Annotated in this window: 46 protein-coding genes and 5 pseudogenes (2 of these 51 only partly in view); 17 read left to right on the top strand and 34 right to left on the bottom strand. The window is 70.5% G+C overall.

From position 1 onward, the window contains the following. The 4 genes from OIE69_RS41415 to OIE69_RS41400 all read right to left on the bottom strand — a co-directional run. Nucleotides 1-58 carry the beginning of a glycoside hydrolase 5 family protein gene (locus OIE69_RS41415; RefSeq protein WP_326580627.1) on the bottom strand. Its footprint begins 1,196 nt before the window's first position, so the window shows 58 of its 1,254 coding nt (coding positions 1-58); the start codon lies at nt 56-58; its stop codon lies beyond the left edge, outside the window. 94 nt (nt 59-152) lie between these two features. After that, nucleotides 153-1,046 (bottom strand): carbohydrate ABC transporter permease, encoded by an 894-nt coding sequence (locus OIE69_RS41410; RefSeq protein ID WP_392567703.1) that lies wholly within the window; start codon nt 1,044-1,046, stop codon nt 153-155. Nucleotides 1,047-1,066: 20 nt separating this feature from the next. Next, complete coding sequence (locus OIE69_RS41405; RefSeq protein ID WP_326580626.1) at nt 1,067-2,029, bottom strand: carbohydrate ABC transporter permease; 963 nt, start codon at nt 2,027-2,029, stop codon at nt 1,067-1,069. 12 nt (nt 2,030-2,041) lie between these two features. Next, nucleotides 2,042-3,328: an extracellular solute-binding protein gene (locus OIE69_RS41400; RefSeq protein WP_326580625.1), complete on the bottom strand. Its 1,287-nt coding sequence runs from the start codon at nt 3,326-3,328 to the stop codon at nt 2,042-2,044. A gap of 386 nt (nt 3,329-3,714) precedes the next feature. Here OIE69_RS41400 and OIE69_RS41395 point away from each other — a divergent pair, with 386 nt between their 5' ends. Beyond that, nucleotides 3,715-4,737 (top strand): LacI family DNA-binding transcriptional regulator, encoded by a 1,023-nt coding sequence (locus OIE69_RS41395; protein ID WP_326581560.1) that lies wholly within the window; start codon nt 3,715-3,717, stop codon nt 4,735-4,737. A 60-nt stretch (nt 4,738-4,797) separates the two neighbouring features. Here OIE69_RS41395 and OIE69_RS41390 read toward each other — a convergent pair. Beyond that, nucleotides 4,798-4,929: pseudogene (locus OIE69_RS41390) on the bottom strand (transposase); the annotation flags it as partial. Between the two features lie 569 nt (nt 4,930-5,498). Next, nucleotides 5,499-5,897 carry a VOC family protein gene (locus OIE69_RS41385; RefSeq protein WP_313935094.1) on the bottom strand — a complete coding sequence of 133 codons (399 nt, stop codon included), beginning with the start codon at nt 5,895-5,897 and terminating at the stop codon, nt 5,499-5,501. A 90-nt stretch (nt 5,898-5,987) separates the two neighbouring features. Between OIE69_RS41385 and OIE69_RS41380 the strand changes: the two genes are divergently transcribed. Beyond that, nucleotides 5,988-6,983 carry a helix-turn-helix transcriptional regulator gene (locus tag OIE69_RS41380; RefSeq protein WP_326580624.1) on the top strand — a complete coding sequence of 332 codons (996 nt, stop codon included), beginning with the start codon at nt 5,988-5,990 and terminating at the stop codon, nt 6,981-6,983. A gap of 138 nt (nt 6,984-7,121) precedes the next feature. On the opposite strand, the gene OIE69_RS41375 is transcribed toward OIE69_RS41380, so the two are convergent. From OIE69_RS41375 to OIE69_RS41355, 5 genes and pseudogenes are all read right to left on the bottom strand, one after another. Continuing rightward, complete coding sequence (locus OIE69_RS41375; RefSeq protein WP_326580623.1) at nt 7,122-7,307, bottom strand: hypothetical protein; 186 nt, start codon at nt 7,305-7,307, stop codon at nt 7,122-7,124. 738 nt (nt 7,308-8,045) lie between these two features. Next, nucleotides 8,046-8,465, bottom strand: a complete 420-nt coding sequence (locus tag OIE69_RS41370; protein ID WP_392567702.1) for a TetR/AcrR family transcriptional regulator — start codon at nt 8,463-8,465, stop codon at nt 8,046-8,048. A gap of 76 nt (nt 8,466-8,541) precedes the next feature. After that, nucleotides 8,542-9,369: an alpha/beta fold hydrolase gene (locus tag OIE69_RS41365; RefSeq protein WP_326581559.1), complete on the bottom strand. Its 828-nt coding sequence runs from the start codon at nt 9,367-9,369 to the stop codon at nt 8,542-8,544. 132 nt (nt 9,370-9,501) lie between these two features. After that, nucleotides 9,502-10,098: pseudogene (locus tag OIE69_RS41360) on the bottom strand (NAD(P)-dependent oxidoreductase); the annotation flags it as partial. A 293-nt stretch (nt 10,099-10,391) separates the two neighbouring features. Then, complete coding sequence (locus OIE69_RS41355) at nt 10,392-11,132, bottom strand: SDR family oxidoreductase (RefSeq protein ID WP_326580621.1); 741 nt, start codon at nt 11,130-11,132, stop codon at nt 10,392-10,394. A 155-nt stretch (nt 11,133-11,287) separates the two neighbouring features. On the opposite strand from OIE69_RS41355, the gene OIE69_RS41350 reads away from it, so the two are divergent. Beyond that, the gene (locus OIE69_RS41350; RefSeq protein ID WP_326580620.1) at nt 11,288-12,193 is read left to right on the top strand and encodes a helix-turn-helix domain-containing protein; all 906 of its coding nucleotides are present in this window, start codon (nt 11,288-11,290) and stop codon (nt 12,191-12,193) included. A gap of 180 nt (nt 12,194-12,373) precedes the next feature. Here the strand turns inward: OIE69_RS41350 and OIE69_RS41345 are convergent, their stop codons facing one another. The 5 genes from OIE69_RS41345 to OIE69_RS41325 form a co-directional block, all read right to left on the bottom strand. Continuing rightward, entirely contained in the window at nt 12,374-13,954 is a 1,581-nt protein-coding gene (locus tag OIE69_RS41345) for an IS1182 family transposase (RefSeq protein ID WP_326581508.1), read from the bottom strand. A gap of 86 nt (nt 13,955-14,040) precedes the next feature. Beyond that, entirely contained in the window at nt 14,041-14,823 is a 783-nt protein-coding gene (locus tag OIE69_RS41340) for an IS630 family transposase (protein ID WP_326580619.1), read from the bottom strand. Next, nucleotides 14,712-15,182, bottom strand: coding sequence for a helix-turn-helix domain-containing protein (locus tag OIE69_RS41335; protein WP_326580618.1), 471 nt, complete (start codon nt 15,180-15,182; stop codon nt 14,712-14,714). Before OIE69_RS41335 ends, OIE69_RS41340 begins: the two co-directional genes overlap by 112 nt. A 137-nt stretch (nt 15,183-15,319) precedes the next feature. Beyond that, on the bottom strand, nt 15,320-15,712 hold the full coding sequence (locus tag OIE69_RS41330) for a hypothetical protein (protein ID WP_392567701.1): 393 nt from the start codon (nt 15,710-15,712) through the stop codon (nt 15,320-15,322). 35 nt (nt 15,713-15,747) lie between these two features. Then, nucleotides 15,748-16,194 carry a transposase gene (locus OIE69_RS41325; protein WP_326580617.1) on the bottom strand — a complete coding sequence of 149 codons (447 nt, stop codon included), beginning with the start codon at nt 16,192-16,194 and terminating at the stop codon, nt 15,748-15,750. 141 nt (nt 16,195-16,335) lie between these two features. Here OIE69_RS41325 and OIE69_RS41320 point away from each other — a divergent pair. Then, nucleotides 16,336-16,533, top strand: a pseudogene (locus OIE69_RS41320) (IS5/IS1182 family transposase); the annotation flags it as partial. Between the two features lie 15 nt (nt 16,534-16,548). Here OIE69_RS41320 and OIE69_RS41315 read toward each other — a convergent pair. From OIE69_RS41315 to OIE69_RS41305, 3 genes are read right to left on the bottom strand one after another with little or no spacing between them, the layout of a single operon-like run. Then, nucleotides 16,549-16,956: a hypothetical protein gene (locus OIE69_RS41315; RefSeq protein WP_313935104.1), complete on the bottom strand. Its 408-nt coding sequence runs from the start codon at nt 16,954-16,956 to the stop codon at nt 16,549-16,551. A gap of 22 nt (nt 16,957-16,978) precedes the next feature. After that, on the bottom strand, nt 16,979-17,545 hold the full coding sequence (locus OIE69_RS41310) for a TetR/AcrR family transcriptional regulator (RefSeq protein WP_326581558.1): 567 nt from the start codon (nt 17,543-17,545) through the stop codon (nt 16,979-16,981). A gap of 22 nt (nt 17,546-17,567) precedes the next feature. Continuing rightward, complete coding sequence (locus OIE69_RS41305) at nt 17,568-18,401, bottom strand: alpha/beta fold hydrolase (protein ID WP_326580616.1); 834 nt, start codon at nt 18,399-18,401, stop codon at nt 17,568-17,570. Between the two features lie 288 nt (nt 18,402-18,689). Here OIE69_RS41305 and OIE69_RS41300 point away from each other — a divergent pair. Beyond that, nucleotides 18,690-19,430: pseudogene (locus OIE69_RS41300) on the top strand (transposase); the annotation flags it as partial. 58 nt (nt 19,431-19,488) lie between these two features. Here the strand turns inward: OIE69_RS41300 and OIE69_RS41295 are convergent. Then, nucleotides 19,489-20,289, bottom strand: a complete 801-nt coding sequence (locus OIE69_RS41295; RefSeq protein WP_326580615.1) for a helix-turn-helix transcriptional regulator — start codon at nt 20,287-20,289, stop codon at nt 19,489-19,491. Between the two features lie 87 nt (nt 20,290-20,376). Between OIE69_RS41295 and OIE69_RS41290 the strand changes: the two genes are divergently transcribed. Then, nucleotides 20,377-21,078: an SDR family NAD(P)-dependent oxidoreductase gene (locus tag OIE69_RS41290; RefSeq protein ID WP_392567632.1), complete on the top strand. Its 702-nt coding sequence runs from the start codon at nt 20,377-20,379 to the stop codon at nt 21,076-21,078. Between the two features lie 474 nt (nt 21,079-21,552). Here the strand turns inward: OIE69_RS41290 and OIE69_RS41285 are convergent, their stop codons facing one another. Beyond that, the gene (locus OIE69_RS41285; RefSeq protein ID WP_326580614.1) at nt 21,553-22,233 is read right to left on the bottom strand and encodes a formylglycine-generating enzyme family protein; all 681 of its coding nucleotides are present in this window, start codon (nt 22,231-22,233) and stop codon (nt 21,553-21,555) included. Here OIE69_RS41285 and OIE69_RS41280 point away from each other — a divergent pair. Further along, entirely contained in the window at nt 22,183-22,380 is a 198-nt protein-coding gene (locus tag OIE69_RS41280) for an HAD family hydrolase (RefSeq protein WP_326580613.1), read from the top strand. The two genes, OIE69_RS41285 and OIE69_RS41280, sit on opposite strands and share 51 nt — an antisense overlap. A gap of 232 nt (nt 22,381-22,612) precedes the next feature. After that, nucleotides 22,613-23,896 carry a tetratricopeptide repeat protein gene (locus OIE69_RS41275; protein WP_326580612.1) on the top strand — a complete coding sequence of 428 codons (1,284 nt, stop codon included), beginning with the start codon at nt 22,613-22,615 and terminating at the stop codon, nt 23,894-23,896. A gap of 232 nt (nt 23,897-24,128) precedes the next feature. Here the strand turns inward: OIE69_RS41275 and ltrA are convergent, their stop codons facing one another. Both ltrA and OIE69_RS41265 read right to left on the bottom strand, forming a co-directional pair. After that, entirely contained in the window at nt 24,129-25,919 is a 1,791-nt protein-coding gene (gene ltrA / locus OIE69_RS41270) for a group II intron reverse transcriptase/maturase (protein ID WP_326578339.1), read from the bottom strand. A 540-nt stretch (nt 25,920-26,459) separates the two neighbouring features. Beyond that, nucleotides 26,460-27,325 (bottom strand): annotated as a pseudogene (locus OIE69_RS41265) (IS5 family transposase). Nucleotides 27,326-27,422: 97 nt separating this feature from the next. Between OIE69_RS41265 and OIE69_RS41260 the strand changes: the two are divergent. The 3 genes from OIE69_RS41260 (at nt 27,423) to OIE69_RS41250 (ending at nt 30,032) form a co-directional block, all read left to right on the top strand. After that, nucleotides 27,423-28,703 (top strand): IS701 family transposase, encoded by a 1,281-nt coding sequence (locus tag OIE69_RS41260; protein WP_326580611.1) that lies wholly within the window; start codon nt 27,423-27,425, stop codon nt 28,701-28,703. 188 nt (nt 28,704-28,891) lie between these two features. Then, nucleotides 28,892-29,449, top strand: a complete 558-nt coding sequence (locus OIE69_RS41255) for a helix-turn-helix domain-containing protein (RefSeq protein WP_326570060.1) — start codon at nt 28,892-28,894, stop codon at nt 29,447-29,449. Continuing rightward, nucleotides 29,346-30,032: an IS630 family transposase gene (locus OIE69_RS41250; protein WP_326581556.1), complete on the top strand. Its 687-nt coding sequence runs from the start codon at nt 29,346-29,348 to the stop codon at nt 30,030-30,032. Before OIE69_RS41255 ends, OIE69_RS41250 begins: the two co-directional genes overlap by 104 nt. A gap of 13 nt (nt 30,033-30,045) precedes the next feature. Here OIE69_RS41250 and OIE69_RS41245 read toward each other — a convergent pair whose 3' ends face one another. Continuing rightward, entirely contained in the window at nt 30,046-32,259 is a 2,214-nt protein-coding gene (locus OIE69_RS41245; protein WP_326580610.1) for a non-ribosomal peptide synthetase, read from the bottom strand. 348 nt (nt 32,260-32,607) lie between these two features. On the opposite strand from OIE69_RS41245, the gene OIE69_RS41240 reads away from it, so the two are divergent. Beyond that, the gene (locus OIE69_RS41240; protein WP_326580609.1) at nt 32,608-33,510 is read left to right on the top strand and encodes a GNAT family N-acetyltransferase; all 903 of its coding nucleotides are present in this window, start codon (nt 32,608-32,610) and stop codon (nt 33,508-33,510) included. Nucleotides 33,511-33,525: 15 nt separating this feature from the next. Here OIE69_RS41240 and OIE69_RS41235 read toward each other — a convergent pair whose 3' ends face one another. The 9 genes from OIE69_RS41235 to OIE69_RS41195 form a co-directional block, all read right to left on the bottom strand. Continuing rightward, complete coding sequence (locus OIE69_RS41235; RefSeq protein ID WP_326580608.1) at nt 33,526-34,248, bottom strand: 2-phosphosulfolactate phosphatase; 723 nt, start codon at nt 34,246-34,248, stop codon at nt 33,526-33,528. 63 nt (nt 34,249-34,311) lie between these two features. Then, nucleotides 34,312-35,355 (bottom strand): ornithine cyclodeaminase family protein, encoded by a 1,044-nt coding sequence (locus OIE69_RS41230; RefSeq protein WP_326580607.1) that lies wholly within the window; start codon nt 35,353-35,355, stop codon nt 34,312-34,314. Then, the gene (locus OIE69_RS41225) at nt 35,352-36,158 is read right to left on the bottom strand and encodes a phosphosulfolactate synthase (RefSeq protein WP_326580606.1); all 807 of its coding nucleotides are present in this window, start codon (nt 36,156-36,158) and stop codon (nt 35,352-35,354) included. Before OIE69_RS41225 ends, OIE69_RS41230 begins: the two co-directional genes overlap by 4 nt. A gap of 72 nt (nt 36,159-36,230) precedes the next feature. Then, a complete protein-coding gene (locus OIE69_RS41220; RefSeq protein WP_326580605.1) occupies nt 36,231-37,835 on the bottom strand; it encodes an amino acid adenylation domain-containing protein in 1,605 nt (534 codons plus the stop codon). 151 nt (nt 37,836-37,986) lie between these two features. Then, nucleotides 37,987-38,202, bottom strand: coding sequence for an MbtH family protein (locus tag OIE69_RS41215; RefSeq protein ID WP_326580604.1), 216 nt, complete (start codon nt 38,200-38,202; stop codon nt 37,987-37,989). Nucleotides 38,203-38,336: 134 nt separating this feature from the next. Beyond that, the gene (locus OIE69_RS41210) at nt 38,337-43,640 is read right to left on the bottom strand and encodes a non-ribosomal peptide synthetase (protein WP_326580603.1); all 5,304 of its coding nucleotides are present in this window, start codon (nt 43,638-43,640) and stop codon (nt 38,337-38,339) included. A gap of 50 nt (nt 43,641-43,690) precedes the next feature. Then, nucleotides 43,691-45,082, bottom strand: a complete 1,392-nt coding sequence (locus OIE69_RS41205; protein ID WP_326580602.1) for a condensation domain-containing protein — start codon at nt 45,080-45,082, stop codon at nt 43,691-43,693. Further along, nucleotides 45,072-45,875: a thioesterase II family protein gene (locus OIE69_RS41200; RefSeq protein ID WP_326580601.1), complete on the bottom strand. Its 804-nt coding sequence runs from the start codon at nt 45,873-45,875 to the stop codon at nt 45,072-45,074. The genes OIE69_RS41205 and OIE69_RS41200 overlap by 11 nt, the downstream gene beginning before the upstream one ends. Nucleotides 45,876-45,877: 2 nt before the next feature. Further along, on the bottom strand, nt 45,878-47,104 hold the full coding sequence (locus OIE69_RS41195; RefSeq protein WP_326580600.1) for a cytochrome P450: 1,227 nt from the start codon (nt 47,102-47,104) through the stop codon (nt 45,878-45,880). 163 nt (nt 47,105-47,267) lie between these two features. On the opposite strand from OIE69_RS41195, the gene OIE69_RS41190 reads away from it, so the two are divergent. Further along, on the top strand, nt 47,268-48,005 hold the full coding sequence (locus OIE69_RS41190) for a hypothetical protein (RefSeq protein ID WP_326580599.1): 738 nt from the start codon (nt 47,268-47,270) through the stop codon (nt 48,003-48,005). A gap of 60 nt (nt 48,006-48,065) precedes the next feature. Here the strand turns inward: OIE69_RS41190 and OIE69_RS41185 are convergent, their stop codons facing one another. Then, nucleotides 48,066-51,206: a condensation domain-containing protein gene (locus OIE69_RS41185; protein WP_326580598.1), complete on the bottom strand. Its 3,141-nt coding sequence runs from the start codon at nt 51,204-51,206 to the stop codon at nt 48,066-48,068. Between the two features lie 232 nt (nt 51,207-51,438). Between OIE69_RS41185 and OIE69_RS41180 the strand changes: the two genes are divergently transcribed. The 4 genes from OIE69_RS41180 to OIE69_RS41165 all read left to right on the top strand — a co-directional run. Further along, entirely contained in the window at nt 51,439-53,616 is a 2,178-nt protein-coding gene (locus OIE69_RS41180; protein ID WP_326580597.1) for a condensation domain-containing protein, read from the top strand. A gap of 31 nt (nt 53,617-53,647) precedes the next feature. Beyond that, nucleotides 53,648-54,925 carry an MFS transporter gene (locus OIE69_RS41175; RefSeq protein WP_326580596.1) on the top strand — a complete coding sequence of 426 codons (1,278 nt, stop codon included), beginning with the start codon at nt 53,648-53,650 and terminating at the stop codon, nt 54,923-54,925. A 12-nt stretch (nt 54,926-54,937) separates the two neighbouring features. Beyond that, a complete protein-coding gene (locus OIE69_RS41170) occupies nt 54,938-57,223 on the top strand; it encodes a M28 family peptidase (RefSeq protein ID WP_326580595.1) in 2,286 nt (761 codons plus the stop codon). 170 nt (nt 57,224-57,393) lie between these two features. Then, on the top strand, nt 57,394-57,671 hold the 5' portion of the coding sequence (locus tag OIE69_RS41165; RefSeq protein ID WP_326580593.1) for a 3-oxoacyl-ACP reductase. 487 nt of this gene lie beyond the right edge of the window; only the first 278 of its 765 coding nucleotides appear in the window; its start codon is at nt 57,394-57,396; its stop codon lies beyond the right edge, outside the window.

Here is a 57,671-nt window from a genome sequence, read left to right as displayed (position 1 = left end):
GGAACCAGCCCTGGCTGGGCGTGTAGTTGGCGCCGAAGCGCGGTCCTTGGGCGGGCATCGGTACGGGTGTCCTGACTCTCGTGGGGACCTGTTCCGCTGGGGGCGGCAGCAGGTGGATAGTCGGTGCCGGTGGGCTGTGCGGGGCCACACGGTCAGCCCTTGACGGCTCCCTCCCCGACGCCGCGGAAGAAGTACCGCTGCAGGGCGCCGAAGAGCACAATCAGGGGGGCCACCGCGATGATGGTCCCGGCGGCCACCAGGCGTTCGTCGTTGGCGAAGGTGCCGTGCAGGTAGTTCAGGCCGACCGTCAGGGTGTACTTCGAGGGGTCGCTCAGCACCACCAGGGGCCACAGGAAGTCGTCCCAGGCGCCCATGAAGGCGAAGATCGCCACGACGGCCAGGGTGCCCCGCGCGGACGGGAGGGCGATGCTCCAGAAGCGCTGCCAGACGTTGGCGCCGTCCATGTATGCGGCTTCCTCCACCTCGTTGGGCAGGTTGCGGAACGCGTTGCGCATCAGCAGCACGTTCAGCGCGCCGACAGAGCCGGGGAGCAGTACGCCGATCAAGGTGTTGTTCAGGCCGAGGTCGCGTACGAAGGTGAACTGGGCGATGATCAGGCCCTCCACGGGCACCAGCATCGCCAGCACGAACGCCAGGAGGAGCGCGCGCCGTCCGCGGTGCTGCAGCCGAGCCAGGGCGTAACCCGCGAGCGCCGCGCCAACGCAGTTGGTGACGACGCTGGACACCGCCACGGTGAGCGAGTTGAGCGCGTAGTCCCACACCGGGATGGTCTCGGAGACGCGCCCGAAGTTGTGCAGAGTGGGCTGCTGCGGCAGGAACGAAGGGGGCGTACTGAAGATGTCCTCGTGGGGGCCCTTCAGCGAGGTCGACAGCTGCCATAGGAACGGTCCCACGCTGATGGCGAGGACGGCGAGCAGCAGCAGGTAGCGCAGAACGAGTTCGGGGACCCGCACACGGCGGCCGTCGGCGTCCAGCACTCCGCGGCGCGGCCGGCGACCGGCGGCCGGTGTGGTGGCGGGAACGATGGGGGTGTCGGTGGCGCTGGTCACGCGTCCTCCTTCCGGTCGGCGCGCAGGGTCAGCAGCATCAGCGCGACCACCACCACGAAGATGACGACGGAGATGGCCGAGGAGTACCCGACCCGCCCGGTCAGTCCGGTGCCGGTGCGCTGGACGAGCATCACCAGCGTGGTGTCCTCGCCTGCGGGGCCGCCGTTCGGCCCGGCGAGGACGTACACCTCGGTGAAGACCTTGAAGGCGGAGACCGCGGAGAGTGCCGCGACCAGCACCATCGTGGAGCGGACGGCCGGAACGGTGACGGTGAGGAAGCGGCGCAGGGCTCCCGCGCCGTCGACCGCGGCCGCCTCGTGCAGCTCGCGCGGGACGTCGGCGAGCGCCGCCAAGTAGATGATCATGTAGTAGCCCAGACCCTTCCAGATCGTCAGGGCCATGGCGCTCAGCAGCAGGGTCCACTGCTCGCCCAGGAAGTTGACCGGGCTCCCGCCTACCGCCGTGACGATGGAGTTGAGCAGGCCGCGGTCGTCGAGCAGCCACACCCAGATCAGGCCGACCACGACCACCGAGGCGACGACAGGCGTGTAGAAGGCGGCGCGGAAGAAGGTGATGCCGGGGATGCGCCGCTGTACGAGCAGGGCCAGCAGCAGTGGCAGGATCACCAGCGCCGGGACCACGCCCGCCACGTACAGGGAGCTGTTGCGCAGCCCGATCCAGAACGCGTCGTCGTGGAGCAGGGCCCGGTAGTTCTCGAACCCGACGAAGCTGCCGCCGACGAGCGTCCTGCGGTCGGTCAGGGAGTTGTACAGGGTGCTGCAGAACGGCCAGAGGCTGAACGCGCACACCACGATCAGGCCCGGCGCGGCGAACAGCCACGGGCTCCACCAGCGGTGGCGGCGGATCCCGCGGGAGCGCGGCCGTCCGGAGCCGGAGCTCCGGACGGCCGCGGTCCGCGGACCGCCGGCGATCGTTCCAGGGGCGGTCGAGGACGTCATGCCGTATCCCGGTCAGCTCTGGGCGAGGAGCTGGTTGGCTTCCTTGACAGCGTTGTCAAGCGCTTCCTTGGGGCTCTCCTTGCCCTGCAGAGCCTTGGCCACTTCGTTGCCGAGGGCGGTCTTCATCTGGTCGCTGAACTGCACCGGGGTGTAGTTCACGGCGTTTGCGAGGGAGCTGGCCGCCGCGATCCGCACCCGGGTCTCGTCCGTGCCGTCCTCCTTCGTGAAGTACGGGTCCTTCAGAGCTCCGGCCGTGCTCGGGAAGATCGCGACCTGCTTGGCGAAGGCCATCTGCCGTGTGTTGTCGGTGACGAAGTGGGCGAAGGCGATGGAGGCGGCCTTCTGCTTGGCCTTGGAGTTCACCATCATGCTCTGCACATAGACGTTGACCTTGCCGGTGTTGGTTATCTGGTCGGTGATCCCGATGTTCTTGTAGAGCGTCGGCGCCTGTGTCTTGAAGTTCTTGAGGTCCAGCGCGCTACCGGGGTTCATGGCGACCGCGCCGGTGAGGAACTTGTGGCCGGCCGACTCGGGGGTGGCGGTCAGGGCCTGCGGGTCCAGTGCGTGCGCGTCGTACAGCTTCTTGTAGTGCGTGAGCAGTTCGACGCCCTTGGCGTCGTTGAAGGTGAACGCGGTGCCGTCCTTGTTGACCAGTTGGGCCCCGTAGCGGCCGAAGTCCTCGATGGTGGGCACGTTGGACAAGGTGGCCACCTTGCCCTTGCTGTTCTCGGAAATGGCGAGGGCGTCGGCGAACAGGTCGTCGTAGGTCTTCGGCGGCTTCTCCGGATCCAGCCCGGCCTCCTTGAACAGCGCCTTGTTGTAGAACAGCGGGCCGGTGTTGAGATACCAGGGGAAGGCGTAGGTGCCCTCCAGGCCCGGGACGGCGTCGGCGGACCAGGCGCCGGCCAGGTACTCGGCCTTGTACTGCGCGGCGTCCTTGTCGAGGTCCAGGGCCAGACCGGCCTTGGCGAGCGGCGCCAGCAGGTCGGGGGTGACGTTGACGACGTCGGGGAGAGTCCCGCCCGACGCGTCGGCACTGAGCTTCTCCGCATAGCCGTCGGCCGGCTGGTCGACCCACTTGACGTGGGTGCCCGGGTACTTCTTCTCGAAGTCGGCGATGACGCCGTTGAAGTAGCCCGCGAAGTTGGCCTTCAGGTTCCAGGTCTGGAAGGTGATCGTGCCCGTCACCTTGCCTGACGAGTCGGTGGACGCACCTCCCCCGCCGCTCCCGCAGGCGGCGAGGGAGAACGTCGCAGCGGCGACGACGGCGGTGGCTACCGCCTTGTAGGAAGAACGCACGGTGGACGGCTCCTTTGCTCGGACCTTGCGCGTGGATGACGACCCGGGGCTGGGCCGGCCGGGTGCGCACGTGGAGGAGACCATTCCAGCCGCTGGGGGGAAAGTCAACGAATTCCCTGGAGGTTTCTTCTTGGTCGAAGCATACGAGCAGGTCAGAGCGGGTGTGAGAGGCGTCTTGCGCTCGCAACTAATGCGCTTTAGGGCAGGTCCACTGAAGCGCTTTAGTTCCGTCCGTCGGTTCCGGGTCGGAAAAGCACGCGCGGGGCCGTACGATGTGTGCTCACGTGCAGGGAAGGGGACCACTCGCGGTGGCAGACGAGCAGCAGGGCAGAGGCGTGGCCGATGCGCCGGGGCACGGTCGTCCGGCCGGGCGCCGCCGTCCCACGATCAAGAACATCGCCCAGCGGGCGGGGGTGTCCGAGAGCGCTGCTTCGTTTGCGCTCAACGGCCGTCCCGGCGTCTCCGAGGCCACGCGCGACCGTGTACGCCGCGTCGCCGAGCAGCTCGGCTGGCGACCCAGCGCCGCGGCACGGGCCCTGTCCGGCGAGGGGGCGGCGACGGTGGGCCTCGTACTGGCCCGGCCCGCCGAGACCCTGGGCGTCGACTCGTTCTTCCTGCAACTGGTCTCGGGTATCCAGGAGGTGCTGGCCCCGCGTCATCTGGGCCTGCTGCTCCAGGTGGTGGAGGACACCGAAGCCGAGTGCGGTGCCTACCGTCGCTGGTGGGCCGAGCACCGCGTCGACGGGGTACTGGTCGTCGACCCGCGCACTGACGATCCGCGCCCAGCCCTGCTCGATGAACTCGGCCTCCCCGGCGTGGTGATCGGCGCCCTTCCGGAGTCCGACCCCGGTGCGCACCACCGTCTGTCACAGGTGCGGGTCGAGGACGCGCAGGCCATGGCCGCCGTGGTCGGCCGCCTGCACGCCCTTGGCCACCGGCGCATCGCCCATGTCGCGGGTCTTCCGACCCTGGCTCACACCGCTCGCCGCATCGAGTCGCTCACGAAGGAGGCGGCACGCCAAGGGCTGGATGCGGCACGGTCCGTGGTGACGGACTACTCTGACGCCGAGGGCGCCGCCGCCACACGCCGGGTGCTGCAGGAGCCCGATCCGCCTACGGCGATCATCTATGACAACGACGTGATGGCGGCAGCGGGCTGGGGGGCGGCTGTCGGCCTGGGCCGCGACGTGCCCGACGACGTCTCCATCGTCTCCTGGGAGGACTCGGCTGTGTGCCGCCTGGTCCAGCCATGGCTGACCGCGCTGTCCCGCGACGCGGTGGCCTTCGGCCGGACCGCGGCCGAGGAACTGACCGCCCTCCTCGACGGCGGCGTGGCCCGCGATGTGACTCTGCCGCTCCCCCAGCTCATCGAACGCGGCAGCACCGCCGCCGCACCGTCCGGCACCTAAGCAAGGGGGCGTCCGCAACTTGACTCCCTTGCGCAGCCGGCCCGGGACGCGGGCAGGTGCGTCCTGGCGCAACCACTTCGACAACGTGACCGGATGCATGCCGAGACCAACGGCGGTCTGCTTCTGTTCTTTTCCTGCCCGCACCAACGCGACGGCGCGGGCGCGGAACTCAGCGGGGTAGGCGCGCGGCATTCCGGCAGCCTCTCGTGAAGGCCGTCAGTCAGCCAGCAGAACTGGAACCTGAGAGGTGGGGCAGGTCAACCTGTCACCCAAACCTGCAGCAGACCCCCAACTGGTCCAATGAACCGTTCCGGGTTCGGTAGAGATCTCAGACGTTGTGTGTGACCTGGGGTTTCGTGGTTGTGAGGTAGTGGTGGGCTTCGTATTCGGCGGGTGGGATGTCTCGCCGGTGGGGTGGTTGGAGCGCGGTCCGCTGGCTCACGGGTGGGCGGACCAGCGGTGGACGCTCGCGCGGATCAAGACATGTCCGGGCGTTTTCGGCCCGATCTTTCGGCCACCGGTGGGCGGATTCCGGGGTGTCACGCCGGGTGTCACGCTCCCTCGGGGTGCCACGCCGCGTTTCACGGCAGCGTGACACCCGCAACGCTCACTGTCGGTGAGCGTTACACCCGTCCCGGCTGGTGGGCGCACTCGCCGCAGGCCGCGCAGCCGGCTGTCCGGTGACAATGAACCCGGACCGTTTGCCAACGAAGTTGGACCGACGGCGAAACCGTGTGCCTGCCGGGCGGCTGTGTTGTCGCTCAGCGAGCGAACTTCTCGATGGCGGCCGGTGTGACGGGGGTGAAAAAGTTGACGAGGTTGCCGTCGGGGTCGCGGAACAGGAGCGAACGGTTGCCCCAGGGCATCGTGGTGGGTTCGTTGACGAAGTCCTCCACGAAGCCGGTCAGGTTCTTGTGCACGCTGTCCACGTCGTCGACAAGGAATTCGAGGATGACGCTGTGGTTGTCGGCCGGGCGGGCGGAGCCAGGTGCGAACAGGGGGACAGTGCGGGTGCTGCCGATCGCGAGGGTGGCCGAGGTGGTCCTGAGCTCCGCGAAGTCCTCGTTGGACCAGTCGGCAGATACTCCGGTGGCGCACTCGTAAAAGTTGACGAGGCGGGCGACGTCGCCCGTGATGATGCGGATAGAGACAAAGTCCATGGTTTTCTCCTGGTCCGTCGGTGCTTCTGATCGCAAGGTACGACGAATACCGGGCGGAACCCGCCCGGTATATGCGGGAGACTTCGGGGCATGCCTCGCCCCGTTGCCCGCGTGCTCGCCCTGCTGGAACTCCTGCAGTCGGGCGGCATCCGGACCGTGACCGAACTCGCCGATCGGCTCGACGTCGACGAACGCACCGTACGGCGATACGTCGGTCACCTCGTCGACCTCGATGTGCCCGTCGAGTCGGTGCGCGGCCGCTACGGCGGCTACCGCCTCGCCCCCGGTTACCGCATGCCTCCGCTCATGCTGAGCGACGACGAAGCGCTCGCCGTGCTGCTCGGCCTGGTCGCGGGTCGGCGAGCCGGCTTGGCCACGGACACGGCGAGTGAGACGGCGGCGGCAAAGATCCGACGAGTGCTGCCCGAGCGGCTGAGCCGCAGACTCGACGCCGTGCTCGGTTCCCTTGCCTTCACGGATCCGCCCGGTGAGGCAGTCGCCCCGGAATCCACGGTCCTGCTCGCGATCGCCGACGCGGTTAACCATCACCGGCCGGTCTCGATCCGGTACACAGCCGCCGACGGCCGGCGCAGCGAACGCACACTGCATCCGCACGGGGTCGTCGCCCACTCGGGCCGGTGGTACGTCACGGCTGCGGATCTCACGGCGGGCGAGGACCGGACGTTTCGGCTGGATCGCATCACCGGGGTGAGAACCCTACCCGGCTCGTTCGAACCACCCGCCGGACTCGACCCGGCGAAGCGCGTACTGACCGGGCTCGCCACAGCTCCGTACCGGCATGAGGTAACCCTGCGGATCCAGGGGACGGCCGAGCAGATCCGCACCCGGCTTCCCGCCGACATCGCGATCGTGGAGGAACTCCCCTCCCCGAGCAGCGCAGATCCGCAGACCGTGCGCTGGTCCCGCGTCGGACTCCGGGTGGAACGGCTCGACTGGCTGCCGGCTGTCCTCGCCTCGCTGGACCGGCCCTTCATCGTCGAACGCCCAGATGAGCTCCGCGGCCTCGTCGAAGCTCTCGCCGAACGGCTCACGAACTCTGCCCGGCGAAGCCCACCTCACGAATGACGGACGCTCAGCCCTCCCCCCGGTACCGGTCAGCCCTGCGCCGCTCGGATACGAGACGTGGGCTGTTTCGCGCCGTCGAAGCCACTCCGCCAGATGGATCACGGTGCGACTTCGATGGCAAACGGTCCTGGTTCGCTGTCACAGAACACCGGCGCAGCGGTCGCACCAGGAGCGTGGTGCCCTGGGGCAGTTGCAGACCGGGTTGTGGTCCGGGTCGTCCTGGCCGTCGAACTCGGGCTCGCCGATCGGCGGCTGGACGTCGACGTGGACCTGGCCGCCGGCGTGCAGCGTCTCGTACCGGGCGCCGCAGTCGGTTGACGTCACCTACGTCGCGATCACCGCGTCCGCTTCGCCGCTCACCGCCCGCTCACCGCGGACTGCTGGATCCACCGGGCAAGTGTGAGGACGGCATCCGGGTCGGCCTGGGCCAGCCGGACGGCGTGGCCCGCAGAGAATCCGTCCAGGGAGCCGATGCCGGCCATCGCGGTCAGCAGCGCGCTGTGTGCCGGACTGAGGCGGGCACCGCGTCAGGGTCAGCCGGCGGCACATCCGGAGCCCGCATGTTGCCCTCCCGCGTCGTCCTGGCCGCTCTGGCGGTCCCGCCTACGGGGACCGTCGTCGCCCTGCTGCTGAACAGCAGCCCGCTCCTGGCGGCCTTGGTGGGCTTCACGGGAATGGTCATGGCGGCAGTGCCCGTTTTCATCGACTGCCGGATTCGCTGGCAGAGAGGCACCGGAGCTGGATGAACGGCGTACCGATCCGGACGCGGGCGCTGGAGCGGGTAGCGCAGGACCATCCCGAGCTCGTGGTTGGACTGCAGCTGCCGTCCGGTGGTCCGTTCGCCACCGCCACTCCGGCGGGGGACCAGTGCCACCGGCCGCTCAGCTGTTCCGGCCGGAGTCACTTGATGCCGCTCATCGGCCGTAGCGGCATTTGCCAGGACCACCCGGGCGGGCGGCGCTACGGTGGCCCCTACGGGCCTCCCGGGCGCGACGGCTCCGGCTCTCCCCCAGCAGAGGGACGCCGGGGCCGGTCCCTGTCGCTCAGAGGCAGGAGGGCCGACTACCTGCCCAGCAGGCGCCCCCACCAGCCGGTGCATTGCGCGAACGCCGGCTTGGGAAGCTGGACCTGGTCCTGCCTGGAAACCCAGTACGTGCGACGGCGGTGCGGCAGCAGCTCGTACTCCAGGCTGCGCGGCCCCGCTCCCTCGGTGATGTGGTGCGGCACCTGGACCCAGACGGGGCGCGGGGCGCGGACGCTGGCGGCGTACCGGCCGGGGTGGTCGAGGGCCCACTTCCGGTACGTCTCGGCGATCGCGCGGACCGCGCCCGGACCGGACCGGCCGACGGCGGCCCGAGTCAGGACGGCGCTGATGACGCGGACGGCCTGGAGGCCGACGCCCCGGTGGAGGGCGTCCAGCGAATCGACGTGCTTGTACAGCGACGGTGTCCGTACGCCGACCCGTTCGGCCGGCAGGCCCATGGTCAGGCCGGCGAAGCCGACCTCGTCGGCAGGTTCCGACGCGGCCGCGATGACCGTGGCCCGGTCGAATCCGGCCCTAGGCACGGGCCGTCTCGAGGAACGAGCGCATCAGGCCGACCACTGCCGACGGGAACTGGACGTGCGGGTAGTGGCCCGCCCCCGGGAGCATCTCGAGTCGGCCGACACCTTCCGGAAGCGCGGCCACGATGGCCTCGCCCTCGGCCTTCGGGTCACCCCAGTCGGGATCGAGGGTGCCCATGACGACCAGGACCGGGCAATGCACGTTGCCGAGTTGGGCCCCGGCGTCGGCGGCGCTGTTCATCTGCTTTTGCAGGGCCTTCATCCGGCCCGGCTCGCGCAGCATCGCGTCGGTGCGCTCCAGGCTCGCGGCCCAGTCCGCCGGGCGCGGCTCCGGGGTCGCAATTTCCAGGTACTTCCGCCACTGCTTGTGGCTGCCGAGCATCGCGACCGCCGAGATCGCCGTCGCGCCCCTGCGGTAGCGGGACAGGCCCAGGGCGCTCAGCGAGTACTCCACCTTACGGGTGAACGGCGCCAGTTCGACGACGGCGCTCACAAGCGCCGGCGCCTTGGCAGCGGCGATCGTCGCGGCGCCGCCGGAGATGGAGTGGCCGACCAGCACCGCGGGACCGCCGAGATGCTCGATCAGTGCGATCAGGTCGCCGGCGATGTCGGTCCGGGTGTAGGACGGCCACGTCGCGGTCGACTCGCCGCTGCCTCGCAGGTCCACGGCCGCGACCTGGTAACCGGCGGCCACCAACTCCGGGACCAGGAACCGATAGGCGTCGCGGCTCTGGCCGATCCCGTGCGCAAGCACCATCAGCGGCCCGGAGCCGGTCACCTCGTAGGCGAGGGTGCCGCCTTTAACGTTCAGGAACTCAGTCATGTCGACCTCCGTAACTACTTCCAATGTCTGGGCGAGCCCGCGGGCTCCGGCCATGCCGGCGTCGGTCACCCGTCGCACCGTCTCCGAGTGGACGCCGGACCCGTTCATCGCCGCTGAGAAGATCTCCATGTCGAGCACGCAGACCTCCGACAGGTGATCGGCGGTCTCCGGCCGGACCATGGTGCCCAGCAGTTCCAGGGCGCGGCTGGACGCGCTGCCGGAGCGCAGCGCGTCCACCAGCGCGGCGGGGTTGGCGCCGGTGTCCTTGGCGAGGGCGAGCATGTCGTTGATGGCGCGCATGTTCATCAGCATCAGAGCGTTGTTGAACAGTTTCGCCTGCTGACCGGTGCCGGCCGGGCCTAGATGGACGACGCGGCTCGAGAACGACTGGAGCACCGGCCGCACCATCTCGATCGCGGATTCCTCTCCGCCGGCGAGCGTGGTGAGCGTGCGCGCTTCGGCTCCCTGCCGGCCGCCGCTGATCGGGGCGTCAACGGCGGCGATACCGTGCCTGGCGGCGAGTTCGGCCAACGCGACCGCGTTGGCCGGGGTCCCGGTGCCGTGATTGACGAAGACCGTTCCGGGCCACATCGCCGGAAGCAGTGACGCCGCCAGGTCGAGCACGGTGGCGTCGGTGTTGACGCACACCGCGAGGATGTCGGCTGCGGCGGCCGGCGCCTCCGGGCTGTCCTGCCGGGTCAGCGCGCTCAGGCGTGGGTCGTCCCACACCTCCGGGCGCCGCGCCCAGGCGTGGACCGGGAACCCGACCCCGGCTTGGCCTCGGCCATCGGCAGTCCCTGGTCACCCAGGCCGATGAAGCCGACAACCGATCGTCCGTTGCTGGGGGTGGTCATCGGTGGATCCCTTCTGGTGGTTCGGGAGACTGCAGGCCGGGCTGCTGCGACAAGGCAGGTGGGCGGGGCGACGCCGCCCCGCCCACGACGTAAACCGTGTTCAAGCGGTCGCGGCGGGTCGGTGCCCCGCGACAGCGAAATCAGCAGCCGGGCCGGGAAGGGGGCCGATCAGCGGCCGGGCAGGTTGTTCAGCGGCGCGGAGCGGCGCTCCAGGAGCTCGGCGTAGGTGCCGTCCCGCTCGGCCCAGCGCAGCGGCAGGGCGGCCTCGGCAATGATCTCGCGGGTCGTAGGCTCCACGGCCAGCAGCTCCATCACCTCATCGAGGTAATCGTCGACCGGTACGGCTGCCGGGTTGAGCTTCGCCATCGCCGGGGTCGCGACGGCCGGCGGCACGAGCTCGGCCACCTCCACGCCGGTCCCGGCCAGGTGCGCCCGCAGCGACTCGGTGTAGGAGTGGACCGCGGCTTTCGTGGCGCCGTAGGTGGCCATGAGCGGGAAGGGCAGGAACGCGATTCCCGAGCTCACCGTGATGATCGTTCCGGCACCGCGGCCGATCAGGTGCGGCGTGCAGGCGTCGATCACCCGGATGGTACCGAGCAGGTTCGTGGCGACCATGTTCTCGGCGTCGGTGATGTGCGCGGGGTCGCGCAGGTCTTCGGTGAGCAGGACTCCGGACATCGTGACAACAACGTCGAGGTCGGGGTGCGCGGCGAGCACTTCGTCGCGGGCCCGCAGGACCGAGGCGGGGTCGGTGACGTCGATCTGAACGGACTGCAGGCCGTCCCGTGGCTCGGGCTGGCGCCCGCCGACGACGACCGTGTTGCCGTCCTTCGCGAACCGGTGAGCGAGTTCGAGCCCGATGCCAGAGGTGCCACCGACGATGAGCACTGTGCGATTGGTGAGCTTCACCAGAACCTCCCTGTAACGTTCGGTAGCCGTCCAGCAACTACCCGTTCTTCCACAGCCAGGCTCGCTCACATGCTTTGGCACTGGAAAGGCCCTGCCGATCCGGGGTGTGCCAGGACCCCCTCTGCGGCCGTCGGCCCGCGGCTACCGTGGGAGGTATGCCTCAAGACGACGCGAACCGGCTGGGCGAGTACCTGCACGCCCGCCGCGACCTGGTCACGCCGCAGCAGGCCGGCATCCCCGGTGGTGCCAACCGGCGCGTCCCAGGGCTTCGCCGCGAGGAGGTCGCGATGCTTGCCGGTATCAGTGCGGACTACTACCTGCGGCTGGAGCGCGGCAGGGATCACAACCCCTCCCCGCAGGTGCTCCAGGCCATCGCCCGTGTCCTGCACCTCGACGACCTGGAAACCGAGTACCTGCTCGGACTCAACGTGCACCGCCCGCCGGCCCGCCGCAAGCAGCGCACGCCGCGCCTGCCCGCCCGGTTGCACCATCTGTTGGCGGCCGTGGACGTGCCGGCGTTCGTCGAGGACCGGCACTTCGACGTCCTGGCCTCCAACCGGCTCGCGATGGCCCTGTCGCCGCGGCTGCGGCCTGGCGAGAACCGGCTGCGCTCCCTGCTGCTCGACCCCGAGGAACGCCAGTTCCAGCACGACTGGGAGGCAGCGGTCGTCGACTCCGTCGCGGCGTTTCGCCGTTCGGTGGACGACAGCGTCGCCGACCAGCGCTCAGTCGAACTCGTCGGCGAGCTGTCCCTGGCCAGCAACCGCTTCCGCACCCTGTGGGAACGGCACGACATCAAAGCGCTCGGCTACACCAGCACCGTCAACCATCCGGTCGTGGGCGAACTGCACCTCAACCGCGAGAAGCTCGCCGTCGGAGACCTGCTGCTCGTGCTCTACTACCCGGACCAGGACAGCGACGCCGCCGAGAAGCTCCAACTGCTGACCTCCCTCGCCCCCGTCGGCGGGCAGCAGCCCGCTGCGGCCGTCGACCCGCTGACAGGCCGCGACGTCGACGCCTGCCACCAATCGCAGAGCAGTAGGGGCCGACGCAAACCGTGACGCCCTGCTCGCTCCGACCGTTGCTGAGGCGGTCACAAGAGACTCGGGGCGTGCGGGTCCGCCGCCTGTGTGACCGGCCTCAGCCGCCGGCACCGCGATTCCTCGCCGCGATGTGTCCTAGAAGACTCATGAAGATCTTGGTGAGGGGCTGTCTGGTTGTGGGCTGGACGGGTCCTCGGTCTATGCGGTGGCCGGGCTGAGTGTCCAGGTTCCGTCTGTGTGGGTGAGTCCGAGGTTGATGAGTCGGCGGAGGTTGAGAGCGGCGGCTCGGGTGTGGAGCCAGGTGTTGTTGGCGATGGTGCCGCGGTAGCGCAGGCGGCGGTTGCCGTGCTGGACGAGCCAGGCGACGGCGCGTTCGACCGGTGGTCGCCAGCGGCGGTAGTCGGCCTGCCATGTGGGGTCGGTGGCGGCCTGGTGGCGGGCGGCGGTCTGCAGGTCGTGGTGGGGGCGGATGGTCAGGGTGCGGCCGGCCTTAGCGTTGGTGCATCGCTGACGCAGTGGGCAGTCGGTGCACCGGTCCTTGAAGGCGGCCTTGCGCTGCTGGTGCCGGCCGCCGGGGTCGGACAGGGGGACGGTGTGTCCGGCGGGGCAGGTCACCGTGCCGTGGGTGGTGTCGATGGCGAAGTCGTCGAGGGTGAAGCCGCCAAGGACCGCCGCTCGGAGGGGGGCGGGTTTGAGGAACAGACGGTGACCTGCTTGTTCCAGGGTCTGGCGGGCCTGGCCGGTGGAGTAGGCGGTGTCACCGAAGGCGTCCACCGGTCCGTCTTCTTCGGCGAGCAGGTCCACGCCGACGGTGGCTTCGTGGTGCTCGGGGCCGGCGCCGGGCGTGAGGGTGACGGCGGTGTATAACCCGGTCTCGGGCTCGATCGCGAGGTGGGCTTTGTACCCGTCCTGCTGGTGGGTGCGGGTCTTGTGCACGTGCCGGGACTGCGGGTCGACGGTGGAGACCACCCGGCCTGGTGCGGTCCCTTGGGTGATGCGCCAGCGTCCGTCGCGTCCGTCGGAGTCCTGGGCGGGTTCGACGTCCTGCCCGGAGACAAGGGCCAGGATGCCAACGGCGTTGGCGGCTTTCTCGCCCAGTTCCCGCTCGGGTAGATGCCCCAGCAGTCTGAGCGCGTCACCGACCAGGGCGTCCACGAGATCAGCGCGGGCCTGCTGATCGTTCCAGGCGATCCGTGGTTTGCCCGGGTCGGTGTAGTCGTGCGCGGTGCACTGCACCGCTGCGGCCTGGTCGGCGCCGGGAACCTCGCGGATCACCGCGCGGATCGCGGCGATGAGCTGGGTGACGGTGTCCTGGGTGGCGACCGCGTCGTCCAGCACGGTGGAGTCCAGTGCTCGCCGGTGCTTGCCCTGAAGGACCCCGGTGGCTTTCACCACCTCGCGCACGGCCTCGAAGACCCGGTTCGGCCGCACCGAGCGCGCCAGACGGCGGCGGAAGTAGGCCAGCAGCGACGGATCGAAGGCCGCATCGTGCAGACCGAGCCCGCAAGCGGCCTTCCACCGCAGATCACAGCGCAGTTCCTGGACCGTCTCGAAGTCCGACAGCCCGTGCAGGGCCTGCACCGTGATCGCCGCGGCCAGGATCTGCGGCGGCATGGACGGCCGTCCGTTCGCCGAGGGATACATGTCCGCGAACATCTCCGCCGGGAACAGCGCTCCGCGATGCTCGGCCAGGAACGCGAACACACTTCCCGCCGGAATCAACTCCCGGCAGGTCTCCCACACATCCGGCCCGACCGACTCCCCGGCCCATTCCCCCATCACCACGAAACCGAGTCTGGTCCCACCGCTCACACGGCGGGACCAGAACCCAAGATCTTCATGACTCTTCTAGTAGACTGTCGCAGCTAATGTGTGGGGTATAGGTGGCGGAGTTTGGTGCGTGCGTCGTGGGTGGTGAACTGCCAGTTCACCTGGCGTTGGTCGGTGTTGGTGGTGTTCTGCCAGGCTGAGAGTTCGGTGTTGAGGGTGTCGAGGTCCGCGATGCGGTGGTCGAGGCATTGCCGGGTCAGTGCGGAGAGTTCGATCTCTGCGATGTTGAGCCATGACCCGTGTTTGGGGGTGTGGTGGATCTCGAGGGGTTGGGCCAGGGCGAAGGCCTCGGCTGGTTCGAATGCTTCGTACAGTGAGGCGATGTCGTGGGTGTTGAGGTTGTCCATGACCAGGACCACGGTCTCGGCGTCGGGGTAGTCCTCGGTCAGTAATCGCTTGACCTGGCCGGCCCAGTCGATCCGGGTGCGACGAGGCTGGGCGTCTACTCGGCGCCACCCGCGCAGGGGTTCAACCCACACGAAGATCGAGCACGTGCCGCAGCGGATGTACTCGCTGTCCTGGCGGGCGTCGCGGCAGGGGCGGGCCGGGAGCGGGTCGCGGGCATGGGCGAGGAGTTGGTAGGGCTTCTCGTCCATGCACACCACTGGGCGGGCCGGGTCATAAGGTCGGGCATAGACGGCCAGCACGTCTTCCATCCGGGCCGCGAACTGCGGGTTTGCTCGTGGTGGGATGGTCCAGCACTTCCTCAGATGAGGACGCAGCCTCGTTTTTTTAAGATCCGCCCGATGGTTGAGTGGTCCAGATCGGGGATGCCCTCGACCAGGGCGACGTGCTTCTCCAGCAGCCGCAGCGACCACCGGGCACGGCCTGCAGGAGGCTGGGAGCACGCCAGGGCGATCAGCCGGGCCTCGACTTCACCAGTCACCGGCGAGGGCACCGGCGGGAGATCCCGCGGTTTCCGCTGGATCGTCGCCTCGACGTCACCACCGCTCTCGGCGAACCGCTTGGCCACCAGCCGCAGCGTCTCGCCCGAGACCCCGACCCGGGCAGCGATCGCATCCTGGGAGTCGATCTCACCAGCAGAGGTGTCCAGCGCGAGCAGCACCCGCGCCCGCCTGATCACCGAGGCCGGATGGACCCCCGTCGTGGTCACCCGAACCAACTCATCACGATCGCCCGCGGTCAGCACCACCGGCCTCTTCTTCTGCGAACCCATCACACCAACTCCCGTCCGGCAGAAGGGAAGGAACATCTGCCGGACACCACCATCCCAACCAAATAACCCAGGATTAAGCAACGACACACTACTAGGGGCTGTTCGGGGTTCGGATCATGTGGTTGCGGTCAGGAGTTTCAGCCACATGATCGATCCTCGGAGGTGGAGTCCGGCCTCGAAGCTCGCGGCGTCTTGTCGTAGCGGGTGGCCAGGATCTTCTGGAAGCAACATTCAACGGTGTTGCGCTGTTTGTAGCGTTCGGGGTCGTAGGTGACGAGCCGGCCGCCGGCCGAGCCCTTCTTCTTCTTCCGATTAACCTGCTGGTCGGTCTTCTCCGGGATGACACCGCTGATGTGGCGCCGGCGTAAGTAGGCCCGGTTGGCCCGGGAGGAGTAGGCCTTGTCTGCGCCACGGCGTTCGGTCGGGTGCGGGGGCGGCCGACAGGTCCGGGGATGCGGAACTTGTCCAGCACGGCCTGGAAGCGGGCAGTCCCCGGCCCGTCCGGGGGTGAGGACGAATGACAGGAGCAGTCCGGCGGCGTCGACTGCCGCGTGGATCCTGCTGCTCAGTCCGCCTCGGGACCGGCCGAGCCCGGCGGCGTCCGCCTTGGTCCTGCGGCGGCGACGCGCTGCAGCCCGATCCTCGTCCGAGGCCGCGTCCGCCGTGTCCGGATCGGCAGTGGCTGTTGCCGGATCACCCGCAGCACTGATGGCTGCTGCGGAAGTGGAGCCCCCCTTTCCTCGGTCAGTGCCTGCTCCAGCGCGTCCAGGGTGTCTCCGGCCACCGCCAGCCCAGCCGATTCCTGGTGTGCCCGCACGATCGTGGAGTCCACGCTGACCAGTTCCAGACCGACCTGCCCCCGCGCCGCGGCCTCGGCGATCAACACGTCCATCAGGGACTGGAACACTCCGGCCTTGGCCCAGCCGTTGAACCGGGAGTAGATCACGGACCAGGCCCCGTACCGCTCCGGGACATCACGCCAGCCGGTGCCGGCGCGGAACCGCCAGAGCACCCCGGAGCGTGTCCCGGTAACCAGCGCCCCGCCTGTGTTTCGTGATCATTCGTGCGGGATGATGGCGGTATGCGTGGCGGTGATGGGCTGTTCGAGGTCGAGCCGGTCGAGAAAAGGCAGCCGCAGGTTCGTCCGGCGGTGGTGGACAAGCAGTTCCGGGCGTTCGACCCGCACCAGGTTCCGCTGCTGCCGCCGTCGCTGGACGACTGGCTGCCCCAGGGCCACCTGGCCCGGTTCGTCGCCCTGGTCGACGATGTGCTGGACCTTACGCCGGTCCTGGCCGACTACACCGAGAAGCGCGGCTATCCGCCCTACGACCCCAGGTTGATGGTGCGGCTGTGGACGGGGAGTCGGTCATGACGACCTTCCAGGTTGCGCTCCGGTGGGGTTACCCGGCGCGCTGAGCAGCCAGCGCCAGCGCGGTTGTTCGGTGACTGTCACGGTCAGGCACAGCACGGTCGCCGCTGTGGCAGCCCACCAGGGCCAGAGCGCCCACGTTGCCGCTGTGGCGGCTGCGAGCTGCATCAGCACCAGGAGGATCGTCACGATACCGGGCACCAATACGGGCGTGCCGCCGCCGGGCCTGTCGCCCGGCGTACTGAAGACCGCGGGCAGCCCGATGAGTATCACCACGGCGCCGATCGCCAGGGCTATCGAGTGCGGCCACAGGGCCCAGGGAGCGCCCACCCACGCGATGAGTTCGGTGAGGAATCGCAGTGCCCCTCGGGCATAGTCGTTCTGGGACGGATTCTTGTCGATCACAGTAGTGGCCGCCTGTCGTTTGTCATCGCGTGGGCGCTGCGGGCCCGGGGGTTGGCGTGGTGGCCTGGAGTCCTTGGTCGATGAAGGTGATCATCCAGGTGAAGCTGTCGTCGGCGTCTGTGTCGTACTGGAAGCCGCCTGCGACTTCGAGGGTCGAGAACCCGTGCAGCATGCTGCGCAGCATCCGCAGGGCGTGGATCTCCTGGGCGGGGTCCAGGTGGTATCCGCGCAGCACGGCGGAGAGGGAGCTGAGCGCCCGGTTGCTGGCTGGGATGAACGGGTCGTCGGGCCCGTCCGGGCGGGCACTGTTGACTGCCGCGTACCGGCCCGGATGTTCACGCACGTATGCGCGCATGGCCTGCGCGGCGGCGGCGAGGGCGTCGCCGCCGGCGCGGCCCTGCGTTGCGTCGCGGATGGCGTCGCCGAGCTCGGTCGCGGCCAGGATGGCGATCCGGTGGGCGAGGTCGGCCTGGCTGGTGACGTGCTTGTAGAGCGAGGGGGTCTTGACCCCGAGCCGTTCGGCGACCAGGCCCATGCTGAGCTGGGCGAACCCGATCTCGTCGACCAGCATGGCGCCGGCCTCGGTGATCGACGCCGGGGACAGTCCGGCCCTAGGCAAGGGTCAGCGTCCTGGCCAGGAAGGGCAGGGCCAGCGCGACGACCTTCTCGGGTGTCTGGGCGTGCATGTAGTGACCGGCACCCTCGATGACCACCAGTTCGCCGAGGCCCTGGGGCAGGTCGGCGATGATCCGCTCGCCCTCGGCGCGCGGGTCGGCCCAGTCGGGGTCGGCGCTGCCCTCGATCACCAGGACCGGGCAGGCGACGTTGGGCAACTGCGCGCCGGCGTCGGCCGCGGACTGACACATTGCCTGCAGAACCTTCATCCGGCCGGGCTCGCTCATCTTGGCCTCGATGCGCGCCAGTTCGCTGTCCCAGTCGGCGGGCTTGACCGGGTACGCCAGGTCGAGGTACCTCTTCCAGGCTGGCAGACTTCCCAGCAAGGCGACCCGCCCCATCAGAGTGGCACCGGCCCGGTAGCGCTTCACCCGCACCAGTCCGCCGAGGTCGTTCAGCTGTTTGCGGGTGAACGGTGCCAGTTCGATGACGCCGGTGATCAGGTCGGGCGCGGTGGCGGCCGCGATGGTCGCGGCTCCGCCGCTCATCGACTGGCCGATGATGACGGCCGGGCCCCCGAGGTGGCGCACCAGGGCGACCAGGTCGCCGGCGATGTCGGAGCGGCTGTAGCCGTCCCAGCCGAGGCTGGAGTCGCCGCAGCCACGCACGTCGACGTTCGCAACCCGGTAACCGGCCGCGGCCAGGGCCGGAGCGACGAAGCGGTAGGAGTGCCGGCTGTCGCCCAGGCCGTGCGCCAGAACGACGAGAGGGCCCTTACCAATCAGGTCGTAGGCGATGGTGTTGTCGCCGATGGTCAGGTGCTCGGTCATGACTTCCCCCATGGGAGTTGGCTAACTACATTAGCTGCAGGCTAGTGACGTTAGCCGCATGTGTCAACGCAGCTCCCCGATCATCGGCTGGTTCCAGCACCCGAGGGTGGCGGAGTAGCGCTGGGCGGCGGGGCAGCTGCCCGGCGCGTAGTCGTTGGTTCCAGCAACCGGCAACCCGCCTACGTTTCGTGATCATTCATGCGGGATGATGGCGGTATGGGTGGTGGGGATGGGCTGTTCGAGGTCGAGCCGGTCGAGAAGAGGCGCTCACAGGGTCGTGGGGCGGCGGTGGACAAGCGGTTCCGGGCGTTCGACCCGCACCAGGTCCTGCTGCTGCCCCCGTCGCTGGACGACTTGCTGCCCCAGGACCATCTGGCCCGGTTCGTCGCCGACCTGGTCGACGAGGTCCTGGATCTGGGGCAGGTCCTGGCCGACTGCACCGAGAAGCGCGGCTACCCGCCCTACGACCCCAGGTTGATGCTGCGGCTGCTGATCCACGGCTACACCACCGGGGTCCGCTCCTCACGGGCGATCGAGCGCAAGTGCGCCGACGACATCGCGTTCCGGTTCCTGGCCGCCGACCAGGCCTCGGACTTCCGCTCGATATCGCGGTTCCGCCGCCGCCACCTGGACGCCCTCGCCGACCTGTTCACCCAGTCCCTGCACCTCGCGCAGAAGCTGGGCATGGTCAAGATGGGCCGCGTCGCCCTGGACGGCACGAAGCTGGAGGCCAGCGCCTCCAAGCGCAAGGCGATGAGCTACGGCCGACTGGTCGACGAGGAGGAACGGATCGAAGCCGAGATCGAAGCCCTGGAGGCCCAGGCCGCCGCTCTGCTGGCCGACGCCGAGCACGTCGACACCGCCGAGGACCACACCTTCGGCAGTGACGGCAAGGACACCGACCTGCCCGCCGAACTCGACCGCCGCGAGAAGCGCCTGGCCAAGCTGCAGGCCGCCCGCGCCCGGATCGAGGCCGAAGCCGCACAGAAGGCACGCGAGCACGCCGAGGACAAGGAATGCCGCCGCCAGAAGCGTGAGCTGCCCGTCACGTGGCCCCTGCTCGTTGACGGCACTCTCGGGGCGGGCCTCAAGGCCGGGTGGACAGGCGGCGCAGGGCGCGGGCGGTCGGTGTGTCGGGGTCGGCCGTCATGAACAGCACTTGCTGGTCGTCCTCGGGGAGATTGAGCACGTCGCAGTTGAGGCGAAGCTCGCCGAGTTCGGGGTGGACCAAGGTCTTCATCCGGTGCCCGGGGATCCGCAGCGGGTGGGAGGCCCAGATCTCGCGGAACTCCGCGCTGTTCGCCGTGAGGTCCGCCAGGAGGCCGGACAGATTTTCGTCGTGGGGGTAGCGGTCGGCGGCGGTGCGCAGTCGGGAGACGACGATCTCGGCGAAGTCCTCGTGGCCAGTGGTCAGGACCTGCTCGCGGAGCAGGAAACGGCGGTGCGCAAGGTTCGGGCGCCGGTCCAGGTCGCCGAGCAGTGCTTGGGCCAGCGGGTTCCAGGCCAGGACGTCGTAGTTCGCCGCGGTGACCAGGGCGGCGGTGTCCGGGAGCCGGTGCAGCAGGTCGGCAATGTGCCTGCGCACGCGCCGCGGGGGTGCCGTGGGCGGCTGGGGGGTCTGGCCGGCCAGCTGGAAGAGGTGAGTGCGCTCGGCCGGAGCCAGTCGCAGCGCAGCCGCGAGGCCGTCGAGGATCCGCGGGGAGGGACGCGGCCCGCGCGCCTGCTCCAGGCGGACGTAGTAGTCGACGGACATGTGCGCCAGGTCCGCGATCTCTTCCCGGCGCAGGCCGCCGGTGCGGCGCCGGGGCACCGCGGGCAGGGCGACGTCCTCGGGGCGCAGTCCCGCACGGCGGTCGCGCAAGAAGCGGGCCAGTTCGTCTCGGGCCACAGGGCATCTCCTCGGGCTGTGTCTTCCTGGTATCGATTGTCCCTGGTCGCGTGCCGGGCCGGCGGCGAGGCTGGTGGCATGGCAATCTTGACTGCGCTGGTCACCGGCGCGAACAAAGGGATCGGCAAGGAAATCGCCCGCCAGCTCGTCCAGGCGGGACTGACCGTCTACGTCGGCTCGCGGACCGCCGAACGTGCGGAACATACCGTCGCCAACATCGGCAGTGACGCGAGGCCTCTGGTCCTCGATGTCACCGATCCCGTGAGCATCGCCTCGGCGGCGGACCGTATCGCCGCTCTGGACGTCCTGGTCAACAACGCGGGCGTCTCCCCCGCTGAGGGTATGGGCGCGCAGGACGAGGACGTCGATACCTTCCGCCGGGTCTATGAGACGAACGTATTTGGCGTGGTGGCGGTGACCAACGCGCTACTGCCGGCCCTGCGGCGCTCCGCCCACCCAAGGATCGTGAACATCTCCAGCGGGACCGGTTCGCTTGCGGCCGCCGCCACCGAGCACTCCGGGTACCGGGGTGCCTTCGCCTCCTACCGCTCATCGAAGGCGGCCCTGAACGCGTTGACCCTGTTCTATGCCCAGAGCCTTGCCAGCGACGGATTCAAGGTCAACGCCTTGGCACCTGGTCTGCGACGAACCGATCTGAACGCCGCCGCCGCGGCTGCGGGCGGGGACCCGGCCGAGGCGGCCGCCGGCGCGGTCCGGCTGGCGACGCTGCCTGACGACGGACCCTCCGGCGCGTTCTTCTCCTGGGACGGAACACCGGTCCCCTGGTAGCCGCCCCATGGTCATCGGCAAGGCACACCGCGCCACCGGGACCCCTTCATCTCTCGGGTGAGGCTTCCGGCGCGCCGATCCACTCCTGGACTGGCGAGCGATGTCACCGCGATGGGCTCCGCTGGCGTCCGGCTGGGGACTCGGCGCGAATCCCGGTGGCCTCGAAGGACACGCGCTTGCCCTGGCCGGCGAGTACGACCGCGTTCCCGCCGAGGGCGGCGGCGGTTGTGGGCCGGCCGGACCAGCCGTCCGCCTCGACGTTCTTCACGCCGATGCAGACCAGGACGGACTGTCGCGCCAGGCTGGATCGGGTGCGCGGGGCGGCGAGGCGGCGAGGCGTGTTCGCGGTGGAAGGATCAGTGGACGCGTGAGGTGGAGTTGTCGGGCAGGGTTGTCCCGTGTACGGGAAGGAGAGGTGCGCCATCCGTTGGCGGAGGCCGCGGAGGTTGCGTTCGCGGCGGGCGGAAGCGGTCGTCACGCGTTGGAGCGCGCGACGCGGAAGCCCACGTCGTCAACGCGGAACGTCGGGTGGCTGCGGCGCCGCGCGGAGGCCCGGCGACTCCAGCGCTCGTCGAACCAGCCGCCCCCGCGGAGAACCCGGTAGGTGCCGTAGACCTCGGCGTCGTAGACGTCCCAGCACCAGTCCCAGACGTTGCCGAGCATGTCGTAAAGACCCCACGGTTTGGGGTGTTTGCCGCCCACGGTGTGGATGCGCTCGCGTGAGTTGCCGCGGTACCAGGCGATCTCGTCGAGTGGCGCGTACTGCGGCCCGGTTGTACCGGCACGGCAGGCATACTCCCACTCGGCTTCGGTCGGCAGCCGGTACCCGTCGGCGGATGCGTCCCACTCGACGCCTTCCGTGTCGGCAGGGAGGTGGTGGGCGGGCGTGAACCCGTCGTGCAGGGAGAGGGCGTTGCAGAAACGTGCGGCGTCCCACCAGGAAACGCACTCGACGGGAAACCGGTAACCGCGGGCGGTGCTCGGCCTCTGGCCGGTGATGTGTGCGTACAACGACTGGGTGACCGGGAATGCCGCGAGTTGGTAGGGCGCAAGCTCGACCGACCAACTGCGCTGCGTCCGCCGGGTGAGTACCTCGGTGAGCCGGTGAGTACGGACGAAGTTCTGCTCATCGGCGACACGCCCGCCGACGTCCACGCCGCTCTGGCCATCGGCGTGCCGCTGCTCGCCGTCGCCTCCGGCCGCAGCGTGGAGGAAGACCTGCGCAACGCCGAGGCCGCCTGCATCCTGCCGGACCTCACCGACGTCAGCGCGGTCCTCGCTGACTTCTCGTGGAACGGATGAACTCCAGGAACGCGGCGCCGACGCCGTCCTGGTGGCTGCTTGCCCGGCCCGTGAAGCGGACCGCGCTGCGGCCGTGATCCGTCCCACGCTGGGCAGGGGCCGTACAAGGCCCGGGACCTCCGGGGGTGTGACGTCATATCCATCATGACAGGTCAGCGCGGGTTTTCGTAGGATGAACGGCACAGCTCCCCGGCCTTGTTCGGCCCGCTCGGGCGCGCCCAGAATCTCCGCTGTGAACCTATGGGGGAGAGTCGATGAGGACGACATCGTGCGGGCGCGGAATGTCCTGCTCGCATCGGGACGCCGGACCGCGCGCGAGGAGGTTGGTGCCTACCGGATCCTCGCCCAGGTCAGCCCCGCCTCGTACCTGCCGCGCTTGGTCAAGGCGTTGCTGCGTATGACGTACGACACCAGTTCCGGCCGCAAACATCCCGCGTCCCTCGCACTGCACGAAGAGGCTGTGGCCGTGGCGCGGTCCATCGATCCGGCCGAAACTGCCCGTGCGGATCTTCTCTACGAGGCCCTCGACGGGTGCCAGAGAGAGCTGTACGACCTGGGCCGGCGCGCCGAAGGGCTCGCCATGCGCGCCGAGATGCTCGCCATCGGCCGTGCACAGGCCGAGATGTCCGGAGCCCCTGCGGTCAGGGGACTGCACACGTGGGCTTCCGGCCTGTCCGAGGAGGGCCGGTATGCCGAGGCTGCCGATGCCATGACCGAGTTGGTCGCGGCGATCCTGCCCGACGGTTTCGGCAGCGGATCTCTCGCCTGGTCACTCGTGGAGTGGATCGCCGCTCTCCACGACGCAGGTCGGTGCGACGAAGCGCTCAGCGCGTTCGGGACACTCGTCACCCTGGAAGCCTCCGAGGCCGCGAACGACCGCGGCTCGATGGCGTGCCACCTCTACACGCTCATCGGGTACGCGCAGCTGCTCGACACCTACGGCCGAGGGGAGCAGGCTGCCACTGTGCGTCAGGAGGCCCTCGCGTTGCTGACAGAGCTGGCCGACACCGGTGAGCGGAAGACCTGGAGTGGCTATCAGGCGGCGTTTTGGGCGGTCCTGCTGTTCTTCTCAGGTGCCGACAGTGATCGGTCGCTGTCCGGTGAACCACATCCCCCCTTGGCGACGGCGCCCGGCCAATGGTCGCCCGATGTCAGGCGGCGCTACTTCGAGAGCCGTGACGCCCTCCGTGAGGAGGTCGACGCCCTTGCGCCGCAAGCCACCGAGCATCCCGACCGGCATCTGGCCGAACTGGTCCGGCTGCACCGGGTCCTCACCGTCCGCTCCGCCGTGTACTGGCAACACCGCACGCACCTGTTCGCGGAGCGCGTGCGCGCCCTGTTCGACGACGGAGTCGGCCTGGCCCGTCAGCTGTCTCTGCACGACCCTGAAGACGGGACGCGCACACTCGCAAGGATCCTGATCGACCGCTCGACCTTCCATGTCGCCACACACGAGTTCGATGCCGCGCGGGACGACTTCCATCAAGCCCTGAGCCACCTGGGGGAGGTCGACTGAGCGGGCCCACCGACAACCGCGGCAGGGAGGTGCGTCGTCACGGCGGTCTGCTTCTCTAGAGCCTGTCGTCAAACGTCAGGCCCACATCAGCAGGGATGCGAGGGTCACGGCGGCCTGGAAGGCCTGGGCGGTCTTGTCGTAGCGGGTGGCGATGCCGCGCCATTGGTCGGGTAGCCGGGTCACGTTGCCGTGGCCCGGCCCCCTCAGAACCGGACGTGCCTGTTTCCAGGCATCACGGCTCAAGCAAGCCCGGAGGCTTCACAGGTTCTGCTGTTCTCCGAACGCTGTCGCCTGCGTGGTGCTGGCGATGGCATTCCGAGTGGACGAGTCGAAGGTTCTTGCTCTCATCAGAGCCGCCATGTCGCCGGTAGGTGAAGTGGTGTTTGTGCAACCGCTTCTTCATCGCGTCGAACCATTCGATCCACTCGCGTGGACTGTCGGGCTCGTATTCCGCGCCGACGATGAGCGCTTGACGACACAGCGGGCAGATTCCCTTCTGGCGGGCTGCCAGGGTAAGGCTGATCTTGTCCATCGGTGGCGGTGTGCGCGTTTGGCGGCGTTGACTCCAGTAATCACGGAGTTCAGGGTCGTCAGGTGACGATTTACCCCTGACCAACTGGTGCCGTCTGATGTTGGTCCATGCGAACTTGGGGAGGTGTGCCCCTGTGGCGCGGTCCCCGAAAACCCAGTTGTTCATCTTGGACCGGTTGAGCCTGCCGAAGTACTTGTTCACGATCCAATGCTTCGACTTCTTCGGGTGGGTGCGCTTAGCCCACTTGTAGGTGAGCGTCCACACATAGCTGTCCAGTGCCGAGAATGTGCGACTGGACACCACCGTCCGGTAATACGCGGACCAGCCCCTGACGACAGGGGAGAGTCGACGCAGTACGACTGTGATGCTCTGTCCGAGCAGGGCCTGCATCTCAGATCTCAGTCGGTTCCGGACTCTCTTGACCGCGTCCTTGCTGGGCGTGATGATCAGGTTGTCGCCATGGCGGCGGATGTTGAACCCCAGGAAATCGAACCCATCCGAAAGATGGAGGATCCGTGTCTTCTCTTCATTGAAGCGAAGTCCTCGGGGTTGCAACCATTCGGCCAGACGCGACCTGACGGTCTCCGCTTCCTCCTTGCTCGTGCAGAACACGGCAAAGTCATCGGCGTAACGCACCAGGATCGGAGTTCCTTTCGCAGCCCACATGACTTTTCCTTTGCGGGTGGCGAATCGGACTCCTGCGGTTTCCTCCATTCCGTGCAGAGCAATGTTGAGCAACAAAGGACTGATCACACCGCCCTGAGGGGTTCCCTCATCGGTCCGGGTGAAGCGTCCGTTGTCGACCACGCCAGCCTTCAGCCACTGCCGGATCAATTCCCTGGCTGGGAATTGCCCGACGGCGTCGAGCAGGTGGGGATGGTCGATGCGGTCGAACGCGGCAGCCAGGTCGGCGTCCAGTACCCACTGGCGCTTGGCGGCCTTGCCCTTCGCGGTGCTGAAGATCGCCTGGATGGCGTCGTGGCAGCCGCGGCCCGGCCTGAATCCGTAAGAACGTGATTCGAACCGGGCTTCCCACTCTGGTTCCAGCGCGTTTTTCACTCGTGCTTGGATCACCCTGTCACGCATGACGGGGATGCCAAGTGGTCGTTGCTTTCCGTTGCTCTTCGGGATGTAGACCCGCTTGACGGGCCTGGCTCGCCAGGGCTGTGTCTGGCCGTCGATTTCAACTGCCATTCGTGCTCTCGCCTGGGGAGTGAGGGCACGTTCCCTGTCGATGCCAGCCGTTTTGCGGCCCCTGCTCTGCTGTGTCACCCGCTTCACGCTCACTAGCGTGTTGCTGCGGCTTCTCAGCATGAGCTTTTGCAGATTGCGGACCTTCTTAAGGTCCCCTGCCTGTGTCGCTTTGAAGATCCTCTGTCTCAGACGCCGTACGTTCTCCTCGGCTCCGGCCCAGTCGATGCTGTGCCAGTCGAGACGTCCGTCCTGGGGTCCGTTCGCTATGGAAGGCCCAGCAGGCTTGGATAACTCCAACTGTAAGTTCCTCCTCGCGTCTAACTTGTCCGCCAGGTTCTGACTCTTTACTCGGGATACTACAAAGGCTCACCTGGTCCACGTGGGCACCCTTTCAGGTCGGGTCACCAGGACCCGTATCCGGCGAGTTATAGCAAGAGGCGTGAAGGTCGCCTCCGAGTTTCCTCTGATCTTTCGATCTACCGGCATTCGCTTCTTGGACCATCCTGTTCCCGCTGGAGAGTTGGGCCTCCCTCGCGGTTGGCTTACCGGGCTGTGACCCGGACTCCATCGGGGTTTCCACGTTCCACACACGTAAGTTGCGACTGGGGTGGGTGCCCCCTCTATCCCGGAACCGGCGGTGTCCTCCTTCCGGTCTCAAATCTCCGGAAGTCGCCTGACGCCTCTCAGCGTCGGGTTCTGTAGCTGCTGACTGCAGACCACCAGGCAGCTTCAACCTTACGAGACATCAACGGGGGTTCACGCGGTTCACCCGTCCAGCCCTTCCCTCGCCTGTTGTTACCCGGTGGTCGGGGAACTCTTGGGCTTGAACGCTCAGCTTCACACCCCGCCGTTACCGACGACGCACGTGAGCGCGGGAACGGATACGGACACTAATCCGGGGTCAGCACATCTCTCCTTCCTTCGGCCTTCCCACTTAACGTGTGCGACTTCGTGTCGCACCTTGAGGCGGTTGAAGCAGCGTTCCACGACGTTGCGACGTTTGTAGACCGCCTTGTCGAAGGCCGGGGGCCGTCCGCCGCGTCGACCGCGGCGGAGCCGGTTGCGGATCTGATCGGCCCTCTCGGGGATGGTGTGGGCGATGCCTCGCTCCCGCAGCCAGGTGCGGATGGCTTCGGAGCTGTAACCCTTGTCGCCGATGACGTGCGAGGGCCGGATCCGGGGCCGGCCGGGTCCGATCCGGGGCACGCGGATGGCCTGCATGACGGCGGTGAACTGGGTGCAGTAGTTGGTGTTGCCGCCGGTGATCGTGAAGCCGAGCGGGCGGCCCAGCCCGTCGCAGGCGAGGTGGATTTTGCTGGTCAGACCGCCCCGGGACCGTCCGAGCGCCGGGTTGTGGAGCCCCCTTTTCGGGCCCCGGCGGCATGCTGGTGGGCCCGCACGATGGTGGAGTCGACCGACACCATCCAGTCGACGGCACCGGCTGCATCTGCCTTCGCCTGGGCTGCCCGCAGCATCCGGTCGAAGGTGCCGTCGGCTGCCCACCGGCGGAACCGCGTGTGCAGGGTGGCCCAGGACCCGTACCGCTCGGGCACATCCCGCCAGGCGGACCCGGTCCGGAACTTCCACACGATCCCGTTCAGGACCATCCGGTCGTCCAGCCGCTTCCGCCCCGATGCCGCACGCGGCAGCAGCGGCCGGACGAACTCCCACTCGATGTCAGACAGTTCATGGCTACGTATCACCAGACCATGATCCACCAGTCAAGATCGTTTGACGACAGGCTCTAGTAGGACTCCGTTAGGTCTTCCCGTCGGGCCTGTTCAGGAGCATGTTGGGTGTGTGGACGCATATCAAGTGGGGCGGGTTCAGGCAGGGTTGGCACTTTTCGTGGCTGATGTGTTTGCGTCGGTTCCGCGGAAGGACCAGCGGGCCAAGAGTGACTGCTACCTGCGGGGGCTGATGCTGGATGGCCGTCGCAAGTCGATTCAGGCGATGGCCGGGCGGTTGCCGGACGGCAACGAGCAGAACCTGCAGCAGTTCGTGAACCAGTCGGCGTGGGATCCGGTGCCGGTGCAGCGACGGATCGCCGAGCGGATGCTGCCTCTGGTCGCTCCGACGGCCTGGGTGATCGACGACGTGTCGATGCCCAAGGACGGCCGGATGTCCGTCGGGGTGGCTCCGCAGTACTGCGGCGCGCTGGGCAAGCGGGCCAACTGCCAGGTCGCGGTCAGCGTTCACGCTGCCAGCGACACCGCTTCCTGCCCGCTGCAATGGCGCCTGTTCCTTCCGCAGGAGTGGGCGGCCGACACCGACCGTCGGACCAGCACCCGCATCCCGCCTGAGGTCGGGCACCGCGAGAAGTGGCGTCTGGCCCTGGACATGCTCGACGCCCTCGCGACCTGGGGCATGACCCCGCCAGTCGTCGTGGCCGACGCCGCCTACGGGACCAACGCCCACCTGCGGGCCGCACTGACCGAACGCGACATCGCCTACGTCCTGGCGATCCGCGCGAACGTAACCGCGCACGCCCTCGACACCGAGCCCGAGGCTCCCGAGCGCCGCGGCGACACCGCATGCTGGCCCCAGCCCCGCTACCGGCACCCCGCACCCTCGGCGGCAGAACTGGCCGCCGGCCTGGAACGCGAAGCCTTCACCACGGTGACCTGGCGCCAAGGATCCCGAGGAGACTTACGCTCCCGCTTCGCGGCCATGCGTGTCCGTCCCGCCGGCAAAGCCGTCGAACGCCCCATCCGAGCCGCCGCCTCAGCAGAACAAGGCTGGTGGGATGGCATCCTGCCCGACTGCTGGCTCCTGATCGAATGGCCGACCCACGCGGAAGCGCCCACCGACTACTGGCTGTCCAATCTGCCGGCCGACACCCCGATCGCCGAGCTGGTCCGGCTGGCCAAGGTCCGCTGGCGCATCGAGCACGACTACCGCGAACTCAAGCACGGCCTGGGCCTGGACCACTTCGAAGGCCGGTCCTGGCCGGGCTGGCACCACCACGTCACCCTCGTGACCGCCGCCCACGCCTTCCTCACCGAACGACGCCTGTCCCCAAAAGCGTCAGCGCCGGCCTCACCCTCTACCGCCTCCTCGACGCCCTCCAGGACATCTTGAGGTGCTGGACCGGTATCCGCACCACCTGCCAGCAACCCCTCCCCGAACGCACGCCTACACCACCAAGATCAAGACAGACCTAATGAAGTCCTACTAGTAGCGTGTCGTTGCTTAATCCTGGGTTATTTGGTTGGGATGGTGGTGTCCGGCAGATGTTCCTTCCCTTCTGCCGAGCGGGAGTTGGTGTGATGGGTTCGCAGAAGAAGAGGCCGGTGGTGCTGACCGCGGGCGATCGTGAAGTGCTGGTTCGGGTGACCACGACGGGGGTCCATCCGGCCTCGGTGATCAGGCGGGCGCGGGTGCTGCTCGCGCTGGACACCTCTGCTGGTGAGATCGACTCCCAGGATGCGATCGCTGCCCGGGTCGGGGTCTCGGGCGAGACGCTGCGGCTGGTGGCCAAGCGGTTCGCCGAGAGCGGTGGTGACGTCGAGGCGACGATCCAGCGGAAACCGCGGGATCTCCCGCCGGTGCCCTCGCCGGTGACTGGTGAAGTCGAGGCCCGGCTGATCGCCCTGGCGTGCTCCCAGCCTCCTGCAGGCCGTGCCCGGTGGTCGCTGCGGCTGCTGGAGAAGCACGTCGCCCTGGTCGAGGGCATCCCCGATCTGGACCACTCAACCATCGGGCGGATCTTAAAAAACGAGGCTGCGTCCTCATCTGAGGAAGTGCTGGACCATCCCACCACGAGCAAACCCGCAGTTCGCGGCCCGGATGGAAGACGTGCTGGCCGTCTATGCCCGACCTTATGACCCGGCCCGCCCAGTGGTGTGCATGGACGAGAAGCCCTACCAACTCCTCGCCCATGCCCGCGACCCGCTCCCGGCCCGCCCCGGCCGCGACGCCCGCCAGGACAGCGAGTACATCCGCTGCGGCACGTGCTCGATCTTTGTGTGGGTTGAACCCCTGCGCGGGTGGCGCCGAGTAGACGCCCAGCCTCGTCGCACCCGGATCGACTGGGCCGGCCAGGTCAAGCGATTACTGACCGAGGACTACCCCGACGCCGAGACCGTGGTCCTGGTCATGGACAACCTCAACACCCACGGCATCGCCTCACTGTACGAAGCATTCGAACCAGCCGAGGCCTTCGCCCTGGCCCAGCGCCTCGAGATCCACCACACCCCCAAACACGGGTCATGGCTCAACATCGCAGAGATCGAACTCTCCGCACTGACCCGGCAATGCCTCGACCACCGCATCGCGGACCTCGACACCCTCAACACCGAACTCTCAGCCTGGCAGAACACCACCAACACCGACCAACGTCAGGTGAACTGGCAGTTCACCACCCACGACGCACGCACCAAACTCCGCCACCTATACCCCACACATTAGCTGCGACAGTCTACTAGTCCCCGAGTTCGGTCAGCTCGGCGACGGTCGGGCTGAGATAGAGGGTGCGGGCCGACAGTTCGCGCCCGGTTTCCCGTTGGACGAGGACCAGAAGTTCCGCGGCGGTCAGCGAATGCCCGCCCAGCTCGAAGAAGTCGTCCTCGATGCCGACGTCCTCGACGCCGAGCACCTCCGCCCACAGATCGCACATCAGCCGTTCTTCCGGGGTCCGGGGCGCGACGTAGTCGTTCATGGCGGCGCGCGGCAGCCGGTCGGTCTCCGGCAGCGCGTTCCGGTCCACCTTGCCGTTGGCGGTCAGCGGGAGCTCCGCGAGGACCATGATCCACGAGGGTACGTACGAGGGTGGCAGCAGCTCGCGCAGGTGACGCTTGAGCTCACGCTCCAGCGAGCGGGCGTCCTGTCCGGCGTCATCGGGGACGGCGTAGGCGACCAGACGGTTGCCGCCGCCGGGCCCGGGTCCGGCGATCACGGCCGCCGCCCGTACCGCCGGGTGGTCCGTGAGGGCCGTCTCGATCTCCCCGGGCTCCACTCGGTAGCCGTTCACCTTCACCTGCCGGTCGGCCCGCCCGAGGAAGTCGAGGGACCCGTCGGGACGCCAGCGCGCCAGGTCGCCGGTCCGGTAGAGGCGCGCGCCGGGCCGTTCGCCGGTGGGGTCGGGTACGAAACGCTCCGCGGTGGCCCCGGGACGGCCCAGGTAGCCGCGCGCCAGACCGGCTCCCGCCGCGTACAGCTCGCCGGCCACTCCCACCGGGACGGGCCGCAACCGGGAGTCGAGCAGCAGCACGCGGGTTCCGCCGATGGGGCGCCCGATGGGCACGGAGGAGGTGATGTCCTCGGTGCCGAGGGTGGCGCACGTGGTGAACGTCGTGTTCTCCGTCGGCCCGTAGCCGTTGATGACGGTCAGGTCGGGGTGCTCCGCGAGCACCCGCTCCACGGCGGCCGGCGGGACCACGTCTCCGCCGGTGATCAGCTGCCGGACTCCGCGCAGGCCGTCGACGTGCTGGGACGCGAACCGCTGGAACAGCCCCGCGGTCAGCCACAGCACGGTCACCGACGCTTCCACGACCAGTTCCGCGAGCCGGTCCACCTCGACCCTGCCGGTCGGGGAAAGGACCAGTTCGGCCCCGTTGGCCAGGGCGCCCCAGATTTCCAGGACCGAGGCGTCGAAGGCCACGGGCGCCGTCTGCAGGAAGACATCGGTGGGCTCGAACCGGGCCCAGTCGGGCGAGTGGACGAGCCGGGACACCGCGGCGTGCGGCACGCCGACCGGCTTGGGCCTGCCCGTGGAGCCCGAGGTGTAGCTCACGTAGGCGAGGTTGGCCGGGTCCGGCGCGGGGAGCTCGGCGGACCGCGTGCCGTCCTCGTGTCCGGTGCCGTCGAGCGCCGCCAGCGGCACGGCCGTCACACCGTCCGGAAGCGTCCAGCCGGACGGGTCCTCGTCGACGACCATCAACGAGACAGCGGCGTCGGCCAGTTCGCCTGTTCGCCGCGCCGGCGGTGACTGGGGGTCCAGGTACAGATAGGCCGCCCCAGCCTTGAGGACGGCGAGCAGAGCGACGATCAGACGCGGCGAGCGCTCGGCCAGCACGCCGACCACCTGCTCGGGCCCGGCCCCGGCGACGACGAGGCGCCGGGCCAACAGGTCGGCCGCGCGGTCCAGTTGCCCATAGCTCAGCTTGCCGGCCTCCCCGGAGACGGCGACCGCCTCGGGGGTGTCGGCCGCCCACGCGCCTACCAGCTCCGGAAGAGTGCGCGGTGGGGCCGCGGGTACGCCGTCGCCGCCCCAGGCACGTACGAGCTCCGTGTCCGCGTCCGAGGCCAGGGGCAGGGCTGAGACAGGAAGCCGCGGGTGCGCGCGACCCGCCAGGACGGCCCGCCTCAGCTGGTTCCGCAGGTCGTCGGCCGGGAAGGCACGCGGTCCGCGGATCCGCACGGTGCCGAGGCCGTCGACATCCACGGAGACGCCCTCGCCGGATGCGGCGGCCTCGTCCCCGCCGGGCGCCGCGCGTTCGGTCCGGAGCACCACATCGGCGTCCTCCGTACCGTCGCCGTCGGCTTCGGATGCCCGTACCGCCCTCAGCAGTTCCTCGGTGGACGGGTCGTCCGACAGGTCCAGAGTGCGGACGTGCCGAAGAAGGCCGTCCTCGTGGTGACCGACCAGCACCGAGTCGCGGAGCGTGTGCCGGTGGAGGACAACGGCCGCGGCCACCAGGGTTTCCGCCGCTGACGGCGCCGCTTCCGGCGCGGCCGGAACAGTACGCCTCAGATCGTCGCCCACTGGCGACCTCCGCCCCTCAGCACGCCGCTCGTCATGGTGCTCCTTCCGCTTGCCCTCGGGTTCCGGTGCTCCCTCTTCCCTCCCTGATATATCGGCGCGCCACCGCACCGGGGCAGTCAGGAGACTCCCCTACCCCCGTGGAGCGCCTGTCGGGCCCGCGTTCTCCTAGGATGGCGTGAACACACACAGAGCACACGAGAGCATTCGGCGCCTGGCACCGCGGCGCGCATGACGAGCTGATGCCCGTGCGCACACCGCACTTTGGGAGCCCGTGACGGTATGAACGACCTTCTGATCCGGCACCTCGCCGAGGACGAACTGCACCTCTTCGACTCCATGCCCGCGTCCACTCTCGTGGGCTTCGGCGCCTTCGGCGACACCTTCGCCGACATGGCCGCGCGGGGCGAGTACCGGTCCGAATGGGTCTGGGTAGCGCTGCGCGAGGGCACGGTGGTCGCCCGCGCCGCGTGGTGGGGCGGCCCAGAGGACACGCAGCCGGCCTCGCTCGACTGGTTCGACTTCACCGACGCCGAGGCCGCGACCGAACTCCTGCGCACGGTGCCGCTTCGCGCGCAGTACATGCTCAAACTTCCCCCGGGTTGGCGGGAGGATCCGGCGGTACGGGCCGAGGCCGAGGTCCGGATCGCGGCGGCGTCGGCCGCCGGGCTCGTGGAGCAGGGCGAGCGGAACCACTACCGGTGGACGCCCGACTGTGGGCTGCCGCCGCGTCCGGACCGGCTGACGTTCACTCCCGAGCCCGACGACGCCGTGATCCTGGAGGTGTTTCGGCGCGTCCACCGCGGTTCCCTGGACACCCAGGCGCTCCGTACCGTCGAGGAGTCCGGCATCGACGCCGCCGCCCAGGAGCAACTGGACTACCTGCGCTGGATGCCGAGCCCCCGGTCCTGGTGGCGGCTCGCCCACACGTCCGACGGTGAACTCGTCGGTCTCGTCGCGCCGTGCCGCAACTACGCGGCCCCGCTGATCGGTTACGTGGGCGTGGTTCCCGAACAGCGTGGCCACGGCTACGCGTACGACCTGCTCGCGGAGGCGACGCACTTCCTCGCCGCCGAGGGCGCGGAGGTCGTCACAGCCGGCACCGACCGCTCCAACACCCCCATGGCGGAGACCTTCCTGCGCGCCGGCTACCCGGTGACACAGCACCGGATCGACCTGGTCTGATGCCGACGCCCCCCGTCAGCCCTCCGGGCCGGGCCGGTCCGGGTACCGCCGCAGCAGTTTCCCGTCATAGTACGGAAGGACGGGCGAGTCGGGCCGCTGGGTGAGGATGAACGCGAGGTCGTCCGCTCCCGTCTGCTCGTGCCGGACGAGCCACTCGGCGGAAGGGCCGTGCACCAGGTCGTCCACCGTGATGCCGTCCAGCGAGCGGCACAGGCGCGCGAGGCGCGGTCCGACGGCCCCGGTGAGGCGTCGGGCGAGTTCGACGCAGACGAAGTCGTCCTCCGTCCGGCGCTCGCCACGGCACCCCGCCGGGACGCAGAGCCACCGGCCGCCGCGCGCGACGGTGGCGGCCAGCGCGTCGAGGTTGGCCAGGTCCCCCGTCAGCACGGTGTCCGCGACCCGGGCCGCCTGCGTGAGCGCCCGCGCGCCGTTGGAGGACAGGAAGGACAGCGGGGCACCCGTGACGGGCAGGTCCCGTACCCGGGTGGGGGAGTTCCCGCAGACGAATCCGTCCAGGACGACCCCGTGCCACTCCCCCAGACACCGGCGCCCGCGCCGCAGGGCCTCGGCGGCCTGCTCCGGCGTGGCCAGGATCTCCGTCTCATGGCCGTGCTCCACCAGGCTGCGCAGGGTGGAGGTGGCCCGGAACAGGTCCACCACCACCACGCCGGTGACCGGTGCTCCGTCGCCGAGCAGTTCCAGCTCCGACGGGTCGCACAGTTCCAGTCCGGTGCTCAACTGTCCGTTCCTCTCGCGTCTCCGGGTGTGTGTGGGGAGCCCAGGGGCGCCCCGTGCTGCTAGCTAGTGGGGAAGGACGCTGCCGAGACCCAGGGGCTTGGCCCGCTGGGCCACCTTGGCGGCCAGCGCCACGTCCTGGGCGGACATCCCGATCGGGTTCACCAGCACGATGTCGTGCTCGTGGGTGCGCGCCGGCCGGGTGCCCGCGACGACCTCGCCGAGGTGGGCGGTGACCGCGCGGCCCTCGCCGAGTGCCGGGGCGCCTTGCCCGCCCTGCTCGGCGATCCGCCCCGCCCGGTGCAGCTTGCCGAGGATGCGCCGCCGGTCGGCCGTGATGAGTCCCCATTCGTCGACGACGAGGGCGTCCGCGGCGAGGAACACCTCCGGGAGCGGGTCGTCGAGCGAGACGTTGACGAGGACGCTGCCCTTCTTCAGCCAGCCGTACCGGATGTAGCCCTCGTCGGTCGTCGTGAGCGTGACGACGACGTCCGCCCCTGCGACCGCCTCCTCTGCCCCGGACGCCGTCGAGCAGTCGACGCTGCGCCCCGCCCAGGCTCCAGCGGCGTGGGCCGCGAGCTTCTCGGCACGCCGCGGGTCGTGGTCGTGGATCACGAGCCGTCGCAGCTCCCGCAGCCGGGGAACGAGCACCTCCAGATGGACCTCGGCCAGTGTTCCCGCGCCGATGACCGACAAGGTGCGCGGCGGTCCAGCACTCAGGTGCTCGACGGCGACGGCGGTGACCGCCGCCGTGCGCAGCGCGGAGATGCGCGCCGCCTGCATCATGGTGCGGACGTGACCGGTCTCGGGGTCGAACAGCAGGATCAGGCCCTCGGCCCGGCGCAGCCCGAAGCGGGCGTTGGCGGGATTCCCGTTGATGATCTTGGTGCCGACCAGGGGGCCTTCGGGCCTGCCCAGCCACGAGGGCATGTTGAGCGTGCGCGCGGCACCCTCCTCGGCCGGCCACTGGAGGAACGCCTTGGCGGGTGTCCGCACGAGGTCGGCGGCGTGCAGGCGCAGTACCTCCGCCGCCGTCTCCACCACGTCGATGCCGTCGAGCGCCCGGTCGACGTCCGCCGAGCCAAGGTACTCCATTCCCCTGTCGGTCATCGCGCGGCCACCTCCGGCAGCCCCGGCCGGAGCCTCTCGTTGCGGTAGGCGTCGGAGTGCAGTCCGCGCCGGTACATCTCGACGCGGAGCACCTCCCCGAGCCGGACGTTGGACAGACGGACCCCGGCCCCGTAGCGGTCGAGCAGCGCGAACTGACTGCGCTTCGTGGGGGCTTCGAAGCAGAGGCCCTCCAGTCCCCAAGCCTCGACGAAGCGGTCGGCGAAGCCCGCGTGGAGCTGCTGCCGTTCGTCGAAGAGCCCGATGTCCCGCGCGTCCTCACGGGCTTCGATCACCAGGTCCACCGCACCCGCGTCACGCCAGGTCCGGCCCTCCGCCAGCAGTTCCTCGACGGCCGCCGCGTCGAACGACCCCGTGTGCTTCGAGCCGAGCTCGTACTGGACTTCGAGTCCGAGCGCGTTCGCCTCGGCGACGACCCGCCGCGCGTCGAGCGGGGACCTGACGAATCCCTGGCTGACCTCGATGCGGTCGAATCCGGTCTCGGCGCACAGCTCAAGGTAGGAGGCGACCTTGTCGTGGGCCGCGGCGATCTCGAACGGTCCGCCGCCGGCGACGGTCGGCACGCCGTACTTCCGCGCCGTCGCGATCTTGAACCGGGTAGCGTCGTAGTCGGCGATGATCCAGCACGACATCGAGAGCTTGAGGCGCTCGACGAGCCCCCCGCTCTGCTGGAGATGGCTCTCCAGCACGAGCGGGGCCTCCCCCGGGTCGAAGGGAGAGGTCAGCGCGGGGGGCTCGGCCACCCCGAGTTCCCGCAGGTACCCGCTCGACAAGCTGTCCGCCATGTAGTCATCCTCCTGATGTAGTTGCGTCAACCGCGCGGCCGCGTCCGTGCGAAGAGTGCGGGACGGGACCTCTCACAGCCGATCGGACCCGCGGGATACGGCGAGCGCCGCCCGGTCGACCTTCCCGTTGGCGCTCAGCGGGAACTCCTCCACCGTCACCACTTCGGCCGGCACCATGTAGTCGGGCAGGTGCCGTGCCAGTGCGTCCCTGACCTGGGCGGGATCCACCATGCGGCCGGGCTTGGGGACGACGAAAGAGACGAGCCGGTTCTCATCGGTGCGGTCCCTCCGCGTGAGGCTGACGGCCGCCGAGACGTCCGCGTGCGCGCACAGGGCCGTGTCGACCTCGCCGAGCTCGACCCTGTTGCCGCGGATCTTCACCTGCTCGTCGATCCGGCCGAGGTAACGCAGCGTCCCGTTCTCGTTCCAGGCCACCAGGTCGCCGGTGCGGTAGACCCTGCCGCCGGGCACGAAGGGATCGGGGGCGAAGCGTTCGGCGGTCAGGCCGGGGCGGTTGAGATAGCCGCGTCCGACGCCGGCGCCGCCGATCCACAGTTCCCCTTCGGCGCCCCTCGACAGCAGAGCCCCCGCTCCGTCCACGACGTACGCGGTGGTGTTGGCGAGGGGAACGCCGATGGTGCTGATCGTCTCGACGGGATCGGTCGGCACCCGGCCGTGCACACAGCAGATGGTGGTCTCCGTGGGCCCGTAGAGATTGTGGATCTCCACGCCCCCGCCAGCCGCGAGCCGCTCGACGAGGGTGCCGGGGAGGTCCTCGCCACCGCACCAGACACCACGGAGCTCCGGCGCGGGACGGCCCAGGTCGGCGTAGAGCCGCCAAGTGGTCGGAGTCGCCTGGCAGATGGTGATGCGGTGCTCCGTCAGCAGGGCATGCAGCCGCTCCGGGTCCCCGGCGGCGCCCCGGGGGGCGACCACCAGACGGGCCCCCGCCGTCAGGGTCAGGTAGATGTCCGTCCCCGACATGTCGAACGAGAACGGCACCACGGCGAGGGTACGGTCGTCCGCGCCCATGCCCGCCGCCGTCAGCAGTCCTTCGACCAGGTTCGCCAGGCTGCGGTGCTCGATCATCACCCCCTTCGGACGGCCCGTGGACCCCGAGGTGTAGATGACGTAGGCGAGGTCCAGCGGCCCGGGCCCCTCCCCGGCCGGCACGTCGGGGAGAGCGTCGACGTCGACGTCCTCCACCCGGACGACGGTCGTACCGTCGGAGGCCGGCAGCCGGGACGCGAGTTCCCGCGTCGTGACCAGAACTGCAGGCCGCGCGTCGAGCAGTACCCCCTCGACGCGGGCGACGGGGTGGTCGGGATCCAGCGGCACGTACGCCGCCCCGGCCTCCCAGGCCCCCATCATCACCGTCAGCATCTCGGGGGTACGGGGCAGGCAGACCGCGACGAGCGAACCGCGTCCGGCTCCCGCATCCCTCACCACCCGGCCCCAACGGCGGACGCGGCCGAGCATCTCGGTGTACGAGAGCCGCGTGGCCCCGTCGATCGCGATCCGGTCCGGGGCCTCGGCGGCCACCCGGGCGATCCGGCGGGGGACGCTCCACTCGCGGAAGTCAGGGCCGAGGGAACCCGGTCCCGGTACGGCACGGCCGACGCCCAGGGCCTGCACGGGGGACGCGTCGGTTCCGTGCGCTCGGGGCACATTTCTCATGAGATGACTTCTCCAGATCGCTGCGACCCGTGCGCCCGGACGTCCGGGCGCACACATCCTCGTGAACGGTCGGCGCGGGCAGCAGTCGGGGAAGCCCCCTACAGCGCCTGCCCTCGCGGTGTCGGGGTGCGCCGTGGAACGCCGCCCGCGCTCAGGCCCCCTGCTGCTCCATGTGACGGCGCAGGCTCAGCGGCCGCATGTCCGTCCAGACCCGGTCGATGTGCGCGAGGCACTCCTCCCGGCTGCCCTCGGCGCCCTCGGCACGCCAGCCCTCGGGGACGTCCGTGCCGGAGCGCCAGATCGAGTACTGAAGCTCGTCGTTGAGGACGACCAGGTACCGGTCGTCGTCCTGCTGTGCGTCAGCCATGTCATGCTCCTGGTGTGCGCGGGGAAGGTCCGGCCAATCGGAAGGTGCGGTCAATCTGGCACAGGAAGCCCGGCGGGCCATGTCCGGAAACCTCCCTACTCCCCTTCCGCGGAGGGCCCGGGAGCAGGGGGTGGTCACACGTCGTCGCCGGCATCCAGCAGACCGGTCACGACCTCGTCGGAGATGCCGTCCAGCTCGCGCAGGAGCCGTTCCAGTTCGTCGGGTGACGTCTGGTCCAGCTGTGCGCGTTCCACCGTTTCGGCGAGCGACCGGATCGTGGTGCCGGCCCTCAGGAGCTCGGCGACGGACAGCTCCACGCCGACGTCCGCACGGATGCGGGCGGCCATGCGGGTGGCCAGCAGGGAATGCCCGCCGAGTTCGAAGAAGCTGTCCGTGACGGAGACCCCGGGGATGTCCAGGAGCTCACTCCATATCGTCGCCAGCCGGTGTTCCGTCTCGGTGGCGGGTTCGATGTGGGCGGACGGCGCGTCGGCCGGTTCCGGGTCGGGCAGGGCGCGGCGGGCGAGCTTGCCGTTCGGACCCAGAGGCAGGGCGGGGAGCCGGACGAAGGCGGCGGGGATCATCGCCTCCGGCAGCCGCCCGGACAGGAACGACCGCAGCTCGGCGGCGTCCGCCGTCTTCTCCTCCCCCGCCGCCGGCACCGTGTAGGCGACCAGGCGGAGCCTGCCGTCGGGGCCGGGCCTGGGCACCACCGCCACGGCACTGACGGCCGGGTGTCCGGCCAGCGCGGTCTCCACCTCGGCCGGCTCGACCCGGTGACCCCGGATCTTCACCTGGTCGTCCGCCCTTCCGAGGAAGTCGAGCGTTCCGTCGGCGGTCCAGCGGCCGAGGTCGCCCGTGCGGTAGAGACGTCCGCCCGGCTCGAAGGGGTCGGGCACGAACCGCTCGGCGGTGGCCCCGGGGCGCCCCCAGTAGCCGCGGGTGACGGGCAGGCCGCCGATGCACACCTCACCGGGCATCCCGACCGGCGTCGGACGGCCCCGGTCGTCGAGGACGTACACGCGGGCCCCCGGGATCGGGCGGCCGACCGGCAGCCGGGCGCCCTGGTGGGCGCCGTGGCGCACCGAGTGGCCGACGACCTCGATGGTCGCCTCGGTGGGACCGTACAGGTTGAACAGCTCCACCGACGGCAGGCGCTCGTGGAAGCGGTCCGCCAGTGCGGGTGACAGCGCCTCGCTGTTGGAGAACACCCGGCGCAGGGGACGCGCGCATGCGCCGACGCCCGGCTCGTCGAGGAACACCGCGAGCATCGAGGGGACGAAGTCGCAGGTGGTGACCGCCTGTTCCTGGATGAGCCGGACCAGGTACCGGGGGTCCTGCTGCCCGTGGGGCTTCGCCAGCACGATCCGCGCGCCGACGCTCAACGGCCAGAAAATCTCCCACACGGAGACGTCGAAGCCCACCGACGTCTTGTGGAGCACCGCGTCCGACCGGCCGAGGGCGGAGTCCTGCTGCATCCACTCCACGCGGTTCGTGGCACCGGCGTGCGGGGTCATCACCGCCTTCGGCGTGCCGCTGGTTCCCGAGGTGTAGACGACGAAGGCCAGGTTCCGGCCGTCCGCCCGCCGGGGCGGACGGGAAGCCGGGAATCCGGCGGCGGGATGCGGCGCCGCGTCCAGGCGGACCACCACGGGCGCTCCGTCCCCGGTGCCGCCGCCGTCTCCGTCGTCGAGCCGCGCTCCGTGCTCTCCCAGGCGCGTGGCGAGTTCCCCCGTGGTGAGCAGGGTGCTCGGGCGCGCGTCGGCCAGCAGGGCGGCGAGCCGACCGGGCGGGTGCTCGGCGTCGAGGGGTACGTAGGCGGCCCCCGCCTTCAGTACGGCGAGGAGGGCGACGACCAGCTCGGGAGAGCGGGGGAGACAGACCCCGACCCGCGCGTCCGGTCCCGTCCCCATCGAGCGGAGCAGTCCGGCCAGCCGGTTGGCCCGTTTCTCCAGCTCGCCGTAGGAGACCGTGGCGTCGTGCGCCACCACGGCCGTCGCTTCCGGGGTGCGCTCCGCCTGCGCCTCGAAGGCCGTGTGGAGCAGGCCGTCGGCGAGTGCCGGCACGTCGCGCCCGCCGAAATCGTGGACCAGGCGGTCTCGTGCCGCTTCGAAGACCAGCGGCAGCTCCCGCACGGCGGTGTCCATCCGGTCCGCCGCGGTCTCCAGGACAAGCCGCAGCGTGTCAAGCAGGGATTCGACGGAACCGCGCTCGAAGAGCGAGGTGTCGTAGACCGCGTGGCCGTCGAGACCGCCGTCGGGCCGCTCGAAGACGTGCAGGGCGAGTTCGAACTGGGACCCTGGGCTGGGGAGTTCGAAGGGCTCCGCGTGAACGCCCCGCGCCTCCCAGGGGAGGGCCGGCAGGTTCTGCAAGGCCAGCGACACCCGTACCAGCGGCGCCCGGCCGCCGGTACGGTCGACTCCCGCGCGCCGCTGGATCTCCTCGTACGGATGGTCCTGGTACGGGTAGGCGGTCAGGCAGGTGTCGCGCACCCTGTCCAGGAGTTCCTCGAACCGGGGGTTGCCCGACGCGTCGACCCGCAGGGGCACCAGATTGACGAGCAGTCCGACCGCCTGTTCGGTGCCGGGCCGGTGCCGGCCCGCCGCCGGTGTGCCGATCACAAGGTCTTCCTTGCCGGTCCAGTGGGTCAGCACGGCGGCGAGGCCCGTGAGCAGAGCCATGAACGGGGTGGCCTTGCGCGCCGCCGCGGCGGACTTCAGCCGTGCCGTCGCCGCGGCGTCGAGCCGGAACGGCAGCGCGGCGCCCTGCCAGGACGGGGCGGGCGGCAGGGGCCGGTCCAACAGGAGTTCGACGGGCTCGGCGCCCTCCAGACGGTCGCGCCAGAACGCCTCGGCGGCCGGGTCGAGTGCCGGCGGCGGCAGGAGCACCGGGTCCGGAAGCGCCACGCCGTCCGCCCGGCCCTCGCGGTAGTACGCACCGAGTCGCCCGAGCAGGAGGCCCATGGACCAGCCGTCCAGGACGATGTGGTGGGCCACGACGCCGAGGTACCACTCGTCCTCGGGCGCGCGCAGCAGCACCGCGCGCAGCAGCGGTCCTTGCGCCAGGTCGAACGGCTCGGCCGCCAGTTCCCCGATGGCATCGGCGGCGTTCACGGGAATCGTGTCCCGCGGGCCGTCCTCGTCCCGGCCGGGGCTCGCGGGGATGTCGCGTATGGGCAACTCGACGGCGTACGGGGGTGCTTCGACAGTCCTCAGCACATCATCGGCGCCGAGCGCGAAGACGGTGCGCAGTCCGGGGTGGGCCCGGACAAGTTCGGTCAGGCCGTCACGGAGCAGTTCCGGGCGCACGGGTCCGGTCAGGCGTACCCCGCCGACGACGTGGTAGGCGCGACCGGCGCCCATCCGGTCGAGGAGCCACATGTTCCGCTGACGGTCGGTTGCGTGGTCCTGTACGGCTGGGTCGACGAGAGCGGAGGGCCGGGCCTCCACGGGTGCGGAAGGGCCGAGGGAGACGGCCCGGTCGAGGTCGGCCGGGGTCATGCCGTCGAGCAGTTCGGCGACGGGGACGTCGCGGCCGTACGACTCCCGTAGCGCCGAGGCGAGGTGCACGGCCCGCAGCGAGTCCAGTCCGAGGCCGACCAGTGCGGTGTCCGCCTCGGCCCGGTCCGCGTCGTCGCCGAGCACCTCGCGCAGGAGCGCGGCCAGTTCGGGGTTCGCGAGGTGCCCGGACGCGGGTCCCGTCTTCGGGTCCGTGTCGCGGACTGTGGCCGCGGGCGCCACGCGGGCCAGGGCGTCGGACGCCCACAGGTCGCGGCAGGCGGAACGGCGGATCTTGCCGCTGGTGGTACGCGGGATGGTGCCGGGCCGTACCAGGGCGACGTCGTGCAGGTGGATCCCGTGTTCGGAGGCGACGGCCCGGCACACGGCCGTCACGACGTCGGCCGCCTCCGCCGGGGCGAAGCCGCGCTCCACCTCGTGGACGAGCACCACCCGTTCCGTGTCGCCGTCGTCGACGGAGAAGGCCGCGCCGCGCGTCGGCCGCAGCCCCGGGTGCGCGGACTCCGCGGTCTGCTCGACGTCCTGCGGGTGATGGTTCCTGCCCCTGACGACCATGACGTCCTTGACACGGCCCGTGACGTACAGCTCGCCGTCCCGGAGGAAGCCGAGGTCGCCCGTGCGCAGGAAGTCCTGGTCGCCGTGGCCGGCGAGGCGTGCCCGGAAGACCCACTCGGTCTCCTCGGGGCGCTTCCAGTACCCGTCGGCGACGGTCGGTCCGGCGACCCAGACCTCGCCGACGCGGTCGGGGCCGGCCTGCAGGCCGGTGTCGGGGTCGACCACCGCCACCAGATCCTCGCCCCGCGGGCGGCCGCTCGACGTCAGCACGGCGACCGGCCCGGGCACGGATCCGGTCCAGTCCGTCGCCCGGCCCTCCGCCAGATCCTGCCGGGAGACGCGAACCGTCTGCGGCCGGCCGTCGGCGGGCGTTCCTCCGGTGACCAGCAGCGTGGCCTCGGCGAGGCCGTAGCAAGGATGGAGGGCCGAGGGGCGGAAGCCCGCGGGGGCGAAGGCCCGCGCGAACGCCTCCATCGTGGACGCGCGCACCGGCTCCGCGCCGACCAGCGCGTGCTCCCAGCGGCTGAGATCGAGCCTCAGGCGCTCCTCGGGGGTGGTCCGCCGGACGGCCTCGAGGTAGGCGAAGTCCGGTGCGGCGGAGAGCGTGGCCCCTCGGCTGCTGATGGCTTCGAGCCACCTCATCGGGCTGCGCAGGAAGGCCGTGGGGGGCAGCATCGTGCTGGGGAAGCCGCTGTAGAGCGGTTGCAGGATGCCGCCGATCAGTCCCATGTCGTGGTACGGCGGCAGCCAGCTGACGCTGGAGCTTTCGGGCCCCGCGCCGATTGCGCCCGCAATGATCCGCGAGTTGTGCACCAGGTTGTCATGACGCACCACGACGCCCTTGGGGGTGCCGGTCGATCCCGAGGTGTACTGGAGGAACGCGGGCGCGTGCGGGGCGGGCGGCCGGCCAGGAGCGGGCTCACCGGCGAGCTCCGGCAGGCCGTCGGCCTCGATCCACCGCAGGCCGGGCACGGTGAGCAGGGCCGATCCGCGGCCGTGGAGCTGGGCCTTCGTCGCCGTGTCCGTGAGGGCGACGACGGCTCCGGAGTCCGCGGCGACGGCCAGGACCTGGGCCTCACCGCGGGCCCCGGCTGGCAAAGCGACGGGGACGGCGACAGCCCCCGCGTACAGGCAGCCGAGGAATCCCGCGATGTAGTCCTCGCCCGGCGGGAAGAGCAGCAGGACGCCGGCGCCAGCCGCACGGTGTTCCCCAAGCACCCGGGCGAGGGTGCGGGCCCTCTCGTCGAGCCGCGCGTAGGTGAGCACCGCCGACGTGCCGTCGTCGGACGGGAACTCAAAGGCCGTGTGGGACGGGGTCGTTTCCGCCCGTCGCGACAGGATGTCGACGAAGGTCGAGGCTTGCACGCTGGCTCCAGATGATCGTCGGCGGCGGGACACCACCGGTGCTGAGCGGGTCACAGATCTCCCAGGCGGGCGAACACCCGGCGGTCCTGGTGGGCCATCATTTCCTCGAGCACGTCCACGTACTGGCCCATCAGCCGCTCGATGCGCGACGGGGAGAAGTGGGAGGTCCGATAGCGGACCTGGACCACGGCGCCGTTCGCGTCGTGGCGCAGCCGGACGCTCAGCGGGCGCAGCACGTACTGGCGGGCGGCCGTGATCCTCTCGGTCCGCAGCTCCCCGGTCTCCATGAGGACGTCCAGTTCCTCTTCGGCGGTGAACTGGACCTCGTCGATGCGCTTCATCAGGTCGGGGGTGTCGAGGTGCGGCTCCAGGAGGTGGGGTGGCAACTCGGGATAGGTGAAGTCCTGGGTAACGCGCTCGTGGGTGGCGGAGACGAGTTCGGCGTAGGTGGGGTCGCCCGACAGGTCGGTGCGGATGACGACGTCTCCGGAGAAGTCCGCCACGAGGTCCCGCAGTTCGCTCCGGTTGCGGTACGACACGGGTGCGTTGACCGCGATGTCACGCTGGCCGGAGTGGCGCGCGAGGAGCACCGTGAAGGCGGAGAGGCCCAGTGTGTAGAGGGTGGTGCGGCGCTCCTTGGCCAGGGCGAGCATCCCCTGGTGAAGCGCGTCGGGGAGCGGGACGATCAGCATCCCGCCCAGCGGGCCCGCGTCGGCGCCGGGTTCCCGGTCGCTCGGCATGACGGCCGGTTCCGCGCCGACCAGTCGCGCGGACCAGTACGCGATCAGCTCGGCGCCCCTGGCCCCCGCGAGGCGGTCCCGCTGCCAGGCCGCGAAGTCGGCCCACTGCACCGGCAGCGGTGGCAGTGCGCACGGCACGCCCGCGAGGTCGGCCGCGTAGTGGGCCGAAAGGTCCCGGACGACCACCTCCAGGGAGCGTGCCTCGCCGATGATGTGGTGCAGCAGGAGCAGCGCCACGTGGTCGTCGTCGGCCACCCGGAAGAGCCGAAGTCTCGCGAGCGGGGCCCGGTCGAGCGGGAAGGGGCGGTCCACCTCCTCGTACACCGTCCGGTCGAGGTCTGCCAGGTCCAGGTCGTCGACCCGCAGCGTCGCCGTCACGCGTTCCGCGACGATCTGGGTGAGCCGGCCGTCCTCGACGCGGAGCGCGGTGCGCAGCGTCTCGTGCCGCGCGATCACCGCGTTCCAGGCCCGTTCGAGTGCGGCGATGTCCAGCGGCCCCCGCAGTCGCAGGGCGCTGACGATGGCGAGCGAGGGGCCGGATGTGCCCGCTACGCCCTGCCACATCCCCTCCTGGGAGACCGCGGCCGGGAAGCGCTGCTCGCCTTCGGTGCGCGGCAGCACCGGAATGGTGCGGGCGGCGCGGCGCCGGTTCAGCAGCTCCCGCTCGATCCTGGCGCGTTCCTCGATCCGGTCACGGTCCACTGGGTTCTCCCTCTGCCGCGGTCGCCCGCCCGGCGGCCGCTTCCGGCTCGTCGTTCCCGTCCGGCGCGGCGAGCCCGCCCGCGAGCACCTCCACCAGTTCGGCCGGGGCGTCCATGAACGCGTAGTGCGGCCCGCTCAGCACCGTGAAGTCGCAGTCGCCGATGTCGCTCCACCCGCCCATGAGGTCGTGCGGGACTTCGGTGTCGGCGTCCCAGCCGATGGCGGTGACCGGGCAGTTCACCGGCGTGGGGTCCACCACGCCGTAGTTCCGGTGCGTCGCCACGTCGGCGACCAGCACCTCGGTGGTGAGCTCCACCAGGTCGGGCCTGCTCGGCACGCCGAGCCCGGCTAGCAGCCCGGTCACCTCCGTCTGGAGCTCGGGGCCCGACAGGTCCAGGAAGCGCCCGTGCGGGCCCCGGTGGGGGGCCACCTGCGAGGAGACGAAGAGCCGGGCCGGCCGCGGGTAGCCCGCCCGTGCCATGTGCAGCACGATTTCGTACCCGGCCAGTGCCGAGCTGCAGTGCCCGAAGAAGGCGAAGGGGCGGTCCAGATATGGCAGCAGCCCCACGCTCACCGCGCGCGCGAGCTCGTCGAAGGAGGAGAACGGCTTCTCCCGGAACCTGTTCTCCCGGCCCGGCAGCTGAACGGGGCAGATCTCCGTCTCCCCCACGAACCTGGGCCAGTCGCGGTACATACTCGCGCCACAGCCCGAGTACGGCAGGCAGAAGAGGCGGGAGGAGGCGTCCGCGGACGGTTCCCGCATCAGCCACTTTCCATTGCGTACGGCGGCCATCGTCAGTTCCTCATCTTCGCGGTCACGACGAGATGCTTGATTCCGGCGACGAAGTTCGAGCTCAGGTGCTCTGTCTCACCGGACCTCTCGAAGCTCGTGAAACCTTCACCGAGCTCCGTCAGCAGGGTGCGCAGGCTGACCCGCGCCACGGTGTGGCCGACGCAGTAGTGGGCGCCGCTGCCGAAAGCCATGTGCCGGTTCGGCTTGCGCCGGGGGTCGAAGACGTACGGGTCGGTGAAGACCTTCTCGTCGCGGTTGGCGGACCCCAGCCAGACGACCACCGCGTCTCCGGCCCGGATCCGGCGGGTGCCCAGTTCCACGTCGTGCTGTGCGTGCCGCATGAAGTGGTTGGCGGGCGAGGCCCAGCGCAGGGCCTCCTCCAGGGTGTCGCTCACCGAGTGGGGACTGAGCAGGTCCTCCAGGGCGGGCGTGCCGAGCAGGCTGTCGAAGACGGCCAGCGGCACGTAGGGGGTGGTGACGTTCGCGCCCAGGAGCAGGCTGTAGCAGTTGGAGAGGACCTCACCCGGTCCCAGGGGCTCACCCTCGACGGCGGTGTTCATCAGCAGGGTGATGAGGTCGTCGCCGGGCTTCCTGTGGCGCAGGCGCACGACCTCCGCGAAGTAGGCGAACAGTTCGCGGTGCGCGAGGGCGGCCGTCTCCTCCGGGGTCGCCTGTGACATGTACTCGGGGTCTTCCGCGGCGATGGACATCAAGGTGAGGCGGGTGAGCCGCGGCCAGTCCTCCTCCGGCAGGCCCATCAGCATCCCGGCGACCGCCATCGGCAGTTCCGTAAGGGCTTCGGCGAGGTCGAACGGCTCTCCGGAGCGGGCCGGGGCGAGCAGGCGGCGCACCTGGCCTGCGATGACATCGGTGGAGTGCTCGACCGCCTTGATAGTCAGGGCGCGCTGGAGCGGCGCCCGCATCCGGGTGTGCCGGGGCGGGTCGGTGGCCGCCATCTGCCGTCCGCCGGCCGGATCGTCCTTGCCCAGGAGGCTCAGCAGGGTTCCACGTTCGGAGGTGAACGCGGTGTGGTCGCGCAGGACGAACGAGGCGTCGTCGTAGGTGGTGACGGACCAGAAGCCCCCGTCGCCCTTGGGGTGCCAGCGCACCGGCTCGCGGGCGCGCATGGCCTGCCACACAGGGTGGGGATCGCCGTGCGCGTACGTACGGGGCTCGGTGAGGTCCACCGCGTCGAGGTCCACGGACAGCGGATCAACCGGTCCGGACATCCGCATAGAGAAGTCACATCGCTTTCGTTCCGCCGCCGTGCCGGTCCACGCTTCCGGTGCGTGCCGACGCTGGAGACCGATGGAACAGCAGCCCCTTCGAGGGGAGCCAGTCCGTGGATCCCCTGACTGGTTCTCCCGTGCCCGCAGGGCAGACTCCGCTGACGTGACAGACATGGATACGCTCGTCGTCCCCGCCCGGTTCAACGGCCCCACGCACAGCGCCAACGGGGGGTTCTTCTGCGGGCTGGTCGCCGAGGCTGCCTCCGCCGCCGCGCTCCCTGCGCCCGTCGCGGTCTCCCTGCACGCCCCGCCCCCGCTGGAGGTGCCGCTCCGGGTCGAGGCCGCCGGCCGGCGCACGCACGTGTGGGACGGGGCGACACTCGTGGCGACGGCGTCACCGACCCGGCACGCCGTGGCGCCCCTGCGAACCGTCTCGCCGGCCGTCGCGCACGAGGCCTCCGGGCTTTTCGAGGGCCGTCGCCACCATCCCTTCCCCACCTGCTTCGTGTGCGGGCCCGACAGATCCGCGCCGGGCGGCCTCCTACTGGCGCCCGGGCCAGTGCCGGGAGAGCCAGGACACGTGGCCTGCCCGTGGATCCCCGACGCCTCCGTGCCGCTCCGCTCCGGCCGGGTCGCGCGGGAGGTCGTCTGGAGCGTGCTCGACTGTCCGGCGGGCTGGACCGTCGGGGCGACGGACGTGACGCGGGTCCTGGGCTGGATGCACGCGGAGATCCTGGACCTGCCGTCGGTGGGCGAACCCTGCGTGGTGACGGCACGCCTGGACCAGAGGGACCCGCGCACCACGACCAACACAACGGTGCTGCACGGCAACGGCGGCAGGCTGCTGGCCCGTGCCACCACCCGATGGATGGAGTGGCCCGCGTCGGCGGACGGCGCCTGAGGCGCGGTGACCACGGACGGCCCGGGGCCGGCGGCTCCTACGTCCGCCGGCCGTCGTCCGTCAGAGCCCGGTGGCGTCCGCGTCCGAGCCGGTCAGCGCTTCGAGGACCCGCCAGGCCATCTCCGCGACGGTGAAGTCGGCGTACAGCTCCCTCAGCGGCAGGTCGACGCCGAAGAGCTCCTGGACGCGCGCGGCCACCCGGACGGCCGCCAGCGACTGGCCGCCGAGCTCGAAGAAGTCGTCGTACACCCCGACGGAGTCGATGCCGAACTCCTCCCGCCAGATGCCCGCGATCTCCTCCTCGAAAGGTGTGCGGGGCGCCACGTGGCGCCCCCGGCCGTCGGTCGACGTCTCCGGCGCGCGAAGGTCCCCGTAGGCGGGGGCGCCCGAGGCATCACGCGGGATCCGGCCGACCGGGACGATCACCCGGGGCACGGCCGCCCCGGGCAGCCGCTCGTGGAGATACGCCGCCGTGGCACGCGGGTCCACCGAGGTGCCGGGACGCGGTGCCACGTACAGCACCAGCCCCTGCCCGTCGGCGGCCTCCGGCAGAACGACGCACGCGCAGTCGGCCACGTCCGGGTGGGCGGCCGCCGTCTCCTCGACCGCGGACGGGGTGACGCGTAGGCCTCCCGAGCGGACGAGGCCGTCAACGCGCCCGACGATCTCCAGTCCCCCGTCGGGGTGCAGTCGCGCCAGTTCACCGGTGCGGTGAAGGAGTCCGCCGGGGGTCGCTCCGTGCGGATCCGGTACGAAGCGGGCCGCGGTCTCACCGGGGTGCGACCGGTAGCCCCGGCCCACCGCCGGTCCCGCCAGGTGGAGTTCGCCCGTCGTGCCGAACGGCACCGGCTCCAGCCGGGCGTCGAGGACGTGGGCCCGGAGACCCGGGGCGACAGAGGCGGCCGTGCGCTCGGCGGAGTCCTGCGGGGGCAGCACGCCGACCGAGTACAGGCCCGCCACTTCCGGCATCGTGCGGGCGTGGAGCGAGCGGCCGGGCGCGGCGGCCCACTCGCCCCGCTCGTCGACGGCGGGCACGCGGTCGTCCCAGAAGATCCGGGTGTGCACCGAGGGGGGCAGCACGGAGGGGTGCGCCTCCTCGCCGGAAGAGGCCCCGGAGAAGGAGACGACGGTGACGTCCGACTTCTCGGCGGCGGCCCAGGTCCCCTCCAGGACCAGCGCGGCGCCCGCGGCGAGCACGGGCCACGCCTCGGCCGCGAACCGCGCGGGATCCGGGGCGACGAGCAGATAACGGTCACCCTGCTCGAGGCCGAGGGCCTCGGCGGCGGCACGGGCCCCCGCGGCGAGCTGACTGTGGCTGTGGAGCGCGCCGGAGCGGGCTCCGTATCCGACACCGGGCGCGGTCATGGCCAGGCTGCCGGGCGGGGTTGTCGGCGCGATACCGGAGGCGGGCGCGCCGCTCCCGACCCGGGCGCCGGAATCCGGCCGGGCGATCCGGTCCGGCGTACCGAGGGCGACGGCCTTCACCGAGTCGGGCAACGGGCGCGCGGAGCCGTCGGTCACGGCATGCGAGGCACCGGCGTCCCTGACGGCCCGGCCGACGACCTCGGCCGGTCCCTTCGGGTCGAGGACCAGGTGCCCGCCACCGGCCTTGCTCGTGGCGAGGAGGGCGACGAGCAGGTCGGGTCCGGCGTCGAGCGGCAGCGCGACCGTCGTCTCCGGACCGACGCCCTCCCCGCGGAGCCGGTCGGCGAGGTCGGTGGCCCGGCGGTCCAGCTCCGCGTAGTCGATCCGCTCACCCTCGTGCAGCACGGCCGGCGCGTCGGGGGTCAGCCGCGCCCACTCCTCGGCGGAGGCGTGGGCGGCGGCGGGCCCGCCGCCCAGGCCGGTCCGGTCGGCGACGGTCAGGATCGCCGCCCGCTCCTCCGGCGTCAGCAGGGTGATGCCGGAGATCCGCTGCTCGGGCAGGTCGGCGACGGAGTGCAGCAGCGTCGTCAGCTGTGCCGCCATGCGGGCGATGGTGTCCTCGTCGAACAGGTCGGTGCGGTATTCGATGCGGGCCCGGTAGACGTCGGCCCCCGGCGAGACGTCGAGGAGCAGGTCCGTCTTCGCGGTGCCGGTCTCGGTCCACATGGGTTCGAACGCGAGACCCGCGGCGGTCCACGAGGGGCGCGTCATGTTCTGGAGCACCACCATCACGGGTGCGTCGGCCGTGCGGTCCCCGGAAGGCCGCTCCGCGCGCAAGTGCTCGAGCAGCAGCTCGTAGGGGAGCTCCTGGTGGTCCCAGGCTCCCACGCAGGCGTCGCGTACCCGGTCGATCAGCTCGACGAAGCGGGGGTCGCCCCCCGTGTCCACGCGCAGCGGCAGGGTGTTGACGAAGTAGCCGATCAGCCCCTCCAGTTCGGGGCGTTCGCGCCCCGCCGTCGGGGACGTGACCGTGATGTCGTCCTGGCCGCAGACGCGGGAGAGCAGCACGTCGAACCCTGCCAGCAGGGCCATGAACAGCGTGGCCCGCCGTTCCCGGGCCAGCGCCTCCAGCCGGTCCATCAGGGGTGCGGGCAGTGTGAACCAGTAGGACCGGCCGCGTGATGTCGCCACCTCTGGCCGCGGCCGGTCCGCCGGAAGGCGCGGGGACGTGGCCCCAGCCAGCTGTCCGCTCCAGTAGTCGGTCAGTTCCCGCAGCGTCTCGCCTTGCAGCCGGCCGCGCTGCCACACGGCGAAGTCGGCGTACTGGATGGGAAGTTCCGGCAGCTCCGGTTCTCGCCCCTCGCGGTGCGCCTCGTAGGCGGCCGACAGCTCGGCGAAGAGGATCCGCGAGGAGACACCGTCCGTGACGATGTGGTGCAGGGCGAGGACGACGATGTGGTGGTCGGCCGCGAGCCTCAGGAGCGTGCAGCGCAGGAGGGGGCCGTTCCTGAGGTCGAAGGGCCGTCGGCCTTCTTCGCGGACCTCCGCCTCGATCCCGTCCAACGCCACCTCGATGACCCGGACGGTCACCGGTTCCCCGGGGCCGATCACCTGGACCGGTGCCCCGTCGGCCAGCGCGAAGACAGTGCGCAGCGCCTCGTGCCGCTCCATGACGGTGTTCAGCGCCTTCTCCAGCACCGCCGCGTCCAGGACTCCCCTGACCCTCACGACGGACACCACGTGGTACGTGGGCCGGTCCGGATCGAGCTGGTGCTGCAACCAAAGGCTCTGCTGCGCGAACGACGTCTCGAACTGGATCGCCGGCTCCACCGTCACCACTCTTCCCCGGGCGCGTCGGCCACGCGCCACCCGTCGGTCGGTCCATCGGACCCTGCTGTCGACCTTCCGGTCCCCGGGGGGCGGGACGGCAGTCGGGAGTCCTCCCGACTGCCTGCCGGGGCGGCACGCTGCCACGATGCGCGGCACGTACTTCGGGCACGTCGCGTCCTCGCGACCGTACGCGGAACCCCCCGCGCACTCCCGTCACCGGAACACAAGGAGATCAGTGATGGCGGACGAGACGGCGTCGCACCCCGACGACCTGCACCGTCGCATCGACGCGCTGTCGCCGGACCGGCGCCGGCTGCTCAGCCGTCGCCTGGCCGAGCTGGGCAAGGCGGGCCGGCAGCCGCTCCCCCTGCTGCCCCGAGAGGCCGGGATCAACCGGCTTCCCGCCGCCACCAACCAGCAGCGCCTCTACTTCCACCAGCAGGTGCGGCCGGAATCGTCGGCGTACGTCGTGCCGGTAGCCCTGAGGCTCACGGGCGACCTGAGCAAGGACGCGCTGCGCGAGGCGCTGGCGGCGCTCGTACGGCGGCACGAGCCGCTGCGTACCGGCTTCGAGGTCACCAGCGCAGACGGGCTCGTCCAGGTGGTGCGGGGCGCGGACGAGGTGTTCGTGCCTCTCACCGTGGAGTCCGTTCCGGAGGACGAGGTGCCGGGGCGGCTGGCCGAACTCGCGGCGATCCCGTTTGACCTGGAGCGTCCGCCCCTGATCCGCACGGCGCTCTGGAAGATGCGGGACGACGGCGAAGCGGCGGAGTCCCGGGAGGGGGCGGTCTCCTGGGTCATGGCCCTGATGGCGCACCACGCCGTGCTGGACGGCTGGTCGCTGGGCATCCTCGTCCAGGAACTCATCGCCCTGTACGCGGCCGCGTCCGAGGGACGTCCGCCGGCGCTCACCTCGCCGGCCGTGCAGTTCGCGGACTTCGCCGCGTGGGAGTGTCGGCAGACGGAGCTCCCGGAGGCGGCCCGCCATGCGGCGTACTGGCGGGAGTCCCTGGCCGGCGCCCGGGTGCCCGTCCTTCCCGTCGGCGCCCATCCGCGGCCGGACGGGCGGGCGGCGCACGACCGTGCCGTACCGGTGGCCGTTTCCCCCGACCTGACCTCGGTGCTCACAAGGCTCGGCCAGTCGGCCGAGGCCACCCCGTTCATGGTGCTGCTCTCCGCGTTCGCCCTGGTGCTGGAGCGCTGGTCGGGCCAGTCGGACCTCCTGCTGTGCACCGCGACGGCGGGACGCCCCCGGCCCGAGGTCGAGCGGGTGGTGGGGTTCTTCGCCCGGACCGTGCCGCTGCGGCTGACGGTCGACCCGGCTGGCACATTCGACGACCTTCTGGCGCACACGCGCGGCCGGTGCGTCGACGCGTACGCGCACCAGGAACTCCCCCTGCACCGCATCGTCGGCGCCACCGAGGAAGCAACCGGCGGACGCCCCCTGCGGCCCACCGTGATGGTCGCCCTGCGGGACGTCCCGATGGGCAGCATCCGACTCGCGGGCGTATCGGCGGAGGTGATCGAGCTCCCCTCCCCGGACACCGAGTTCGACCTGAGCCTCGATCTCCATCCGACGTCCGAGGGCGGCGTGTCCGGCTGGCTGCACTACTCCGGCGAGCTGTTCGCCCGGGAGACCGCCGAGCACGTGGTGGCGGCGTTCCTTGAGGTCCTGGGGGCGCTCACGGGAAGCGGCGGCACACCCCTGACCGAGCTGGCGGGACCGGCCGGGCCACTCGCCGCGTACGCCTCGGCGCACGAGGCGGACCGCCACCTCCTGGAGGTGCGGGGCGCCTTGGTCGACGTGGACGAGGTGACGGCCGCGCTGTGGGAACTGCCGGGCGTGGAGGAGGCGGTCGTCCTCGCCCGCAGCCACGAGGACGGCGGCCACGAGCTGCTCGCGTACGTGACCGGGGCGATCACGGGCGGGGAGGCGCTGCGCCGTCTCCTGGCCGACCGTCTGCCCGGCCCGATGGTCCCGGACCACATCACGGCCCTGGATGCCCTCCCGCGCACGGCCGGTGGCCGGCTCGACCGGGGCGCCCTTCCCGTTCCCGCCCGGGCCCGCTCCCATGACGCCGCCGTCCACACGCCGCCCTCGGGGGAGCTGGAGCGGATCCTGGCCGACATCTGGCAGCAGACGCTCGACGTCGAAGCGCCCGGCAGGAACGACGACTTCTTCCGTCTCGGCGGCCACTCGCTGCTCGCGACGCTGATGGTGTCCCAGGTGCGCGAGCTGTTCCGGGTCGAGCTGCCGCTGCACTTCTTCATCGAGGCGCCCACGATCGCCTCGCTGGCCGATCTGGTGCGCGAAGAGGCACGGCTTGGCGGCGCGGACGCCGACCGGATCGCCGAGATCATCCGCAGGGTCCAGAAGATGGAGGCGGACGAGGTCGCGGCGGAGCTCCGCACGTGAGGGGACGAGCTGCGGACGTGAGGGGACGACGGTGAAGACCGGGAGCCCGCCGTTCGCGCCGGGGTTCTGGCGGCTGTGGACCGCGACCACCGTCTCCGGCCTCGGTGACGGGGTGCGGACCATCGCCCTCTCGCTGTTCGCGGCCGCGCTCACCCGTGATCCCTTCCTTGTGTCCCTCGTCACCGTCGCGGGCCGGCTGCCGTGGATCTGCGTCGGGCCGTTCGCGGGCGCCTTCGCCGACCGGGTCGACCGGTGGCGCACCCTGTGGCTCTGCGACGCGGTCCGCACCGTGGTGCTGACGGGCTTCGTCGCCCTCAGTGCCCTGGACCAGGTCACCATCACCGTTCTCGCAGTGATCGCCTTCACGCTGAGCTCCGTACAAGCCATGGCGGACAACCTGTCCCAGGCCGTGGTCCGCGACGTCGCGGGGCCCGGATCGTTCGACGCGGCCAACAGCCGCCTCCTGGGGGGGCAGTTCCTCGCCATCGAGTTCGTCGGCACGCCCCTGGGGACCGTGCTGTTCCTCGCCTCGCCCACCCTCCCGTTCGCCGTGGACGCGGCCTCGTTCCTGCTCTCCGCGGTGCTGGTGTTCGGCCTGCGCGGGCGCGGTTCGCGTCCGGCAGGCTCGGACGGCGGCTTCTCGCTGCGCGCCCTGGGCGCCGGTACGGCCTCCGGCTTCCGCCGGCTCTTCGGCCACTACCTGCTGCGGACTCTGTGCCTGATCGCCGGACTGCTCAACTTCGCCCTGGTCGGCGTGATCGGCATTGTCGTCCTGTACGCGTTCGAGGTACTGCGCCTGGACAGCACGGAGTACAGCGTCATGCTCGTGGTCATCGCCCTGGGCGGACTGGGCGGACTGCTGCTGGCGCCCAGGATCACGCGCACGCTCGGCCGCGGCACGGCCCTGCAACTGGCCTTCGGCATCTGCCCGATCCCCTTCGCGGTCGCCGGGGGCACCTCGAACGCCGTGGTGGCGGCCGGTGCCTTCGCCGTCGTCGGAGCGAGCGTCTCTCTCATCAACGTCGCGGCCACGACACTGCGTCAAACTCTGATCCCAGCAGCTCTGTTCGGCAGCGTGAACGGCGCGTACCGGTCCGTCGTGAACGGGCTCTCCCCGCTCGGCGGCCTCGCGGGCGGCGTCTTCGCCGACCGACTCGGCCTCCGGTCCCCGTTCTTCATCGCGGCGGGGCTGCTGCTGGTCACGGCCGTCCTCACCGTGCCCCGGCTCACCAACGCCCGCGTCGCCGCCGCCGAGTCGTCTGCGGCGTGCAACGGGCCGAGGACCCACGATCCCGTTCAAGGACATTGAGGAACCCCTCTCATGACAGCGCTTCGCCGAGTGGCACCCGCCGCACTCGCCCTGATCGCCGTACTGCTCACGGGTTACGGCACCCTCGGCGTCACCTCACCGCCCTCCGCCGTGGCGGCCGACGCGCCATCCACCTCGTTCTCGGCGGACCGCGCGCGCGAGCACGTCGCGGCGCTCTCCACCGCGGCGCACCCGATGGGCACCCCCGCGCACGCCCAGGTCCGCCGGCAGCTCGTGGACGCCATCACGGCGCTGGGGCTGACCCCGGAGGTCCGGGAGTCGACCGTCAGCCAGACGGGCTCCGGGTCCTCGGTCATCGCACCGGTGCACAACATCCACGCGAAAGTGGCCGGTGTCCGGCCGACCGGCCGCCTGCTGATCGTCGCGCACTACGACTCCGCCCTGCACAGTCCCGGTGCCTCCGACGACGGCCTGGGGGTCGGCGCGGTCCTGGAGGTCGCCAGGGCGTTGAGCCAGAGACCGGCGCCGCGCAACGACATCGAGTTCCTCCTCACGGATGGAGAGGAGGAGGGACTCCTCGGCGCCCGCGCGTTCGTCGCGTCCTCCCCTACCTCGCCGTCGGGTGACACCGTCGTCCTCAACATGGACGCGGCTGGGACCTCGGGGCGGGCGGTGATGTTCCAGACGGGCGGCCACAACGCCGCGTTGCTCCCCGCCCTCGGCGACCTTCCCCCGGTCACCACGTCCCTGTCCGACGAGGTCTACCGGCTCCTCCCCCACGAGACCGACTTCACCGTGTTCCATCGCGCCGGCATGACCGGGCTGAACTTCGCGGTGGTCGGCGGTTCGGCGAACTACCACACCACGCGGGACAACCTGGCGAACCTCCACACCGGGAGCCTCCAGGACCTGGGCTCGACCGTGCTCTCCGCAGCTCACAGGCTCGCCGCCGCGGACCTCGGCGAGGTACGGAAGGCATCCGACGCGACCTACTTCACCCTGGGCGGCTTCCTCGTCGTCTACTCCGAGTCATGGGTGCTGCCGCTGGCGGTGTCAGCCCTGGTCGCGGCCCTGGCCGTACTGCTCCGGGCACACCGCCGCACCGGCATCGCGCGGCGCCCCCTGGGCGTCGCCGTGGCGACGCTCCCCGTGCCCCTGGTGGTGGCCATCGCCCTGGGGCTGGCCGGCTGGCAGGTGCTGTGCTGGGCACGGCCGGAGTACGGAGGCTTCGCCTTCGGCAACCCGCACCGCACCACGATCACCTCGCTCGGCTTCGCCGCCTTCGCGACCGCCACCGCCTATGCCTGGGCGATCCTTTTCCTGCGCAAAGGGTACGGATACGAAGCCGGGGCGGCCGCCGTCCTGTGGTTCGCCGGGCTCGCCGTGGCCAGCGCTCTGTTCTTCCCCGGTGGCTCGTACCTCTTCGCCTGGCCCACGCTGTGCGGCGCCGTGGGGCTGGCGTCGGTGGCCCGGCGCCCGGCGACGTCCCGGCTTCGGGGCCTCGTGCCCGCCGGCGCCCTGGGCCTCGCGGCGGCGGTGCTCGTGATCCCGGTGGCCGCCCTCCTCAAGGATTCCATGGGGCTGGCCCTCGTAGGGCTCCCGATGCTCCTGGTGGCCCTGGTCGCGGCGCCCCTGTCCTCGTCCCTGGCCGTGACGCTGCCGGGACGTCGGGCGGCGGTCCCCCTGGTCGTCCTGCTCGTCGCCGGGCCGACCCTCACGGGCACCGGCACCGCTCTCGACGGCGTGGACCGCGCGCACCCCGCGCCCACGAGCCTCGTGCACGGACTCGACGCCGACACCGGCCGGGCCCAGTGGCTGAGCGACGGCACGGGTGCCACCGACTGGTCGCGGTCCTACGCCCGCGGCGGACGCCGGAACGTCGAAGAGACCTTCCCCCTCCTGTTCGGAGAGGGCGGCCGGTACGCCGCCCCGGCCACTGAAGCCCCGGCCCCTTCCCCAGTCCTGCGCGTGCGCGGCAGCCGGGAGGTCTTCGGCGGGCGGGAGATCCGCCTGTGGGTGGGCACCGGCGGGGGACGGGCCTCCCGGCTCACCCTCTACACGCACGGGGGCGCGCTGCTGAGCGCCCGGATCGGCACCACGGAGGTACCGGGCGGGGAGAACCGGGGGTTCGCCTCGGGGCCCTGGAAGTGGGGTCTCCTGCTGCCCGCCCCGCGTCCGGAAGGCGACGAGATCGTCCTCACGGTGCGCGGTGACGGCCCCGTGCGGCTGCTGCTGGAAGCACAGACCGCCGGGCTGCCGGTGTCCCCGCCCACCACGGAGACCTGGGCGGCCCATGCGTCGGGCGTGTCTCTCGTCTCCCGCACGTGGACGGTCTGACGACGCGCGCGTGACCTCCCGACGCGCGGGCTCCCGCGCGCCCCCGGTAGTCCATGGTTCTCCTCCGTGTCCGGCCCGTTCCCCCGTGGCTAGGGTCGCCAAGGAATCGTCGGGGCGCCCGTCGCCCCCGTCCTCACTTCTCTTCCGACGTCCACGAAACGAGGAGCGTCATGCGTCGACTCGTCGGCCGTACGGCCGTCATCACCGGGGCCGGCAGTGGCATCGGTCTCGCCACCGCCCGCCGCTTCGCCTCCGAGGGTGCGAACGTCGTCTGCGGCGACATCGACGAGCGAGCCGGGAAGGCTGCCGCCGAGGAGGTCGGCGGCATCTTCGTCCAGGTCGACGTCACCGACCCCGAGCAGGTCGGGGCGCTGTTCCGTACCGCCTTCGAGACGTACGGCTCCGTCGACATCGCCTTCAACAACGCCGGCATCTCGCCGCCCGAGGA

Origin of the sequence: Actinacidiphila glaucinigra (genome assembly GCF_035918135.1) — a bacterium.
In the GTDB taxonomy this organism is placed as follows: Bacteria; Actinomycetota; Actinomycetes; order Streptomycetales; family Streptomycetaceae; genus Actinacidiphila; species Actinacidiphila glaucinigra.
Note: the sequence above shows the minus strand (reverse complement) of the source record. Positions and strands in the feature narration are given on the sequence as shown.

Coding starts and splice junctions, on each gene's coding strand:
- OIE69_RS41405 (WP_326580626.1), bottom strand. CDS start 2,029: ATGACGTCCTCGACCGCCCCTGGAACGATCGCCGGCGGTCCGCGGACC.
- OIE69_RS41385 (WP_313935094.1), bottom strand. CDS start 5,897: ATGGACTTTGTCTCTATCCGCATCATCACGGGCGACGTCGCCCGCCTC.
- OIE69_RS41380 (WP_326580624.1), top strand. CDS start 5,988: ATGCCTCGCCCCGTTGCCCGCGTGCTCGCCCTGCTGGAACTCCTGCAG.
- OIE69_RS41370 (WP_392567702.1), bottom strand. CDS start 8,465: ATGGGCCTGCCGGCCGAACGGGTCGGCGTACGGACACCGTCGCTGTAC.
- OIE69_RS41365 (WP_326581559.1), bottom strand. CDS start 9,369: ATGACTGAGTTCCTGAACGTTAAAGGCGGCACCCTCGCCTACGAGGTG.
- OIE69_RS41350 (WP_326580620.1), top strand. CDS start 11,288: ATGCCTCAAGACGACGCGAACCGGCTGGGCGAGTACCTGCACGCCCGC.
- OIE69_RS41345 (WP_326581508.1), bottom strand. CDS start 13,954: ATGGGGGAATGGGCCGGGGAGTCGGTCGGGCCGGATGTGTGGGAGACC.
- OIE69_RS41335 (WP_326580618.1), bottom strand. CDS start 15,182: ATGGGTTCGCAGAAGAAGAGGCCGGTGGTGCTGACCGCGGGCGATCGT.
- OIE69_RS41305 (WP_326580616.1), bottom strand. CDS start 18,401: ATGACCGAGCACCTGACCATCGGCGACAACACCATCGCCTACGACCTG.
- OIE69_RS41255 (WP_326570060.1), top strand. CDS start 28,892: ATGGGTTCGCAGAAGAAGAGGCCGGTGGTGCTGACCGCGGGCGATCGT.
- OIE69_RS41240 (WP_326580609.1), top strand. CDS start 32,608: ATGAACGACCTTCTGATCCGGCACCTCGCCGAGGACGAACTGCACCTC.
- OIE69_RS41230 (WP_326580607.1), bottom strand. CDS start 35,355: ATGACCGACAGGGGAATGGAGTACCTTGGCTCGGCGGACGTCGACCGG.
- OIE69_RS41225 (WP_326580606.1), bottom strand. CDS start 36,158: ATGGCGGACAGCTTGTCGAGCGGGTACCTGCGGGAACTCGGGGTGGCC.
- OIE69_RS41220 (WP_326580605.1), bottom strand. CDS start 37,835: ATGAGAAATGTGCCCCGAGCGCACGGAACCGACGCGTCCCCCGTGCAG.
- OIE69_RS41215 (WP_326580604.1), bottom strand. CDS start 38,202: ATGGCTGACGCACAGCAGGACGACGACCGGTACCTGGTCGTCCTCAAC.
- OIE69_RS41200 (WP_326580601.1), bottom strand. CDS start 45,875: ATGGCCGCCGTACGCAATGGAAAGTGGCTGATGCGGGAACCGTCCGCG.
- OIE69_RS41195 (WP_326580600.1), bottom strand. CDS start 47,104: ATGTCCGGACCGGTTGATCCGCTGTCCGTGGACCTCGACGCGGTGGAC.
- OIE69_RS41180 (WP_326580597.1), top strand. CDS start 51,439: ATGGCGGACGAGACGGCGTCGCACCCCGACGACCTGCACCGTCGCATC.
- OIE69_RS41170 (WP_326580595.1), top strand. CDS start 54,938: ATGACAGCGCTTCGCCGAGTGGCACCCGCCGCACTCGCCCTGATCGCC.